Annotated in this window: 55 protein-coding genes and 2 pseudogenes (1 of these 57 running past the window's edge); 32 read left to right on the forward strand and 25 right to left on the reverse strand. The window is 64.1% G+C overall.

Annotation, left to right across the window (positions count from 1 at the left end; all coding sequences use genetic code 11):
• The 3 genes from NOF53_RS27990 to NOF53_RS24690 form a co-directional block, all read right to left on the reverse strand.
• Window positions 1–117, reverse strand: a 117-nt coding sequence (locus NOF53_RS27990; RefSeq protein WP_374212635.1) for a YceI family protein, incomplete at its 3' end; no start/stop codon positions are given.
• A gap of 103 nt (window positions 118–220) precedes the next feature.
• Window positions 221–574: a GNAT family N-acetyltransferase gene (locus NOF53_RS24685; RefSeq protein WP_255973796.1), complete on the reverse strand. Its 354-nt coding sequence runs from the start codon at window positions 572–574 to the stop codon at window positions 221–223.
• Window positions 575–654: 80 nt separating this feature from the next.
• Window positions 655–1,116: a MarR family winged helix-turn-helix transcriptional regulator gene (locus NOF53_RS24690; protein ID WP_255973798.1), complete on the reverse strand. Its 462-nt coding sequence runs from the start codon at window positions 1,114–1,116 to the stop codon at window positions 655–657.
• Window positions 1,117–1,247: 131 nt separating this feature from the next.
• Here NOF53_RS24690 and NOF53_RS24695 point away from each other — a divergent pair, with 131 nt between their 5' ends.
• The 4 genes from NOF53_RS24695 (at window position 1,248) to NOF53_RS24710 (ending at window position 4,739) form a co-directional block, all read left to right on the forward strand.
• Entirely contained in the window at window positions 1,248–1,757 is a 510-nt protein-coding gene (locus NOF53_RS24695) for a VOC family protein (RefSeq protein ID WP_255973800.1), read from the forward strand.
• 49 nt (window positions 1,758–1,806) lie between these two features.
• A complete protein-coding gene (locus NOF53_RS24700) occupies window positions 1,807–2,595 on the forward strand; it encodes a pirin family protein (RefSeq protein WP_255973802.1) in 789 nt (262 codons plus the stop codon).
• A gap of 101 nt (window positions 2,596–2,696) precedes the next feature.
• Window positions 2,697–3,668, forward strand: a complete 972-nt coding sequence (locus tag NOF53_RS24705) for an alpha/beta hydrolase (protein WP_255973804.1) — start codon at window positions 2,697–2,699, stop codon at window positions 3,666–3,668.
• Window positions 3,669–3,677: 9 nt separating this feature from the next.
• Window positions 3,678–4,739, forward strand: a complete 1,062-nt coding sequence (locus tag NOF53_RS24710; protein WP_255973806.1) for a helix-turn-helix domain-containing protein — start codon at window positions 3,678–3,680, stop codon at window positions 4,737–4,739.
• Window positions 4,740–5,005: 266 nt separating this feature from the next.
• On the opposite strand, the gene NOF53_RS27800 is transcribed toward NOF53_RS24710, so the two are convergent.
• On the reverse strand, window positions 5,006–5,266 hold the full coding sequence (locus NOF53_RS27800; RefSeq protein WP_308213866.1) for a hypothetical protein: 261 nt from the start codon (window positions 5,264–5,266) through the stop codon (window positions 5,006–5,008).
• A gap of 1,310 nt (window positions 5,267–6,576) precedes the next feature.
• On the opposite strand from NOF53_RS27800, the gene NOF53_RS24720 reads away from it, so the two are divergent.
• Together NOF53_RS24720 and NOF53_RS28045 are read left to right on the forward strand one after the other, a co-directional pair.
• Entirely contained in the window at window positions 6,577–6,747 is a 171-nt protein-coding gene (locus NOF53_RS24720; protein WP_255973808.1) for a hypothetical protein, read from the forward strand.
• Between the two features lie 106 nt (window positions 6,748–6,853).
• A pseudogene (locus NOF53_RS28045) lies at window positions 6,854–7,106 on the forward strand (ATP-binding protein); the annotation flags it as partial.
• A 653-nt stretch (window positions 7,107–7,759) separates the two neighbouring features.
• Here the strand turns inward: NOF53_RS28045 and NOF53_RS24730 are convergent.
• On the reverse strand, window positions 7,760–8,440 hold the full coding sequence (locus NOF53_RS24730) for an alpha/beta fold hydrolase (protein WP_255973810.1): 681 nt from the start codon (window positions 8,438–8,440) through the stop codon (window positions 7,760–7,762).
• 287 nt (window positions 8,441–8,727) lie between these two features.
• On the opposite strand from NOF53_RS24730, the gene NOF53_RS27805 reads away from it, so the two are divergent.
• From NOF53_RS27805 to NOF53_RS24770, 8 genes are all read left to right on the forward strand, one after another.
• On the forward strand, window positions 8,728–11,391 hold the full coding sequence (locus NOF53_RS27805) for an AAA family ATPase (protein ID WP_255973812.1): 2,664 nt from the start codon (window positions 8,728–8,730) through the stop codon (window positions 11,389–11,391).
• Between the two features lie 211 nt (window positions 11,392–11,602).
• Complete coding sequence (locus NOF53_RS24740; RefSeq protein ID WP_255973814.1) at window positions 11,603–12,241, forward strand: NADPH-dependent F420 reductase; 639 nt, start codon at window positions 11,603–11,605, stop codon at window positions 12,239–12,241.
• Between the two features lie 333 nt (window positions 12,242–12,574).
• A complete protein-coding gene (locus NOF53_RS24745; protein ID WP_255973816.1) occupies window positions 12,575–14,038 on the forward strand; it encodes an aldehyde dehydrogenase family protein in 1,464 nt (487 codons plus the stop codon).
• Window positions 14,039–14,449: 411 nt separating this feature from the next.
• Complete coding sequence (locus tag NOF53_RS24750) at window positions 14,450–15,454, forward strand: amidohydrolase family protein (RefSeq protein WP_255973818.1); 1,005 nt, start codon at window positions 14,450–14,452, stop codon at window positions 15,452–15,454.
• Window positions 15,451–16,914 (forward strand): GMC family oxidoreductase, encoded by a 1,464-nt coding sequence (locus tag NOF53_RS24755; protein WP_255973820.1) that lies wholly within the window; start codon window positions 15,451–15,453, stop codon window positions 16,912–16,914. Before NOF53_RS24750 ends, NOF53_RS24755 begins: the two co-directional genes overlap by 4 nt.
• A 373-nt stretch (window positions 16,915–17,287) precedes the next feature.
• Window positions 17,288–18,187 (forward strand): alpha/beta hydrolase, encoded by a 900-nt coding sequence (locus NOF53_RS24760; RefSeq protein ID WP_255973822.1) that lies wholly within the window; start codon window positions 17,288–17,290, stop codon window positions 18,185–18,187.
• A gap of 458 nt (window positions 18,188–18,645) precedes the next feature.
• Complete coding sequence (locus NOF53_RS24765) at window positions 18,646–20,187, forward strand: GMC family oxidoreductase (protein ID WP_255973824.1); 1,542 nt, start codon at window positions 18,646–18,648, stop codon at window positions 20,185–20,187.
• Window positions 20,184–21,284 (forward strand): NAD(P)-dependent alcohol dehydrogenase, encoded by a 1,101-nt coding sequence (locus tag NOF53_RS24770; protein WP_255973826.1) that lies wholly within the window; start codon window positions 20,184–20,186, stop codon window positions 21,282–21,284. The genes NOF53_RS24765 and NOF53_RS24770 overlap by 4 nt, the downstream gene beginning before the upstream one ends.
• 136 nt (window positions 21,285–21,420) lie before the next feature.
• Here NOF53_RS24770 and NOF53_RS24775 read toward each other — a convergent pair whose 3' ends face one another.
• From NOF53_RS24775 to NOF53_RS24785, 3 genes are all read right to left on the reverse strand, one after another.
• Window positions 21,421–22,527 (reverse strand): NAD(P)-dependent alcohol dehydrogenase, encoded by a 1,107-nt coding sequence (locus NOF53_RS24775; protein ID WP_255973828.1) that lies wholly within the window; start codon window positions 22,525–22,527, stop codon window positions 21,421–21,423.
• A gap of 78 nt (window positions 22,528–22,605) precedes the next feature.
• On the reverse strand, window positions 22,606–23,589 hold the full coding sequence (locus NOF53_RS24780; protein WP_255973830.1) for an NADPH:quinone reductase: 984 nt from the start codon (window positions 23,587–23,589) through the stop codon (window positions 22,606–22,608).
• Window positions 23,590–23,791: 202 nt separating this feature from the next.
• Window positions 23,792–24,934, reverse strand: coding sequence for an alcohol dehydrogenase catalytic domain-containing protein (locus tag NOF53_RS24785; protein ID WP_255973831.1), 1,143 nt, complete (start codon window positions 24,932–24,934; stop codon window positions 23,792–23,794).
• 111 nt (window positions 24,935–25,045) lie between these two features.
• On the opposite strand from NOF53_RS24785, the gene NOF53_RS24790 reads away from it, so the two are divergent.
• Entirely contained in the window at window positions 25,046–25,699 is a 654-nt protein-coding gene (locus tag NOF53_RS24790) for an NADPH-dependent F420 reductase (protein ID WP_255973833.1), read from the forward strand.
• Window positions 25,700–25,857: 158 nt separating this feature from the next.
• Here the strand turns inward: NOF53_RS24790 and NOF53_RS24795 are convergent, their stop codons facing one another.
• Window positions 25,858–26,361 (reverse strand): MarR family winged helix-turn-helix transcriptional regulator, encoded by a 504-nt coding sequence (locus NOF53_RS24795; protein ID WP_255973835.1) that lies wholly within the window; start codon window positions 26,359–26,361, stop codon window positions 25,858–25,860.
• Window positions 26,362–26,585: 224 nt separating this feature from the next.
• Between NOF53_RS24795 and NOF53_RS24800 the strand changes: the two genes are divergently transcribed.
• From NOF53_RS24800 to NOF53_RS24825, 6 genes and pseudogenes are all read left to right on the forward strand, one after another.
• The gene (locus NOF53_RS24800; protein WP_255973837.1) at window positions 26,586–27,176 is read left to right on the forward strand and encodes a malonic semialdehyde reductase; all 591 of its coding nucleotides are present in this window, start codon (window positions 26,586–26,588) and stop codon (window positions 27,174–27,176) included.
• Between the two features lie 130 nt (window positions 27,177–27,306).
• On the forward strand, window positions 27,307–27,729 hold the full coding sequence (locus NOF53_RS24805; protein ID WP_255973839.1) for a DoxX family protein: 423 nt from the start codon (window positions 27,307–27,309) through the stop codon (window positions 27,727–27,729).
• A 54-nt stretch (window positions 27,730–27,783) separates the two neighbouring features.
• Window positions 27,784–27,966, forward strand: coding sequence for a hypothetical protein (locus NOF53_RS24810; protein WP_255973841.1), 183 nt, complete (start codon window positions 27,784–27,786; stop codon window positions 27,964–27,966).
• Window positions 27,967–28,270: 304 nt separating this feature from the next.
• Window positions 28,271–28,927, forward strand: a pseudogene (locus NOF53_RS24815) (fumarylacetoacetate hydrolase family protein); the annotation flags it as partial.
• 59 nt (window positions 28,928–28,986) lie between these two features.
• Window positions 28,987–29,109, forward strand: coding sequence for a hypothetical protein (locus NOF53_RS24820; protein WP_255973843.1), 123 nt, complete (start codon window positions 28,987–28,989; stop codon window positions 29,107–29,109).
• Between the two features lie 430 nt (window positions 29,110–29,539).
• The gene (locus tag NOF53_RS24825; protein WP_255973845.1) at window positions 29,540–30,919 is read left to right on the forward strand and encodes an MFS transporter; all 1,380 of its coding nucleotides are present in this window, start codon (window positions 29,540–29,542) and stop codon (window positions 30,917–30,919) included.
• A gap of 13 nt (window positions 30,920–30,932) precedes the next feature.
• Here the strand turns inward: NOF53_RS24825 and NOF53_RS24830 are convergent, their stop codons facing one another.
• Both NOF53_RS24830 and NOF53_RS24835 read right to left on the reverse strand, forming a co-directional pair.
• A complete protein-coding gene (locus NOF53_RS24830) occupies window positions 30,933–32,801 on the reverse strand; it encodes a helix-turn-helix domain-containing protein (protein WP_255973847.1) in 1,869 nt (622 codons plus the stop codon).
• Between the two features lie 246 nt (window positions 32,802–33,047).
• On the reverse strand, window positions 33,048–33,878 hold the full coding sequence (locus tag NOF53_RS24835; protein ID WP_255973849.1) for a class II aldolase/adducin family protein: 831 nt from the start codon (window positions 33,876–33,878) through the stop codon (window positions 33,048–33,050).
• Window positions 33,879–34,461: 583 nt separating this feature from the next.
• On the opposite strand from NOF53_RS24835, the gene NOF53_RS24840 reads away from it, so the two are divergent.
• The 5 genes from NOF53_RS24840 (at window position 34,462) to NOF53_RS24860 (ending at window position 38,258) form a co-directional block, all read left to right on the forward strand.
• Window positions 34,462–35,301 carry an IclR family transcriptional regulator gene (locus tag NOF53_RS24840; RefSeq protein WP_255973851.1) on the forward strand — a complete coding sequence of 280 codons (840 nt, stop codon included), beginning with the start codon at window positions 34,462–34,464 and terminating at the stop codon, window positions 35,299–35,301.
• A gap of 102 nt (window positions 35,302–35,403) precedes the next feature.
• Complete coding sequence (locus tag NOF53_RS24845) at window positions 35,404–36,474, forward strand: cupin domain-containing protein (RefSeq protein WP_255973853.1); 1,071 nt, start codon at window positions 35,404–35,406, stop codon at window positions 36,472–36,474.
• A 6-nt stretch (window positions 36,475–36,480) separates the two neighbouring features.
• On the forward strand, window positions 36,481–37,308 hold the full coding sequence (locus NOF53_RS24850) for a fumarylacetoacetate hydrolase family protein (RefSeq protein ID WP_255973855.1): 828 nt from the start codon (window positions 36,481–36,483) through the stop codon (window positions 37,306–37,308).
• 5 nt (window positions 37,309–37,313) lie between these two features.
• On the forward strand, window positions 37,314–38,033 hold the full coding sequence (locus NOF53_RS24855) for a maleylpyruvate isomerase family mycothiol-dependent enzyme (protein ID WP_255973857.1): 720 nt from the start codon (window positions 37,314–37,316) through the stop codon (window positions 38,031–38,033).
• 57 nt (window positions 38,034–38,090) lie between these two features.
• Window positions 38,091–38,258, forward strand: coding sequence for a hypothetical protein (locus NOF53_RS24860; protein WP_308213867.1), 168 nt, complete (start codon window positions 38,091–38,093; stop codon window positions 38,256–38,258).
• 61 nt (window positions 38,259–38,319) lie between these two features.
• Here the strand turns inward: NOF53_RS24860 and NOF53_RS24865 are convergent, their stop codons facing one another.
• Genes NOF53_RS24865 through NOF53_RS24880 form a run of 4 tightly spaced genes read right to left on the reverse strand, consistent with a single transcriptional unit; the run spans window position 38,320 to window position 41,037 of the window.
• Window positions 38,320–38,826, reverse strand: a complete 507-nt coding sequence (locus tag NOF53_RS24865) for a DUF1360 domain-containing protein (protein WP_255973859.1) — start codon at window positions 38,824–38,826, stop codon at window positions 38,320–38,322.
• Window positions 38,827–38,860: 34 nt separating this feature from the next.
• Window positions 38,861–39,286, reverse strand: a complete 426-nt coding sequence (locus NOF53_RS24870) for a hypothetical protein (protein WP_255973861.1) — start codon at window positions 39,284–39,286, stop codon at window positions 38,861–38,863.
• A gap of 43 nt (window positions 39,287–39,329) precedes the next feature.
• Window positions 39,330–40,499, reverse strand: a complete 1,170-nt coding sequence (locus NOF53_RS24875; protein WP_255973863.1) for a zinc-dependent alcohol dehydrogenase — start codon at window positions 40,497–40,499, stop codon at window positions 39,330–39,332.
• 13 nt (window positions 40,500–40,512) lie between these two features.
• On the reverse strand, window positions 40,513–41,037 hold the full coding sequence (locus NOF53_RS24880) for an SRPBCC family protein (protein ID WP_255973865.1): 525 nt from the start codon (window positions 41,035–41,037) through the stop codon (window positions 40,513–40,515).
• Window positions 41,038–41,201: 164 nt separating this feature from the next.
• Between NOF53_RS24880 and NOF53_RS24885 the strand changes: the two genes are divergently transcribed.
• The 4 genes from NOF53_RS24885 (at window position 41,202) to NOF53_RS24900 (ending at window position 45,370) form a co-directional block, all read left to right on the forward strand.
• Window positions 41,202–41,639, forward strand: coding sequence for a hypothetical protein (locus NOF53_RS24885; protein WP_255973867.1), 438 nt, complete (start codon window positions 41,202–41,204; stop codon window positions 41,637–41,639).
• 58 nt (window positions 41,640–41,697) lie between these two features.
• The gene (locus NOF53_RS24890) at window positions 41,698–42,771 is read left to right on the forward strand and encodes a YihY/virulence factor BrkB family protein (protein WP_255973869.1); all 1,074 of its coding nucleotides are present in this window, start codon (window positions 41,698–41,700) and stop codon (window positions 42,769–42,771) included.
• Between the two features lie 92 nt (window positions 42,772–42,863).
• Window positions 42,864–43,964: a ferredoxin reductase gene (locus tag NOF53_RS24895; protein ID WP_255973871.1), complete on the forward strand. Its 1,101-nt coding sequence runs from the start codon at window positions 42,864–42,866 to the stop codon at window positions 43,962–43,964.
• Between the two features lie 20 nt (window positions 43,965–43,984).
• Window positions 43,985–45,370 (forward strand): fatty acid desaturase family protein, encoded by a 1,386-nt coding sequence (locus NOF53_RS24900; protein WP_255973873.1) that lies wholly within the window; start codon window positions 43,985–43,987, stop codon window positions 45,368–45,370.
• Between the two features lie 68 nt (window positions 45,371–45,438).
• On the opposite strand, the gene NOF53_RS24905 is transcribed toward NOF53_RS24900, so the two are convergent.
• The gene (locus NOF53_RS24905) at window positions 45,439–46,146 is read right to left on the reverse strand and encodes a hemerythrin domain-containing protein (RefSeq protein WP_255973875.1); all 708 of its coding nucleotides are present in this window, start codon (window positions 46,144–46,146) and stop codon (window positions 45,439–45,441) included.
• A 71-nt stretch (window positions 46,147–46,217) separates the two neighbouring features.
• On the opposite strand from NOF53_RS24905, the gene NOF53_RS24910 reads away from it, so the two are divergent.
• Window positions 46,218–46,430 (forward strand): hypothetical protein, encoded by a 213-nt coding sequence (locus NOF53_RS24910; protein ID WP_255973878.1) that lies wholly within the window; start codon window positions 46,218–46,220, stop codon window positions 46,428–46,430.
• Between the two features lie 361 nt (window positions 46,431–46,791).
• Here NOF53_RS24910 and NOF53_RS24915 read toward each other — a convergent pair whose 3' ends face one another.
• On the reverse strand, window positions 46,792–48,000 hold the full coding sequence (locus NOF53_RS24915) for a fatty acid desaturase family protein (protein ID WP_255973881.1): 1,209 nt from the start codon (window positions 47,998–48,000) through the stop codon (window positions 46,792–46,794).
• 34 nt (window positions 48,001–48,034) lie between these two features.
• On the reverse strand, window positions 48,035–48,889 hold the full coding sequence (locus NOF53_RS24920) for a DUF1109 domain-containing protein (protein WP_255973883.1): 855 nt from the start codon (window positions 48,887–48,889) through the stop codon (window positions 48,035–48,037).
• An 84-nt stretch (window positions 48,890–48,973) separates the two neighbouring features.
• On the opposite strand from NOF53_RS24920, the gene NOF53_RS24925 reads away from it, so the two are divergent.
• Window positions 48,974–49,423 (forward strand): hypothetical protein, encoded by a 450-nt coding sequence (locus tag NOF53_RS24925; protein ID WP_255973886.1) that lies wholly within the window; start codon window positions 48,974–48,976, stop codon window positions 49,421–49,423.
• A gap of 548 nt (window positions 49,424–49,971) precedes the next feature.
• On the opposite strand, the gene NOF53_RS24930 is transcribed toward NOF53_RS24925, so the two are convergent.
• The 7 genes from NOF53_RS24930 to NOF53_RS24960 form a co-directional block, all read right to left on the reverse strand.
• Window positions 49,972–50,244 carry a phosphopantetheine-binding protein gene (locus NOF53_RS24930; protein ID WP_255973889.1) on the reverse strand — a complete coding sequence of 91 codons (273 nt, stop codon included), beginning with the start codon at window positions 50,242–50,244 and terminating at the stop codon, window positions 49,972–49,974.
• A gap of 34 nt (window positions 50,245–50,278) precedes the next feature.
• On the reverse strand, window positions 50,279–51,388 hold the full coding sequence (locus tag NOF53_RS24935) for an acyl-CoA dehydrogenase family protein (RefSeq protein ID WP_255973891.1): 1,110 nt from the start codon (window positions 51,386–51,388) through the stop codon (window positions 50,279–50,281).
• Window positions 51,369–51,941, reverse strand: a complete 573-nt coding sequence (locus NOF53_RS24940; protein WP_255973893.1) for a GNAT family N-acetyltransferase — start codon at window positions 51,939–51,941, stop codon at window positions 51,369–51,371. Before NOF53_RS24940 ends, NOF53_RS24935 begins: the two co-directional genes overlap by 20 nt.
• On the reverse strand, window positions 51,938–52,681 hold the full coding sequence (locus NOF53_RS24945; RefSeq protein ID WP_255973895.1) for a PIG-L deacetylase family protein: 744 nt from the start codon (window positions 52,679–52,681) through the stop codon (window positions 51,938–51,940). The genes NOF53_RS24940 and NOF53_RS24945 overlap by 4 nt, the downstream gene beginning before the upstream one ends.
• Complete coding sequence (locus NOF53_RS24950; protein ID WP_255973897.1) at window positions 52,678–53,328, reverse strand: FMN-binding negative transcriptional regulator; 651 nt, start codon at window positions 53,326–53,328, stop codon at window positions 52,678–52,680. Before NOF53_RS24950 ends, NOF53_RS24945 begins: the two co-directional genes overlap by 4 nt.
• Window positions 53,315–54,034 (reverse strand): hypothetical protein, encoded by a 720-nt coding sequence (locus NOF53_RS24955; protein WP_255973898.1) that lies wholly within the window; start codon window positions 54,032–54,034, stop codon window positions 53,315–53,317. The genes NOF53_RS24950 and NOF53_RS24955 overlap by 14 nt, the downstream gene beginning before the upstream one ends.
• Window positions 54,035–54,360: 326 nt before the next feature.
• Window positions 54,361–57,125: the 3' portion of a non-ribosomal peptide synthetase gene (locus tag NOF53_RS24960; protein WP_255973900.1), read on the reverse strand. 1,363 nt of this gene lie beyond the right edge of the window; the window shows 2,765 of its 4,128 coding nt (coding positions 1,364–4,128); the start codon falls outside the window, past its right edge; the stop codon is at window positions 54,361–54,363.

The raw sequence follows: 57,125 nt of genomic DNA on the forward strand, positions 1-57,125 counted from the left end.
GCCGCGGACCTTGCTGACCATCAGGTGGCGGACGGAGAAGCCGACGGTGGAGTGGACGGGGTCGATGGCCCAGGTTCCTGCGGTGAGACCGGGCAGCGTGGTGATGGCGGTGGTCATGGGGGAACTCCTCTGTAGATGTCTACCGAATGCTGAAGTAATTGAACTCGCAACTACAACAGTAAAACGGGATTGTTGCGATGTCAACTAAAACTTGGAAGGGCTACCGCGTCGAGTCGCGAATGAACTCCAGAATTTCCGGGGTCACCGGGTCGGTGAGGTCCTCGAAGTCGTCGTGCTTCTTCAGGTACGCAGCCACGAGCGGGCAGACTGCGACGATGCGCAATCCTGCGCGGCGTACGTCGTCGAGCGCTTGGCGGATCAGGACGGAGCTGAGGCCGTGACCGGAGAATGCGTCGTCGATCTCCGTGTGGAAGAAGATGCGACGACCGTCGTTGTCGCGGTATGCGGTGAATCCAACCGGCTCTCCTGAGACGCCGAGTTCGTAGCGGTGCCGTTCGGGCACGTGTGCGACCGTGGTGGACAGTGCGGGGGAGTTGTTCTCGGAGTGCGTCATTGGTGGTCCTTTTCGTTCGGCAACGGCCAAGGGATGGGGTTCGGTGTGTTCGTTTTTCGCTGCTCGGTCGGTGGGGCCGGTCAGGCGTTGTCCAGCATGTGCGCGCGCATCTCATTGAAGTCGTGGCCGAGGATCGCGACATCCCGGGGGCTGAGCAGGTCGAACATGTTGCTGCGAACCTCCGCCACATGCCCCGGACTGGCGGCGGCGAGCTTGTCGGCGCCGGCATCGGTCAATTCGGCCAACATTCCGCGCTTGTCGTCCTTGCACTCCACGCGGCGGACCCATCCAGCTTCGACGAGCCTGCTGATTGCCCGCGTCACCCCACTGCGCGTCGTGGTGACGGCCTCCGCCAGTTCGCTCATCCGCAATTGCCGCTGTGGAGCCTCCGAGAGGACCACGAGCAGTTCGAAGTCTGTGAACGAAACGCCTGCGTCACGGGTGAGCTGCCGATCGAGCGCTTGCAGCAGCAAGCGAGTGGCATCCAGGTAGGCGCGCCAGGTGTTCTGCTCGGCCGTGCTGAGCCATCGAGTTGATTCCACTTGCCAAGCATAGCTCAAGTAGTTGACACCGCAACTACATCGTGTACGCTCCAACTAGTTGAAGGCGCAATTACCCGCCGGGTGCAGGTACGGTCTGCGTCTTGATCGAAACCTCGGAAGGGATGACGGCTATGAACACCACACCCGAGCAGCAGCGCTCAGAGGGGTTCGCGGCGCAACGCGACCGAATTCGTGCCGAGTACTTGAAGCCCGTGTCGTCGCGGCCCGCGTCTTCGGCCCGCGGCCTCCATCACACCGCGTTGGTCAGCGGGGACGTCGAGCGCACGGTGCGGTTCTATCAAGACGTGCTCGAGTTTCCGCTCACCGAACTGATCGAGAACCGGGACTACCCCGGGTCCTCCCACTTCTTCTTCGACATCGGAAACCGCAACTTGCTGGCGTTCTTCGACTTTCCCGGGCTCGACGTCGGTCCGTATCAGGAGGTACTCGGGGGCCTGCACCACGTCGCGATCAGTGTCGAACCCGATCGCTGGGAGCACTTGCGCAACAAGCTGATCGACGCAGGTGTCGAGCTCATCGAACACAGCGAGGTCTCGCTGTACTTCCGCGACCCGGACGGTGCCCGCCTCGAACTCATCGCCGACCCGCTTGGAGAAATGTACGGCTCCCACGTTCTCTGAGAGCGCATTTCGACAGCCACCACTCCGACACTCGAAAGGTGCCCCGATAATGACCACCGCCGTGAACCCTCCCCAGTTCGATGTCCGCCGTGCCGACGACCGTTTCAAGACCCGCGCCGGCTGGCTCGACTCGGAGCATTCCTTCTCGTTCAGCCGCCACTACGACCCCGCCAACACCCACCATGGGGTGCTGATGGTCAACAACGACGACATCGTCGTTCCCGGGATGGGCTTCGACACCCACCCTCATCAGGACATGGAGATCGTCACCTGGGTGCTGCAGGGATCGCTGGTGCATCAGGACTCGATGGGGCATTCCGGAGTTATCTACCCAGGCCTGGCCCAAAGGATGAGCGCGGGCACCGGCATCCTGCACTCGGAGAAAAACGACTCCTGGCGTCTGGACGGTGCCACCGGTGCCCATGCCGATCAGCACAGCGACCCGGTGCACTTCATCCAGATGTGGGTTGTGCCCGACGAGGCCGGGATCACCCCGAGTTACGAGCAACTCGAGATCGACCACGAATTGCTGGCCGGGGGGCTGGTGCCGGTCGCCTCGGGGATGTCCGAGTACGCCGACCACTCGGCAATCAGGATCAAAAACAAGTACGCCGCAATGCACGTTGCGCGCATGCAGCCCGGTCAGGCGCCGATCACCCTGCCCGACGCACCCTTCCTCCATGTGTTCCTCGCGCGCGGTGAAGCGTCGATGGAGGGTGTCGGGGTGCTCGCCGAGGGCGACGCCGTTCGGCTCGGCGGTGGCGGGGGTCAGCAACTGACGACCGAAACCGGCGCCGAGGTCATCGTGTGGGAGATGCACGCCGAGATCGCCGGGTAGTCGGTCGGGTTCCGGGGCGTCCGACACCCGTCGGACGTTCCCTCGCCAACTTCCTCCAGCTGTTGGGTGACCTGGGCCACGTTCGGACTCATGCTGGGTGCATGACATCATTTCCCACGCTCGATCCCGAACTCGCGGCCGCGGTCACCATGCTCCCGAATGTGGATTTCTCCGACCTGCCCTCCGCACGGGCAACCTTCGACTCTCTGGTCGGCTCCCTGTTGGCTGATCTGTCCTTCGACGGAGTCCGTGTTCAGGAATTGTCGGTCCCAGGCCTCGGCGATGATCCGGACGTCGGTGTCCGGTTCTTCACGCCGGAGAACACGGAGGGACCGCTGCCGGTTCTTCTGTGGATCCACGGGGGTGGGTTCGCCATCGGAACGGCGGCCTCCAGCGACCCCTTCTGCGTCGAGGTCGTGCGGGAACTCGGGTGTGCCGTCGCAAGCGTCGAATACCGGTTAGCTCCGGAAACGCCTTTTCCGGGTCCGCTCGACGACTGCTACGCGGCCTTGACTCACCTCCACGCCCACGCGGACGAGTGGGGAATCGATCCCTCCCGCATCGCGGTCGGTGGTCAGAGCGCGGGTGGTGGGCTCGCCGCCGGAACCGTCCTGAGGGCGCGTGACGAGGGCGTCATACCGGTCGCGTTCCAGCTCCTCGATATTCCCGAGCTCGACGACCGGCTGACCACCGTCTCGATGACGACGTTCGTGGACACTCCATTGTGGCACCGCCCCAACGCGATCCTGTCGTGGCAGTACTACCTCGGGACGTCCTACACCGGACCGGAAGATCCGGATGTGTCGATCTACGCGGCACCGGCCCGCGCAACCGATCTGCGTGGCCTGCCCCCGACCTATCTCTGCACCATGGAATTGGACCCGCTGCGTGACGAGGGGATTGACTACGCCCTCGGCCTGCTTCGCGCCGGTATCAGCGTGGAGCTGCATTCGTTCCCCGGCACCTTCCACGGGTCCGGATTGCTGGCGACGGCGGAGGTGAGCAAACGCGCGATGGCGGAGGCACTCGACGCGCTTCGGAGAGGCTTGCGCGTGGTGTCACCGGCCTCGTAGCGTTGCTGGATGCAAGGACTGATGTACCGGCTCGCCGAGCTCGATGCCGACTCGGCGGGCCTGGTACGAGTGATCGACTATTTCGACGCGCTGGTCCGACACGGCGCGGACACGGCCTCGATGCTCCGGGCGAGTGCCGCGCTGGCCGATTGCGTCGTCGGCATCGACATATCGGGGTGGTCCAGCAGCTCCGAGCCGCGACGCTGCGATCCTCGCGGGCGGTGGTCTCCGCAGCCTCGGCTCGCGCCCAGTGCATCGAAGGACGTCGTGGTCGACGATGTGGTCGTCGGGTCTGTCTGGATAGAGAGGTCGGGTGCGAGTCTGCCGCTCGACGAGATGCTCGTCGATCGAATGGCTCTGACGGCGGCGATCATTCTGCAACCGCGCCGTGTGCTCACCGACGCCGAGCACACGCGTAATCTTCTCTTTCCGATGGACGAGCTGGCGGTGCTCACCTCGTGCGCTGCGCTGCGGATCGAACCGTCGACTCCGGTCCGTGTGCTCGTGTACACGGCCGGTGGCGGCGCGCGCCTACCGCTGTCCGGTGAGCTCGCACCCGGCCGATCCACCGAGATCGAGGTGGACGGCGAATCTCTGATGCTTGTTGCGGATTCGTTCATGCCGACACCGGAATTCGTCGACGTGGCCCGCTCTCGATCTGTGCAGGTAGGTATCTCACTGGCGGCCGCGGCGTCGGACGCGAACATGCTTGTCGGCACAGCGAAATTCGCCCGTAGTCAGGCCTCCGGACCCGAACCGATCGGAAACGCCGACGACCTCGGTGCGCTCAACCTACTGGTGGCGGGGCAGAGCCTCGCGCACGCCGCGATTCCCGATATTGTTCGCGCTGCCGAACTGCGCGACTCCGAACAGGGGTCGGAGTTGCTGGCGACGCTGCGGGTGTACCTACGATCGGGAACACTGCGGGCCGCGGCGGAGAGCATGCACCTGCACCACAGCAGCGTTGCGCACCGGCTGACCAAGCTGTCCCGGCACCTGGGCTTCGCTGTCGACGCGGTCGAGAATCGGGCTCGCACAACGGCACTGATGATGGTGATCGACAACCGGTGACGAGTTCAACACCGCTGCCAAGGAAATCAGCGGAAAGAAGCGGCACAAAGTTCTGACGCTCATTCACGACACGCTTGGTCAACGTGTCCTCTTCGGCAAAGCGTAGGTAGCGGATCACCTTCGGGCGAGGTGGAGCGTCTCGGTGCTGCGCCGGCAGGCCGCGTCAAATTTTGGGCTCTCGACCTGCTCTACCGGACTGCGAGCTTCCTCGGTCGGTGGTGTGGTCGTCGAGTCGTGTGGTCAACTCTTCGGCGTAGGCCACCTGTTTACGGAGCTTGCTGCAGCTTTCCTCGGCCCGAGTCCGCGACGATCTCGTTGCCACCAGGGGCGGGGTGCTCGCCGCGACGGTGGTGATGCCCAATCGCGGCAACCCGGCGCGAGAGCGTCGCCGGCCCGTAGGCGCGGTCGCCGGACTCGGTGTAGGTGTCGGCGACGAGGCGTAGGGACGGCGGGTGTTCTCCGCGCGCGACCGCTGTATGGCGCCGGTGATCTGGGACCGCCTTCCTCGCACGCTCCGACGACACCATGAATTCAGTCTGCGCGGCCGCACGGCATCTCCGATCCGGCAGTCCACGGAGGTCAAATCGATCTGCAGAATGCGCGACCCCGAAATCGGCACGGCGCCGTCCGTTCCTCGAAGGAACGGCGTCTTGGACGAATCGGACGGACCAGCCCATCGACCGGTCGCCCCCGAGGCTGAATGTAACGGCATCACCGTCCAAGGTCCGTTCGAGATCGACCGAATCCAGCCTGGGTCGAGCCGGACCGGGCACGTGTTCGCCAGGTTGCGCTGGCACCAACCCAGTACGAACCGGCGGAGGATTGCCGACGAGGAGTTGCCCGGAGAACGACGCGAACTGTTGACACTGCCCGTCTCAACAGCGTCAGTGCTCGGGTGCTTCTCGTCCGGCACTCCGCATGCGGTCGACAAGGTCAGAACCGGAAAACAAAGGGCGAGGGCTACCGCGCTTTACGTTGTTTCGCTTGGCTGCAAGCATGCTGCAATTTTCTGTGTCAGCGTTCGCAAGGGATATCGTTCACCAGGTCTATCGTCAGAGAATTTCGTTCCGTTCCACCAGAACCCATAGCCCCAGTGGGTGAGGCCGTTGCCGTTAACGGAACCCTGACCGGAGGGACTGGTGCGCCGCCTGCGATCACCGGGCGGTGCCGGCGCAGCCGAGTGTGCCGCCGAGTTCCTCGCCGAACATCTCGCCACCGACGGGACGCAACGACGTCGGTTCACCGCGATCAACACCGTTCACACCGAGGCCGAGTTGCCAGCACCGGGGCGTGCCGAGGTGATCCGGCAGCTGCTCGACACCGCCCGCGCCGACCGGCTGGCCCGGACGCGGGAGCGGGTGGCGCAGGTGGTCCGGCGGATTCCAGTCATCGGGTGGCCGGGCGGGCTGTTCGGGCGCCGCGACGCCCTGCTGCTCACCCTGGCAGCCGCGGGCCTGAGTTTCGAGCAGATCGCCCGACTACGAAGCACGGACGTCACCGCGGACCATGATGCTCTCGCTATAGAGGTGGGGGAGAACTGGATTCGCGTCACCGTCGAATCTGGCATCGGACCCATCGTCGCGTTTCAAAGTTGGGTGGAGGTGCTCGGCTTCCTGGACCGGTACCCGAGCACCCAACTCGTCGCCGACCACCTCGACAAAGGTGCAGACCTATCAGCGTTCGCAGACAGCGCGCGCCGCGACGAACGCCCGCTGCAAAACACCCAATCCGTCACCGTCCTAATCCGCGAGCACCTGGCCGGGCAAGCGCCGATAGACAAGCGGCCGCCGGCCAGGAGATTGCGACGCCGTCACGCGAGAACGCGCGGGTCCCGGACTTGGTTGACGTCGAGCTGGACCAGGGCTACTACGAACGCGGCATCGCCGCCCGCCGTGACGCCCACACCCACCTCGAGGACGTCACCGACATCCTCGACGGCATCGAGGACGAAGCCGACGAACTCCTCGCCGACCTGCTTGCCATCCTCGACCGCACCGAAGGGGACTGACTTAGAGCTGGTTCCGACGTCGGGGTAGCTGCTAACTGAAATTATCGTCGCCGAGTGCGCACAAACCCATGAGTGACGCGGAGGCGTCCTAAGGTCACGTCGTTTTCGACGTGGCGGCGCGGTGGCCCGTCGGCTGCGGCCGGCAAAGTTCGAACAACAGGCGACCTTCGAGGACTTCGATTTCACCGCAAACCCTAAGCTCCCGGCGACGGTGCTGCGGGTCTGGCTGCGCTGTGCTCGCCCGATGCCGGCGAATCGGCCATCCTTTTACGGAATCATCAGCGTTAGCAAAGCCTATGTGGCACAGGCGCTCGGGGCATCATGTCGCCCGCCGTGGCGGGGACGTGTGGTTCGTCAAGGTGTGGGAGACTATGTGACGGACGCGCCTTGGGGTTCTACGTGACGGCCGACATCGTCGGTCACGCAGAGTCATTCAAGGGACGGCTCGGATGACTCTTCTTGCAGATTCGCGATCATTGCCAACGATCGTGCATTGACTCGTATGATGGCAATATCGGTGAGGATTCGTTGAATCAATGCCATGCAGTGGCGCGGAGTGATGAATCTGGCACCCGCGAGTACAGCGTGAATGATGAAGACCGGCATATGAAAAGGACCTCCTGCTGAATGCGGCATCGATGCCAAAGTTGCGATCGCGCACAACATGATCCGTTACCCGATGGCAGATCGTTTCTCCTAGGGCTGGGACGTGGCCATTCGACGGAATGTTGTCTTCGGTACGTTCATTGATGCGTACGCGTGCCCTGCTAGCCGAACTGGGTGACGACACCGGGCCGCGACGGCAGGGACTGAAACAGTTCTCGCCGTCGCGTCCAGTGTCACCGATGTTTCGGTCACCGTACCCAGGCTTTTATGGGGTCCTATTGCACCCGCTCGAGGTGCGGGGTCTGTCGATTCGGTAGCTGCTCAGCCGAGAGATGGTGATTGGCTGTTCACCCCGCGGCATTTGGCATGCGGAGAAATAGGGACCTTCGGTCGGCGTTCGGATCAATCAGCTGGAAACCGCGTTCGCCGCATCCATGATTACCTGCGCCACTTCGCGGGGGTGTGAGACCAGCGACCCGTGGGGAGCGGCGATCGAGGTGGTGGTGGCATTCATTCTTGCGGCCATCATACTCAGCGCAGCAGGTGGAATCATCGCATCGTTTTCCGCGATCTGGAACCAGGAGGGCTTGGACTTCCATGCTGGCGGTCCGATTTTGTCAGTGAGGCAATGCACCGACGTCGGTTTTTGTGTTGCGGCCATGACGGCGACCGCAGATGGGTCGTAGTCTGGAAGGAACCCTCCGGCGAAGTCGGCCCGATCGATCAGGATGAAACCATTCTCGTCAGGAACGAGATTCGCGAGGGTTCCGTAGCTCTCCAGGAGGGTCGCGGGGCTCTCGTCCTGGGCGAGTCCGAGAGCGGCAATGTATACGAGTGCGGCTACGTTATCCTCCTCCGTCGCCGCAGCGGTGATCACGGCGCCTCCATAGGAATGGCCAACCAGGACGGTTGGGCCTTGTTGCCTGGCAAGGACGCTGCGTGTGGTTGCTACGTCGTCATCCAATGACGTCAGGGGGTTCTGTACGGCGGTGACATAGAACCCTTGGGCCTGCAGCTCGCGGATGACATGTGTCCACATTGAGCCATCGGCCCAGGCTCCATGCACCAGCACTATGTTCGGTTTCATCTTGGTTCTCCTTGTAGCTATGAATGGCGTTAGAGGGCGGTCTTGGTCGGCTCGACCCGGGCAGTTGGCGAGGTTGATCGCGGTAGTGGCCGTGAAGTCCTTGCGCTCGTCGAGGGGATGCACAAAGCGCCGTCCACGAGGCTAAGCCGGGGGCGTCGTCCGCAAATCGGCCGTCGAATAGGTCATGTGGTCGATGTTTGCGTTGCGGCGTGCAGGCCGATCACCGATGAGGTGTCTTCGGTGACGGCGTCGGGCGGGGCGTCCCGATTCGTCGCTATTGTTCAGGAGTGTCGCAGGAGATCTATGGCCGCAGCGAGGAGCTGGGTCGCCTTCGTGCTTTGCTGCACGGCGCGGCCGGTGGCACCGGGCAGGCGCTGGTTGTGACGGGAGACCCGGGGATCGGCAAGAGCGCCCTCGTCGGCGCCGTTGTCGTCGAGGCGGCAGGTTTCACGGTGCTCAGGTGCGCAGCTGCGCAGAGCGAGTCCCAGCTGGCCTTCGCCGCGCTGCACGAGCTCTTGTGGCCCGTCCTCGATCGCATCGAGGGACTGCCTCCGCCGCAGCGGCGTGCGCTGAGCGGCGCACTGGGCTTGACCGACGACGCGGCGGACCGCTTCCTAGTCTCCGTGGCCGTACTGACCTTGCTCTCCGACCTGTCGTCAGTAGAGACGCCCGTGCTTGTTGTAGCCGATGACGCGCAATGGCTTGACTCGTCCACGGCCGAATGCCTTGCGTTTGTCTCGCGCAGGGTGCGCTGGGACGCAGTCGCGTTGCTGGCTGTGGCAAGCTCGCATAGCGAGACGGCGTTGGGGGAAATTCCCACCCTCCCCGTCGGCCCTCTCAGCAACGATGACGCTGCCAGGCTCCTCTCTGCCCGCAGATCGGAACTGGACCGGTCTTCGCGGGACTACGTTATCGCGGTCTCGCAGGGCAACCCACTGGCGCTGCTGACCCTCTCACCGCCAGTCGGCGCCTTGGATCCGACGGCTCCCGCGCCGGTGAGCGCGCGCATCCGAGACGCGTTCCGCTCCCGCGTCGGCGCGATGTCGGCCCAGGTGCGTGGCCAACTGCTCGTCGCCGCTGCCCAGGACGGTGCCACGCTCAGCAGTGTGCAGTCGGTGTCACGGCGTCTGGGGCTTGGCGACTGGGCGCTGGACGACACCACCCAACCAGGGGTGGTCGGTGTCCTAGACAACAGGGTGTTGTTCCGCCATCGCCTAGTTCAGTCCGTCGTCTACGATGCGGCCACCCCGCTTGAACGGACACAAGTACATCTGTCCTGGAGTGAAGAGCTGGCGCACGACGGCGACGAGGATCGGCGGGCATGGCACCTTGCCGCGGCCTCAGATGGTCCCGACGACGATGTAGCGAACCTGCTCGAGGCGTCTGCGAATCGCGCCTGGCAGCGCGGCGGCCCCCAAGCGGCTGCGGCTGCCCTGCGATCGGCGGCCGAGTTGACCCGGGACCGCTCGGCCGCCGGAATGAGGCTCGCCCGGGCAGCGCGAGCGGAGTGGGAGGCGGGCAGGGTCGCCGCGGCTCGCGACCTGCTGTCCTCTTCGGTGGCGCGGATCGGATCTCGAGCCGGCCTCGTGAGCGGGGGGTTGGAGGGTTTGATCGAGTTCACGCGGGGCGACTGCGTGCGGGCGCACAAGTTGCTGCTCCGCGATGCGCGGCTCGACCCGGAAGGACCCCTGGGGCTGGAGCTGGCGGTGCTTGCGATGCGTGCGGGGTGGGCAGCCTCGCAGGTCGACCTGGAAAGTGACGACACTATCGAGACGGCTCTGGGGCATCCTGTTCTTGCGGACATGGTGGGACGGCTGCTCGCATGGTGGCGCAGAGGCGAGGGTGTCGAGGCGTTCGCTCCGGAGGGGGAAGTGAAGGCGTGGCTGCTACCGCCCGCCCCCTATGCGGCGGTATGGGGTCTGAGCGCCGACATGCAACACCAGTACCGCTCGGTGGCCGAGCGCAGCCGTGCTGAGGGCTCGACCTCGGCGCTCGCCTTCACTCTCTCGCAGCTCGCCACAGCGGAAATATTGGGTGGGCGGTGGCAGGAAGCCGCCGCCGCCGCGACGGAGGCGCTCGAGATAGCGGAGGTGACGCAGCTAGACAGCGTCATTGCACAGTGCCACAACTCTTTGGCGTGGCTTGCCGCACTGCGCGGGGATGTCGAGACGACGGAGAAGCTGGCCAGCGTCTCGGCGCGCATCGCGCAGCGCACGAGTGTGCGCGCTCTCGTAGCTGCCGCCCAGTGGCATCGGGGGGTGGCGCACCTGGTGACCGGGGTGCCCGCGGAGTCACTCGCGCTACTCGCTCCGATCCGCCATGTCGGAACCAGCACACATCACCCGACGTTCGCGTTGTTGGCTGCCCCCGATGCCGCCGAGGCGGCAATCCGGGTGGGTGATCGCGACGAAGCCCGAGCGCAGATTGATCTGCTGGAGCAGTGGGCCGCGCGCTCCGGGGCGCCATGGGCACGCTCGGCGCACCTAAGATCGATGGCCATGCTGTCCGACGGTGCCGAGGCAGAGCGGCTCTTCCGTGAGGCTCTTGCAGTACACGACAGCGTTGACCGGCCGCTACACCACGCCCGCACCGAGCTGTTGTTCGGGGAGTGGCTGCGACGCATGCGACGCAGACAGGAAGCCCGCCCGTACCTCGCCCGCGCCAGCGAGATGTTCGGTCGCCTCGGGTCCACCCCGCTGCTGCTGCGCGCCAAAGAGAGCCTCGATCTGGCCACCCAGGCACCACGCGGCCGTGAGTTGGTTGCCTTCAACGAGCTGACGGCGCAGGAGCTGCGGGTCTCACGGTTAGCAGCCCTCGGTAGCACCAACCGACAAATCGCGGCGCAGTTGTTCATCAGTCCCCGCACAGTCGGCCACCACCTCTCAGCGGTCTTCGCAAAACTCGGTATCACGTCGCGCGCGGAGCTGCGTGGGCGCGACTTGGGCGGGTAGTTCCTGCGCAGCGCACGCGGAAGGCATGACCGATTCGGCGACCGATGCGCCCACTGGCTTGGGAACGCTTGACTCGACGAGGGCTCGGTCAACGTAGTTCCTGCTCCGTGTGGTGGTAACACCCCGTACGGAGCAGGCCTCGCCGACCGCGCCTCCCACCTCGGCGAGCCATATCCGCGCGCCTATAAATACACATCGGGAGGAGTCACCTGTGACCACCGCGATCATCGGGACGGGAAACATCGGAAGCCGCCTGGCGGCGGATCTTGTCGAAGGCGGCGAGCCCGTCTTGTTGGCAGGCAGGGAGATCGCGAGCGCGCAGTTGCTCGCCGCCTCGTTGGGCGAGAACGCGACCGCTGTCACTATCGACGACGCGTTTACTCGAGCGGACGTCATCATCTTCGCGGTCTGGCTCGACACGACCAAAACTCTCTTGACGAGGCACGCGGACTCGCTGGCAGGCAAGATTCTCGTGGATCCCTCGAATCCCATCGAGCCTGACGGAAACGGGGGCTTTGTCAAAAACATCGCAGTCGGCGATTCCGCCGGACTGATCTTGTCCGGATTACTGCCAACCGGCTCAAGGCTGGTCAAGGCGTTCGGCACGCTCGCGGCCGAGACGCTCACCTCGGCGTCGCGAAGGACTCCGGAGCTCGCGGTCGGCTTCTACGCAGCCGACGACGACTTCGCCGGTGCCACGGTCGCCCGGCTGATCGCCGCGGCGGGTTTCGACCCGATCAAGATCGGTGGCATCGACCAATCGATTCGCATCGAAGTCTTCGGCGACCTCCACGAGTTCGGTGCCTTGGGCAAGGCGGTGAACCGCGCCGAGGCTCTCGCAGCGCTCTGAGACCGGGGTTGCCCCATGACCCCCAACTGAACAGGGCTTCGCCCGAATCGTCGGTAATGCCTTCCGCCGCCTCACGCGTGCCGCTCACGGACGCGTCGGAGCGATCCTGGCCTTGACTTGTGTGCCGATACGCAGGTCGAGATCTAGCGACGGCAATCTACTTACCGACGCACTCGATCCGCCCCAACACGGAAGTCCTTCGAGGTGGCAGACCTGGAGAGATCCCGCGTTTGCGGTGGCGACCGCGCCGTCGTGGCTGCGAAGCCGGATTCAAGTTCGTACCAAGTTCGCTCCGACCACCGCGTCGGAGCCGCAAAGCGGAGGAATGATGTGATGACCGCAATAGAAAAAAACGGCGCCGCCCTGCACTGGATTGACGGTGAATGGGTCGATTCACCCGAGCACGGCACGAGTGTCAACCCTGCGACGGGCATCGAGATCGGCACGTACGCCATTGGTGGGGCGGCAGAGACCGAGCACGCGATCGACATCGCGGAGCGGGTCTTCAAGACTACCTCCTGGCGTTTCGACCGTCCGCTTCGAGCGAGGGTCCTCAACGCCATGGCCGCCCGCTTCGAGGCCAGGGCAGACGAGTTGGCGACTCTGCTCTCGCAGGAGAACGGCAAGATTCTTCGTGACGCCCAGTTCGAGGTGGGCATGGCCGCACCGGTATTGCGATTCAACGCGGCCCTCGCTCTGACCGACACTGGGAGGAGCAGCCAGGTTCAGGCTGGCAGGCTCGGACTGATGGTCCGGGACGCGGCCGGAGTGGCGGGGGTGATCGCGCCCTGGAACGCACCCGTCGCCTTGGCTTTGAGATCCATCGCTCCAGCCCTCGCGGCGGGAACAACAACTGTGGTGAGCCTGCCTGTCCAGACCGCGCAAACGAACGCGCTAATTGCCGAAATCATCGCTACCACACCAGAACTCCCTAAGGGAGTGGTGAACATCATAAATGGCGGCTTTGCAACAGGCGACACGATCGTCAGGTCGTCCCGGGTTCCGGTCATCAGCTTCACCGGTAGCACCAAGACTGGCAAAGCCATCATGTCCAACGCGTCTGCAAACCTCAAGAGAGTGGGGCTCGAGCTTGGCGGAAAGGCACCCATGATCATCTTCGACGATGCAGACCTGGATGTAGCGATCCCCAAAGTGGTCGCAGCGCTTACCGTCTTCGCTGGCCAGTTCTGCATGACCGGTAGCCGTCTGCTGGTTCAGTCTGGTGTCGCGGAAAAGGTTCGTGAAGCGTTGGCGTCACGGTTGGAGGAGATCAAGGTAGGTCCTGGACTAGACCCAGCCAGCGAGATGGGTCCGATTATCGACAAGAAGAACGTCGAGCGCATCGACGGGTTGGTCGAGGACGCGATCGCAACTGGAGCGGAGGTGATCGTACGCGGCGGACCCATCACCGACGGGCCGCTCGCGGCGGGGTCCTTCTACCGGCCAACGCTTCTCGCGGTCACCGACCCGAACCTGCCGATCGTCCAGTCAGAAGTCTTTGGGCCGGTGCTGTGCATGGAGACGTTCGAGACCGAGGCCGAGGCAGTCGCGCTCGCGAACAACAGCGAGTACGGGCTGAGCGCGAGCGTCTTCTCCCGCGACATAGACCTTCCTCTCCGGGTTGCGCTGCAACTGGAGTCCGGAACTGTGTGGATTAACGACTGGGCGGCATTGCAGGACCAGTTCGAAGAGGGTGGGTACAAGGCGAGCGGACAAGGTCGCATGCGAGGATTCGCGGTAATCGACGACTTCATCGAGTTCAAGCACATCGCGTTCACGCCCGGGCTGCCGTCGTAGCCTGCAAGCGACGGAGCCCGATCGAGGTGGGGCAGTTCACGCATTGTATTGCCGCTGTGCGGCTATCGGGTTCGCGCCAACGGTTTCAGAGTCACGCACAAATCGTCACCAACCGGCATGGGTCGAGATGCCGAGAATGTCAGGCTCGTCGCGTTGCTTCGGACCAGGTCTGAAAGACATTGCCTTCCCACCCTACCCATTCGATGACGGATTCGCTCCGCGAGAGGTTCGTGCATTCTGTTTCGGGACAAGTCCGGGAATTTGAGTGGTCCGCTACAGAATCTCCTCCGAGTTCGCCCGATTTTCGGGCGGACCGCCCTAATGCCTTCCGCATGTCACGGGTTCCGGCGACTCATCCTTTTCGTCCATCTTTGTTCACCCGCTATCGGCAATTGAAGGGAGTTTGCCTAAATGATCGACAAGATTGCACTCGAGGAGCACGTCAGCACGCCGTTGAACAACTCGCTGTGGAATTCAGAGGGCGAGGCGGCCCGCAACGGCCGCGACTACATGGCGGCGGTTGAAGCTGATCTGCTTGATGTCGACAACCGTATCCAGCGGCTCGAGGCGAACGGCGTCGGCTACTCGATTCTGTCGCTGACGTCGCCGGGCATCCAAGGCATCACCAACGCGGCCCAGGCAACCGCGGTGGCCCGGGAAACCAACGACTACGTGAAGACGGTGTATGTCGACAAGTACCCGAAGCATCTCGGCTTCTTCGCAGCGGTGGCGATGCAAGACCCCGAGCGTGCGGCGGACGAGCTCGAGCGGTGCGTCAAGAGCCTGGGCGCCCACGGCGCCCTGATCAACGGCTACACCGACGTCGAGGGTACCGAGGATGGTCATTACCTCGACGGCGAGGAATCCGTCGTGTTTTTTGCCAAGGCTGCGGAACTGGGAGTGCCGATTTACCTGCACCCCCGTGAGCCGCATCCGCGGGATCAGAAGATCTACGCCGAATACACCGCCCTCGTCGGGTCGGCGTGGGGTTTCGCACACGAGACCGCGACGCATGCGATCCGCCTGATCTTGTCCGGGTTATTCGACAAGGTCCCCGACACGCAAATCATTCTGGGCCACCAAGCCGAAGGGCTGCCGCTCATGCTGCCCCGCCTGACGCACCGTCTGTGGAAACAGCGCGAGGGAGTGGGACTCGGCAGGAACGAGCGCCCCGCCGAGGAAGTCTTCCGCAACAATTTCTACGCCACCACCGCCGGCCACTTTCACACCAACGCTCTCCAGAACACCATCGCGGAACTCGGTGTCGACCGCACTCTGTTCTCCATCGACTACCCATACGAGGACATCGAGCAGGCCACCGAATGGTTCGACCAGGCCCTGATCCCCGAGGACAGCCGCGTGAAGATCGGCCGCACCAACGCCGAGCGCCTATTTGGATTGGAGATCACCAAGTGAACAACACCGTCGTAATCGTCGGCGGCGGCTCAGCCGGCGCCGTGCTTGCTTCCCGTCTTTCGGAGAATCCCGGCCGTCAAATAACTTTGGTTGAGGCAGGGCCCGCCTACCGGGCCGCCGAGTTCCCCCAGACAGTCACCAACGCCCAGCTCCTGGGTGCCTTCACAGGGGCCGACTGGGGTTACCAGTCGGCCCCCGGAGCCCTCGATCACCCGATTGCGCTTTACCGCGGGAAGGTCCTCGGCGGAAGCTCGGCAGTCAACGGCTCGGTGTTCATTCGCCCCACCACCGCCGACATCGACCGTTGGCGGGCGGCAGGGGCGGCTGCTTTCACACAAGGGGCCTTCATCGAGGCTTTCGAGCGAATCCAGGTGCCAGTCCACACCCTTGAACGGGACGAGCTCAGCAAGGTTCAGCGCAGCTTCACGGACGCGGCCGACCGTGCAGGCGTGCCCGAGTCCAAGGGCTTCAACTCCGCGAATCCCGCTGGCTGGGGCGCCTACCCGATGAACGTGGTCGACGGCGTACGCGTGAACACCGCCCTCGCCTACCTCACCGACGAGGTCCGCAGCCGACCGAATCTGACCGTCCGCGGCAATACGACTGTCGACGCCGTGGTGTTCGAGGAAGGCACCACTACCGCCACGGGTATCCGCCTGACGGACGGGGAGGTCATCGCCGCCGACGAAGTCGTCCTCTCCGCGGGCACTTACGGCTCGGCCGCAATCCTCCTGCGTTCCGGAATCGGCCCTGCGCGCGGCCTCGCCGACCTCGGTATCGCCACGGTCGTGGACGCACCAGTCGGAAAGCATATTCAGGATCACCCGTTCTACTACAACGCCTACGCCGCGGATGCACAGAAAATCGGCACTCAGACGCCGGTTATCGGCGCCAAGGTCTGGGCCGCAGGCACAATGGCGGCCGCCGGCGAGTTCGACATCCATATCACCGCGACCCACCTCATCGACCAAAGCCTCAGTCCCACCGGCGCGGCTTTCGTCCTAGCGGTCGCTTTGACCAGGCCTGCCTCCCGTGGAACCATCACCTTGGCTTCGAAGGATGCGAACGTCGCTCCGATAATCGACCTCAATTTGTTGGGGGAGCAGAGCGACCGGGACCGCCTCGCTGAGGCAATCCAGCTCGCTCGCAGGATCGGTCGGACCGCACCGCTGAGCGACCTCGTCGTCGCAGAAATGATGCCCGGCGCCGACGCGACCGATACCGACATCACGAAGTCGGCCCTTCACACACTCGATACCTACCACCATCCAGTCAGCTCTGCGCCCATCGGCCCACAGGGAACGGAGTACGCGGTCGTCGACACCCATGGTGGGGTATACGGGACAACCCGGCTGCGTGTCGTGGACGCCTCGATTCTGCCGGACGCACCCTCCGTCGCCACCAACCCCTCGGTCATCTCGGTTGCGGAAATAGTCGCTGCCAGGGTTTACGGCGCTTGACGGACGCCTTCGCTCACGACCACAAGACCTTCCACACAACAACAACGTCGGCTCGTGCGCTTCATAGGCGCGGCCGAGATCTCAGCTGCCATCGGACTGATCGCCGGAATCTTCTGGTAACCCATCGGAATCGCCGCAAAGGTCGGTTTCGCGCTGTTGCTGGTTGGTGCTGTGGCCTTTCATGTTCGCGCGGGCGACTGCAAAACTCCGGAGACCCGCGGCGCGGCAGCGGCCCCAACGTTTTGATCGCGCTCTCGTCGGCGGTTGCCGTCACTCTCACCCCGGCCAACTAGCGCAAGGTCAATGCCCTCGTATCGAACGTGCCTCGCTAGGAATTCAACCCGCTGGCCAGTAGACCTTAGGAGTTCCCTGTATGAACAACATCGACCTGCGGGAATTTGTGCGTGAAATGCGCGAAAACTACCTGTCCCTCATCCCGTCCGCGGGATCGCCTGACCCAGTGGCCGACGTGCGGGTGATCGCCGTCCCGGCGTCGACTACGCCCCAGCGTGAAGTTTCAGTGCGGGCTTATCAACCGCTCGCTGCCGGGAGCGGACCCCACCCGATCATGGTCTTCGTCCATGGCGGTGGCTTCAGTGCTGGTGATCTCGACACCCACGACGTGTTATGCCGAGCTCTCGCCAACGGGGCCGGGGTGATCGTGCTTTCTGTCGACTGGCGTCTGGCTCCAGAACATCAATTTCCCGCCGGCATCGACGACGTGTACGAAGTGCTCACTTGGGCCCACCGCCACGGCGAGAGCATCGGCGGCGATACGTCACGACTGGTCATCTGCGGCGACAGCGCAGGCGGCAACCTCGCTGCCGGAATCGCGATCCTCGCACGGGATCGCAATGGACCTACGATCGCCGCGCAGCTGCTTTTCTATCCGACGGTCAGCAACAAGATGGACACGCCGTCCTGGGCCGAATTCGGCGATACCAACTTTCCGACGCGCACGGTAATGACAAATGTGATCGCGGCGTACGTGCCCGACGACGTCGGTGTCTTCGACCCTCGGGTAGCCCCTCTATGGGCGAACCTCGAGAATTTACCGCCCGCGCTCGTGCAGGTCGGCGAACACGATCCCCTCCGCGATGAATGTCTCGCATACGGCGCGGCGCTCACCCGCGCCGGAGGAACTGCCGAAGTAAAGGTCTACTCGGGCGCCGAACACGGATTCATCCAGTTTTTCAAAGACACGTCCACTCACCCCGAAGGCAAACGGGGCGTAGACGACGCCACCAAGTTCCTGCGCGACGTCCTCGCCTGAGCCGCTCGGCTCGCGCGGGGAGTTCTCGAAGGAGTTCTCGAAGGAGTGGTGCGCCATTAAGAAAGTCATCGATGAGTTGTTTTCAGTCGCTCCATCGCCGACAGTTGACGGCGCAGCGGATGATGGCCGCAAGGATGCAAGCCACCACTACATCGATCCCCACCCCAGGGGTCACTCGTCACGAATCCCCGGCGCAGGTAATCATGGACGCTGCGAACTCGGTCGCCGCTGAGTAGGTTCCGAATACTGAGTAACCACACCGAGCGCGCGAGCAGCCGCCGCATTCGTTTCCCGTGACGGCCTCATCAGTTCACTGGCATACCGAAATTTGCCCCATGGCGTACATGCAGCGCCGACAACGGCCGACCACCATCCCTGCTCAGAAGCCGGATACCGCGTTCATCGGCGCGTCCACAGATTGTTTACGCGTGTGCAAAAACCAGTCATGGAGGAATAAGGTGCCAAACAGTTCAGCAATTGCAGCAGCAGACGTAGTCGTCATCGGTGCAGGATCAGCAGGCTCGGTGGTCGTACGTCGTCTCCTCGACGCCGGGATGCAGGTCACGGTCATCGAAGGAGGACCCGTCGATTCCAAACCCGAAATCCACGACCCTCTCGGATCCATCGGGCTGTGGGCCAGCGAGGTGGACTGGGACTACCAGACGGTCCCGCAACCCTTCGCGAACGGTCAGACCATCCCCCAGCCACGAGGGAAGACCCTCGGCGGATCGAGCGCCTTCAACGGCATGATCTACGTCCGCGGCAGTGCCGCCGACTACGACATGTGGTCGATGCTCGGCGCCGCGGGGTGGGATTGGAACTCGGTCGAGCCCTACTTCCGCAAGCTCGAAGACTTCGAAGGCGGAACGGACGGCGGACGCGGCATCGGCGGACCCCTTCACATCCAGCGGAACCCGGCCGTCAACGAACTAACCAAATGTTGGGTGGAGGCAGCTGAGCAGGCCGGCTTCCCCTACAACGCGGACTACAACTCCGGCAGCAGCGAAGGCGTGAGCTACACACAGCACACCATCAAAGACGGCCGACGCTTCACCTCCTGGGTCGGCTACGTCCGTCCCATAGAGGACCACCCCAACCTCACCGTCATAACCGAAACGCTCGTATCTGAACTGACCTTCGACGGCACCCGCGTCATCGGCGTCAATTTCATCAAAGACGGTGTTGCCCAAACTATTACAGCGGACCGCGAAGTGGTGTTGGCAGCGGGCACACTGGGCACCCCCGCGATTCTGAACCGTTCCGGCATCGGCGCGCCCAACGAGTTGGCCCCTCTCGGTATCGTCGTCAAGGCAGACCTTCCCGGCGTCGGAAAAAACCTGCAAGACCACTTCTCGAGTCCCATCATTTGGGAGACACACGGGGAGATTCCCCCAGCAGGGGCGCAAGCGCTCGAGGCCCAGATTTTCGCCAAATCCCGGCCGGGCATTGCTGTCCCCGATCTTCAGCCACTGTTGATGAATTTCGTGTATCCCTTCATCGCCGGAGACCTACCCGAACACGGGTTCACTGCGGTCAGCCAAATCCTGCACCCCCTCAGCCGCGGAGAAGTCCGACTGCGATCCGCCCACCCCGACGCCGCCCCCCTCATCGATTCGCGAGTGTTCTCCGAACCGGCTGACCTCGAAGCAATGATCGACAACATGGATCTTCTACGCGAAGTCGCATCTCAACCCGCGATCACGAAGTGGATCAAGGAAGAAGCGCGGCCAGGCAAAGACGCCACCACCCGCGCGGAAATGCGCGAGTACGTGCGCACCACCACGGTGTCAGGGCATCACCAGGTCGGGACAGCGAAAATGGGTGTCGATTCGATGTCCGTGGTCGATCCGCAGCTACGTGTGCACGGCATCGAGGGTCTGCGCGTAGCGGACGCGTCCGTAATGCCCACGATCATCACCGGTAACACCAACGCACCGGCAATCATGATCGGCGAGCGCGCAGCCGATTTCATCATCAATGACAATGGATCGGCCAAATGAAGGTTCAAGCACTGGTCAAACGCGGCATCGACAACGTCGTTCCTGAAATGCTCGAACTCGAAGATCCTCGCGCTGACGAGGTTCTGGTGCGGATCGTATCGGCTGGAATTTGCCGTACCGACCTCGAAGTTCTCGACGGTCACCTGACCAATGTTCCCGACTCGGTGGTGCTCGGCCACGAGGGCGCCGGAGTCGTAGAGGAGATCGGGTCGGAGGTAACCACTGTGTCGGTCGGGGACGTGGTGGTGCTCGCCGAGGGCGCGTGCGGAACCTGCGATCGTTGCCGCTCCGGGCGGTACCCATACTGCGTTAACCACGATCGCATCAACTTCAGCGGGCAAAGGCTCGATGGCTCCACCGCGCTGACCGATGAGTCCGGCGACATCGTGCACAGTCACTTCTTCGCGCAGTCGTCCTGGTCATCACATGTGCTGGCGCATCAGTCGAACACCATCAAGGTGTCGCCCAAGGCGGATCCGATGATGCTCGGGTCTTTCGGCTGCGGGATCCAGACCGGCGCCGGCGCCGTCCTCAATGTTCTCGACGTCCAAGCTGGCAGCACCGTGGCCGTCTTCGGAGTCGGTATGGTCGGTCAAGCTGCCATCATGGCCGCGAGAGTGGCTGGCGCCTCGACGATCATCGCAATCGGGCAGAGCAGCGAAAGCCTCCAGCTCGCACGGGAAGTCGGCGCGACACACATCATCAAATCGGAACCCAGCATGGACCTGGTCGCGACAGTTCATCGGATCGTCGGAGACGAGGGCGTCGACTACAGCGTCGAAGCGACGGGTGCACCGTCGATCATGGCTGCCGCCGTCAACGTCCTCAAAGAAACCGGCCACGCCGCGATCACAGGCGTCGCGGCCGGGCAGTCGATCGAAATCGATGCTTGGACGTTGATCAAGGGACGCACCATTCACGGCACAGTTCTCGGTGATTCTGTTCCCTCGATTTTCATACCCCGATTGGTGGAGCTCTATTTGCAAGGGCGATTCCCAGCAGACAAGCTGATGACCCATTACACGTTCGGCGAAATGAAAGAGGCTCTGTCCGACGCAGACAAGGGAAAAGTTGTAAAGGCAATACTGCATCCATAACCGTGAATCCTCGTAATCGACTACTCGGTCCACCCGGCATGATTTAGGACTCCTTACTTCTTGTTCGAGTCGCACGGGGTCGGCGCAGGCTGTCGCGGCCTGCGCCGACCCGCGGTCGAAGCCGAGCTTGCCGGGCTCAGAAGACGATGACCGGTTTGATGATCTTGCCGCTTTCGGAGTCGGCGAAGGCGGTGTTGATGTCGTCGAGGGCGTAGGTCTGGATGAGCTTGTCGAAGGGGAAGCGGCCCTGCTGCCAGAGTTTGACGAGGCGGGGGATGAAGACCTGCGGCACGGCGCTGCCCTGAATGATCGTCTTGAAGGTCCATCCCTTGACTAGGGATGAGCCGATCTCGAAGCTGACGTCGGTGCCGGGCTTGGCCGCACCGACGAGGGCGAGGGTGCCGCGGATCGAGAGGGCGGCGGCGGCCTGGCGCAGGACGGTGGGCACCGCGGTGGTGTCGAGTGCGTAGTTGACGCCCTCGCCGCGGGTGATCTTCGCGATCTCGGCGACGACGTCGGTGGTGGCCGGGTTGATGGTGTGGGTCGCGCCGATCTGTTCGGCGAGGTGCAGGCGGGAGTCGTGCAGGTCGACGCCGATGACGGTGGTGCAGCCGGCGACGCGTGCGGCCATGATGGCGGCGGAGCCAACCGCGCCGACGCCAAAGACCACCAGCGAGGTCCCGGCCTCGGGGCGCAGCTCGTTGAAGACGGCACCCGCGCCGGTCTGCAGGCCGCAGCCGAGCGGGGCCAGGGCGGCGAGCGGGACGGTGGGGTCGACCTTGATGATGCTGGTCTCGACGACGTTTGCCCGTGTGGCGAAGGCCGACTGGCCGAAGAAGTGCGAGGAAATGGGCCCCGTCTCGGAGGAGAGGGAGGTGCTGCCGTCGCGGCGGCGGCCGCCGAAGTCCTCCGCCATCAGGTTCTCGCAGTAGGCCACCAGCCCGGCGCGGCAGTTCTTGCAGTGACCGCAGTACGCGGCGGACAGCACGACGTGGTCACCCGGGGCCACGGTGATGATGGCGCTGCCGACCGCTTCGACGATGCCGGCGCCTTCGTGGCCGAGCACAGCGGGTAGCGGGGTGGGGTAGATGCCGTCGCGCACGATGGCATCGGTGTGGCAGATACCGGTGGCCACCATGTGCACCCGGACTTCGTCGGGGCGGAGGTCGTCGAGCTGGAGCTGCTGGATGGTCAGGGGCTGGCCGGTGCCCGGAGCGACAGCGGCGGTGACAGTCGTGGACATGGGTGTCTCTCTTCCTGGTGTGGAGGGTGGCGTGGCGTCTGCTGACTCCCGGCACTCGGGGAGGCCGGGAAGCCATCCTCAGAGGCCGAGCAGTACGCGCCCGCCTCCACCGCGCTCGATGTGTTCGTGAGCGGTGGCGATGCGGTCGAGGGGGAGCCGCTCGGAGATAGAGATCCGCAGGCCGCCGTCGAGGAGCGCGGCGGTGAGTTCGGCGGCGGCGTGGGCCTTCACTGCGGGGGCGAAGTCGTCGCTGCCCAACAGACGGAGGTTGGTGTCGGCGAAGCCGAGCGGCCAGTAGGGGATGTGTGGCCGGGCGTCCGAGGAGTAGTAGGAGCTGATGGTGGCACCGACGGCGACAATCTTGGAGTTGAACTCGATGTGTCCGGCGAAGTCGACCTCGGCGATCCGGTTCACTCCGTCCGGTGCAGCCTTCCGGACGTCTGCGAGGAGGTGCGGATCGCTGGTGAGGAACACCTCATGTGCGCCGAGGCCGCGCACGAAGTCCTGTTGTGCGGGGGTGCGGACGACGCCGATGACCCGGGCTCCGTCCCTGACGGCCATCTGGGTGGCGATGGAGCCGACTCCGCCTGCCGCGCCGTAGATCAGGGCGGTCAATCCGTCCAGCGGACCGTCAGCGAACAGTGCTCGGTACCCGGTGATACCAGCGATGCCGAGGCAGGCGGCCTGGTCGAGGAGGATGGTGTCGGCGTCGTCCGGCAGCCGCACGGCCAGGGCGTCGGGGACGACGCAGTACTCCGCGGCAGTGCCGAACGGCCGGTAGGACTGTGCGCCGTAGCACCACACGTTCTGCCCCACCCGCTGGCCGTCGACACCGGAACCGACGGCATCGATCACACCTGACCCGTCACTGTGCGGGATGACCCGCGGGAACGGCATGGGCGCGCCGGGCAGGCCCCAACGCTTGCCCACATCACCGGGGTTGATACCTGAGGCGCTGGTACGGATGCGGACCTCGCCGGGTCCGGGTTCGGGATCCGGTAGATCACCGACTTCCAGAACCTCGCGGGCTCTGCCTTTGCGGTCGTACCACGCTGCGCGCATCAGAGTTCCTTATCTGTGATTCGGATCCAGTCCGGGTGGGGGATCCATTGGCTGTTTCCGGTGTGCCCTCGTCGTCGCCCGGCGCCTGGTCGCATGGGGACCGCAACCGTGTCAAGGTGGAGCGCCCGCAGCGCCAGCGAGGACGAAACCACTTTGCGACCGGCGAGGATCGAGCTGAGGGGTCCTCATCACATGCCTTCTTTCACTGGCTGGTGCGGGGGAGTGGTTCCTCGGTCATGGCGGCTTCGCCGGCTTCTTTGAGACCGGACGGGGTCAAGACCACGATTTTTCCGCTGATGCTGTTGGTCGCCACGGCGTGATGGGCGTCGCGGATCTGGTCCATGCTGTAGGTGCGGAGGGGGCCGAGGCCGAATGCGCCGTCGCTTATTCGGTCCAGGTAGCGCTGCAGCACCGGTGCGGGAAGGTCCGCTGAGCCTCCGCTGTAGGACGTGAGGCGCACGCCGCGGGGGATGTACGCGATGGGGTAGAAGTCGCGCACGGTCCACTGGTCGGACAGCATTCCGGCGAAACACACCGTTCCGTGGATCCGAGTAGAGACCAGGGTGTCGGGGAGGGTCGGGGTACCCACCAGTTCCAGCGCGGCGTCGACTCCGCCGGGCTTGATGCGGTGGACCTGGTTCGCGATGGCGCCGTTGTCCAGGATCGGATGGTCGACTGCGTGAGTCTCGAGGTTATCGAGTCGGTCGGGCTGCCGGGTGGTGGCCAGTACGGTGGCACCCAGGTCGTGGGCCAGGGCCGCCGTCGCGAAGCCGAGGGCGGAGGTGCCGCCCCGGATCAACAGGGTCTGACCGGATTTCAGATCCAGCCCCGTGGTGAGCGAACCGTAGGCGGTCTGCAGGGTCTCCGGAACAGCGCCGAGAACATCCCATGGCAGACAGGAGCGGAACGGTACCACCGAGCTGCGCGGCACGACCGTGTACTCGGCATACCCGCCGTTGTAGGCGCGGCCCATTCCGCCCATCAGCGCGGCGACCTGTTGGCCGGGACGCAGATCGCTGCCGGGCGCGGCATCCACGACGCCGACGGCCTCCAGCCCGGGCACGATGGGATAACGCACTCCTTCGGCGAGGCCCATGCGCATGTGATAGTCGGAACGGTTGAGTCCGAACGCCTTCACCGCGATCCGCACCGAGCCCGGTCGCGGTTCGGGAACCGGCAGTTCTCGGATCTGCAGCTTCTCGACGGGGCCGGGCTCGGTGAGCACGACCGCGCGCATCGTCCTGGCGATGGTCGATCCCTCCTTGTGCGGAGTAGTTCCTGGCGCGACCGGCGCGCCGTCCCCGCCACCGATGCGGCGAGTAGTTCGCACTGCAACTATACTCACAAAGACGATTCTCCTCGCAATTAATCGTCGAGGCGCGTCCGTCACCTGACGGCGCGGGTGACGCCCGGGGTCTTCTTGGGTGATCCGGATAACGGACGAAAGGAGCAAGTCATGGCGACGGCCATCATTGGGGCGGGCAATGTCGGAGCTCGGCTGGCGCGTGGACTGGTGTCTGGTGGCGAACGCATCGTCATCGCTACCAGGAATGTGGCTCAGGGGGAGTCGCTGGCCAAAGAGCTCGGGTCGCTGGCCGAGTCGGCCTCGGTGCCGGACGCCATCGCCAAGGCAGACACGGTGATCTTCGCGGTGTGGCTCGACACTATCCAGGACATGGTGCAGCAGTACGCCGACGTCCTGCCGGGCAAGATTGTCGTCGACGCCTCGAACCCGCTCGCCGCTGATGGCAAGGGTGGCTTCCGGCGCACGCTACCGGAGAGCGAGTCCTCCGGCGAGCTCGTGGCTGGCTTGGTGCCGCAGGGCGCGTACTTCGTCAAGGCCTTCGGCACGGTGGGGGCCGAGTCGCTGAGCGCAGATGCCAACCGCAAGCCCGAGCGCGCGGTGCTGTTCTATGCCACCGCCCACGCGGCCGCCGAGTCGACGGTCGAGCGTCTCATCACGGCGGCCGGCTTCATGCCGTTGAAGGTGGGCGGCGTCGAGGTGTCCGGCCGGATCGAGGTCGGCGGCGACCTGCACCAGTTCGGCGGCCTGGGCGGCCGGGTCGTAAGCCTTTCCCAGGCGAAGGAAGCCCTGGCTTCCGCGAGCTGAGCGCGCTGGTTCGAGGGGCTGCGGCGGCGTGCCCGATGACGCAGCCCCCATGACGCAGCCGGAAGGGTGGACGTCCCCGCTGCTCGGGCGGCCTCCGCCGGTGGGGAGGCGATCACGGGCCGTGGGCAGAGACCCCGCTGTCGCCCCGGAGTCGTTCCTCAGGAAGTGCTTTGCCCGTGGGGGTGGTAGTGACGCAGTTCGTTGCTGTCGGGGGCGAGTGCGGCGATGACGGAACCGAACACGGCGGCTAGTGTCCGGGCCTGCTCGGGGCTGGTATGCGCAGCGAAATGTTCTCTTACTCCGGCGGCATGCACCGGCCAGGCGTCCTCCAGGGCCGCCACGCCGTCATCGGTGAGCACGGCGTACCAGGATCGGCGGTCGCTGCTGCTGCGCTCCCGGGTGACCAATCCCCGGCGCTCGAGCGAGTCGACCAGGCGCGTCAGGCCACTCCGGCTGTATACGACGGCTCGGGCCAGGTCCGCCATCGACAGGCGGCGCTCCGGAGCCTCGGACAGCTGCACCAGGACGTCGTAGTCGATCAAGGACATGTCCGTCTGTTCTCGCAGGTCCGCGTCCAAGCGGGCCACTAACAGGGCGTGTCCCTTGAGTGCTGCGCGCCAGGCGTGCTCCCGATCGGGGTCCAAGACGTCTTCTTCTGTCACAGGGGAATGATACTCGAGGCGATGGTTGTTATTGCAATCATCGGCATGCGAATGATATTGTTCCAATCAAGGTGACCTCGCAGTGACATGCGTCGGCCGGGCGCGTGCAGCCTTGCGGGTCGTACCTGCGGCCGCACAACAGTGCCGGTATCCCGCCGGGATCGGTGGACCAGCAATCAAGGGGCTACGGCTCCTCATCCCATCCAATCTGACCAAGGACAGTCATGCCTTTCGCTCTCGACTCCACCGCCCTGGATCTCCTGTTCCGCGAGGCCCACACCACGCACGCGTTCGCTGACGAGCCAGTGACCGACGAGCAGGTGCAGGCCATCTACGACCTGATCAAAATCGCCCCGACCGCCTTCAACCAATCCCCGCTGCGCCTGACGGTCGTCCGCTCGTCTGAGGCGCGGCAGCGTCTGGTGCAGCACATGGCCGAGGGCAACCAGGCGAAGACCGCCGCCGCCCCGCTGGCCGTGATCCTGTCCGCGGACGCCGAGTTCCACGAGGAACTGCCGCGGCTGTTCCCCGCCTTCCCCGCGGCCAAGGACGCGTTCTTCTCCGAGCGCTCGGTCCGTGAGCAGTCGGCCGTGCTGAACGCGGCGATGCAGGCCGCGTACTTCATCATCGGCGTCCGTGCCCTGGGCCTGGCGGCCGGTCCGATGAACGGCATCGACCACGCCGGCATCCAGAAGGAGTTCCTCGACGAGGACCACCTCCCCCTGATGGTCGTCAACATCGGCAAACCCGTCGCCGACGGCCACTTCGCGCGTTCGCCGCGTCTGGACTACGCCGAGGTCCGCACGACTCGCTGACCGTGCCGTGGGGGTGACCCGGAGCTCTGATCCGGGGCGCCGCCCAGCCGTGTCGCTCACGGTCATCACGTGCCCGAATCCGTCCACACGCGCGGCCGGGTTCTGCCCAGCTCCATCGAGAAAACACCGCATGACGCACGTCTGCCGACGCCGCGTCGAACACCTGAAAGGGATTCCCCGCATGCACATCGCCGCTGCCGTCCTCAGCGTTCTGCTGGGCCTCGCGACGCTCGCTTCCGGCGCCCCCAAGGCGCTCCTCAAGGGAGACGTGCCCGCCATGCTGCAGTCGCATATGGGCCTCAGCTCCGGCCTGGTCCGCTTCATCGGACTGGCCGAGGTCGCGGCCGCCGTCGGCCTGGCCATCGGCCTCTTCTGGCAGCCCATCGGTGTCGCCGCTGCCATCGGTTTCGCCCTCCTGCTGGTCGGCGCAGTGGGCTTTCACGCAAAAGCCGGCGACTACGCGGACCCCAAGACCCGCGGCAATGCTATGGCTCCCATCCTCCTCGTGGTGATCTCCGTGGCCACGGCCGTCACCCTCACTCTCGCTCAGTAGGAGGCGACCGGTCATGCCCACCGATTTCGACCCCGAAGTCTGGGCAGCAAGCGCTTGGCCAAGCGCATCGTGATGGCTCCGCTGACTGGCCGACGTGCCTACGGTCCAGGCGAGCCCCCGACGGAGCTGAGGGCGTCCGCCGGCCTGATCATCGCCGAGGCGCCGTCGGCGATCGCGGCACACGGCCAGACGTCCCCGCGCAAGGGCCACAAGGACTTCCAGGTCCGAAGGAGCTGACCGAGGACGAGATCCGCGAGATGATTGCCGACTTTGGGCCAATACCCAGCCCGACCACCGGCGGGGACATGATGCCCACGATCCGCGCCGGCGACCCGCACCCGGCCACGCGGGATGTCTGTTCCGCCATCTACCAGGTGTTCGAGGGTCCCGGGCGGTTCGTTCTCGCCGGCGAGGTCCGTCAGGTTGGCACGGCGACATGATCGTCGTCCCGTCCTGGACGGAGTGGTCGATCGAGGCCGGCACCATCGTCGAGTGCCTGCACTTTGATCGCACGTTCATTTCCGAAGGAGCCTGAAACCTCATGAAGCTTGCCACCTTGCGCCACGATGGGACCACCGTCGCCGTCCGTGTCGATTCCGACACCACAGCCACGATCATCGACGGGTATCCGGACCTGTCGGCGTTGTTGGGCGTCCCGGACTGGAAGACGATCGCGCAGAACGCCTCCGGTGCCACCGTCGACCTCGATGGTGCGGATTACGCACCCGTGGTCCCGGGGAAGATCATCTGCGTCGGGTTGAACTACGTCAACCACATCCAGGAGATGGGCCGGGACCTGCCGGAGTATCCGACCCTGTTCTCGAAGTTCAAGGAAGCGTTGACCGGCCCGTACGACGACGTGGTCGTCCCGTCGTATGCGGCCGCGCGGTTGGATTGGGAGGGGGAGTTGGCGTTCGTCGTCGGTAAACCGGCCTATCAGGTCTCCGAAGCGGACGCCGAGTCCTACATCGCCGGGTATTCGGTGATGAACGATTACACGATGCGCGATTACCAGTACCGGACGCTGCAGTGGGATCAGGGCAAGACGTTCGAGAAGACCAGCGGTTTCGGACCGTTCCTGACGACCACCGACTCCTACACGTTCGGTGGGACCCTGGTCACCACACTGGAGGGGCAGGTGGTGCAGACCACCACGACCGACGATCTGGTCTTCACCCCGGCGAAGTTGGTGGAGTACAAGTTTACGGCGGCGGCCGGATCGACCTCCGTACCGGTGACTCGTGGCCGGCGGTAATCGTGGACGAGCCGTTCGGCGAGGATGCGGATGACCTCGATCGCTGGCTGTATGTGCAGTGCGCCGGATCGCGTGCCGGCTACCGCGACATGGAGTCGTTTCATCGCCTCGGTCACCGATTCTGACCTTATCGACCGGCGGTGGACGAGTCGGCGGGGCGGGCTCGCGTCATCGACGTAGTGGATTCTGATTCGATTGGGTACGAGTCGTTTCGAGCGAAGGTCGTGACGTTCGGGTAAAGCGGGCCATCGGCCGATCGCACCCCGGGGATCGGGACGGTCCGAGCGCGGCCGGCCGAAGTGCTTCCTGCGCCCGGAATCCGGGGGTGGCATGTTTGGTGTGGGGCACCAACGCTAGGCGGCGCAGCACGGCTCTTCCTACGGACGTTCTCTCCACACATCTCTCACGAGTGTGGGCCCAATGTCTATGTTGGCCGGAACTTTTCCTTCGTAGTGTGGCGTCTATCACCTTCGGATGTTTCCGTCGGCCGGACCCACGCCGAGCGGCCGAGGGGGACGCCCCTTCATCTTCACACCTTCACGAGGAGTTCGACGTATGACCATGACAAACGCTGGTGCCACAGCCAGTGCCAACGAGGGGATGGCAATGGAAACACGGGTGGTGAAGAAGGTTGCCCGCCGCCTGATTCCATTCTTGGCAGTGCTGTATTTCGTCAACTACCTCGACCGAACGAACATCGGGTTCGCGAAGCTCACCATGGGAGCGGAACTCGGAATGACCGAGACCATGTTCGGTCTCGCGTCGGGCCTGTTCTTCGTCGGCTATCTAATCTTCGAGGTGCCGAGCAACCTTGCCCTGCACCGCTTCGGTGCCCGGTTGTGGATTGCCCGGATCATGCTTACCTGGGGCATTCTCGCTGCGGCGCTCGCCTTCGTTCCCAATGTGGGCAGTTTATACGTTCTGCGGATTTTGCTCGGTGCGGCCGAGGCGGGGTTCTTTCCCGGTGTGATGCTGTATCTGACGTTCTGGTTTCCGAAGAAGTACCGGGTGCGCCTGCTTGGGCTGTTTCTCCTCACCCTGCCCGCGTCGTCCGTGATCGGCGCACCGCTGTCGGCGGCGATCATGCAGTTCGGTGATGGACTCTTCGGACTGTCCGGCTGGCGCGTGATGTACCTGATCGAGGGCCTACCCGCTGTCCTTCTCGCCTTCGTGGTGTGGTTCTACCTGACCGACCGACCTTTTCAGGCGAAGTGGCTGGACGACCAGGAGCGTGCCTGGCTCGTCGACACGATGGCCGCCGAAGAGCACGAGACCGCGGCACATCAACCCCGCACCTCCGTACTGCGAACTCTGTGCAATCCCCGAGTCCTCGGGTTCGGGTTCGTGTACTTCGGTATCACCTACGGTCTGTACGCGCTGAGTTTCTTCCTGCCGACCATCGTCGCCGGCCTCGCGACGACCTTCGGCGCCACGTACTCGGTGTTTCAGACCGGGCTCATAGTCGCGGTGCCATTTTTGGTCGGTGCGGTGGCGATGGTGCTCTGGAGTCGGCACTCGGATCGCACGGGGGAGCGGGTGTGGCACGTGGCGGCCCCCACGCTCCTCGGAGCGGTGTCGATTCCGGTTGCCTTGTACCTGGATTCGCCGTTCGCGGCGATGGCGGCCGTGACCCTGTGCGCCGTCGGCGTGCTCTGCGCGATGCCGGTCTTCTGGTATCTGCCGACGACCTTCCTCGCGGGAACCGGCGCTGCGGCGGGTATCGCGATGGTCAACTCGATCGGAAACCTCTCCGGTTTCGGGGCGCCGTATGTGACGGGCTGGCTCACCGACCTCACCGGCAGTGTCAAGGCCGGGCTCTGGGTGGTGGGAGCTGTCATGCTGATTGCGGCCGTCCTGACGGTCGTGTCGCAGTCGCGACGGTCGGGGTCCGCGGACTGTCCAACGGAGGAACAACCCGAGGCGCGGCTGCGGTAACCCGCTGACGGGGTCACCGTTGAGTCAGTCGGGCAGAGCCGCCACGGAGCCGGAGCAGGAGTTGCAGATCGAACGCCTGCTCCGGCTCGCGCCAGCCCACACCGATGAGTCGGTCGATCGACTCCAACCTTTGATAGAGGGTGTTGACGTGAATGCCGAGATCCGCGGCGGTGGCCGCGTGCCGACGATCATGCTCGAGGTAGGACGTCAGCGTGTCGATCAGCGGAGCCCCCCGCGGCTCCTGTTCGCGCAAGAGCGGGCCGAGTGTCTGCTCCGCCACCGCTTCGAGCTGTTCCCTGCTCGTCCGGCTGAGGAGGACTCGGTAGATGCCCAGCATGCTCGCCGGCACCACCTGGGAGCGGCGCCCGAGAGTCTCGAGGACGTCCACTGTCTGCTCGGCCGCGGTGAAGGCCTGTGCCAATCCGTCGCCACCTCGGGCAGGATCGGCCAGTCCGACGGTGGGCTCGGTATCGGGCTGCACCCACGCCTCCACGACGTCGGCCGGTTCCATGCTCGGGACGAGGACAACGACGCGGGACCCGTACTCGGCGACCACCGTGCTAGACGGCAGGTCGATCTGTCCGATTGCCGACCGGGTTCGCCCGACATCGTCCGCGGGGCGGGCGACGACAACGGTGTATGTCCGGTCGGGGTTCAGCCCGGCGAGGCGGAACTGCTGACGGCTCTCCTTCTCGACGGATGAAGGGCGAGTGAGGAGGTCGATGACGAACGCATCCCGCGCGCGACGAGTTACCTCGTGGGCGGCGCGCTCCCCGACCAACGCCAGCGCGAGGGCGGGGGCCGATCGGTCAAGGATGAGCAGGCGACCGGCACCAGGTTCCTCATCCCGGCACAGCATCAGCAGGACACCGAGTCGATCGCCGGCGGCACGCACCTCCCGGCCGACGACGATGTAACCGTCCCCGCGGGGCCGCATCGCCGTATTCTCGGCGCTGTCGGTGTCGAGCATCGCGAAGAGCTCGGCGACAGCCTCTTTCGAGCCGTCCAACCCCTCAGGTAGATCGCCTGGCTGGGATACGAAGAACATCGGACAGCCGGTGGAGGAGGACATCTCCCGGATCAGGTCACGCACACCACCGCCGCGCAGAACCACCTCGGTCAGGGAACGGTCCCATCGCAGTGTCTGCTCGAGCACTTCGGTGCGCCGAGCCAGTTCGGCATTCGCGGCGTTGACTTCGTCGACGGTCGCCCGGTACTGCTCCAGCGAGCGGAGATTGTCGATCGCTACGGAGGCATGCGCCGCGAGCGCCGACAACAAGGCGATCTCATCGTTGCTGAAGGTACGCTCCTGCCGTTTGCATGCGGTGAGGGCACCGAATACCCTCCCGCCCAACTGAAGTGGCACGGACAACAGGCCACGCATGTTCTCGGAGCGCGCGGCGGCGTCCGCCTTTCCAGTGTGTGGAAACGACGGGTCGTGGGGGTAATCGGATGTCCACACCGGCTCACGTCGCGCGATCACCCGACCCATCAATCCCTCGTGCCGGGGCAATTCCAGACCCTGCAAGTGAGAGGTGTAGGCCCCACTGGCGACTTCGATGATCAATCCCTCACCGCTGATAAGGCCGATATACGCCAAGTCGACGCCCAGGAGCCGCTTGACCTGACTGACGATCTCCGTGAGCAGTGCGCGGTGATCGTGCATCGTCGTCAACTGCGTGGAGATGTCGTTGAGCGCGGCCAACTCCGTCGCTCGCTGGCGTCGCTGATCGAGCAGGGCCCGGAGTTCGAGGGTGGCGTTCGCCGCCGCGGTGACCTGGGAAGGGTCCGTTTCTGGCATCGACAGCAACGCGTCGCGGTGGGCGATCAGTTCCTCGGCAGTCGTGTCACCGAGCAGGAGCTCGAGCCAGCCTTCTTGCATCCGATCTCCTCGGCGTCAGTCTATGGAGATTTAGTCACCCTATCGGCACACCTCACCGAGTGGGTGCGAGTGGGTTTGGCCGATGGTGGGGAGGAGAGGCGGTCGAGGGTCGCCGAGCGCGTCCACCGCAGATCCCGTGACGCGTCGGTGCAAGTTCGAGGCGCTCTCGCACCGCGCAGCGACCAGCGGCTGCCGCGCCGGGAATCGGCGAGTTCAGCGCCGATTCCCGGCGGCACCGCGTCCGCGTCAATCGAAGAGGTCCGGCTGTTCTGTGATGATCTCGTCCCACAGCGGCCGGAAGCTGAGCCAACCCGCGAAGTGAGTTCCCACCTCGTTGTAGGAGAATCGAGCCGTCTCATGATCCATCTCCAGCGCCTGGCCTGCGGCCATGGCCGCTAGTTGCACCTGCGCGGTGCGCTCCATCGCGATGAACCACCACGCCGCCTCGCCCACGGAATGCCCGGTGGTGATCAGGCCATGGTGCTGCAGCACCGCGGCCTTCTTGTCGCCGAGCGCGAGCGCGATCCTTTGTCCTTCTTCCTGATATCCCGCGGGACCGCCGTAGTAGTCATAGAGTGCGTGGTCCTCGAAGAAGGCGGTGGAATCTTGATTCAACGGCAAGATCTTCTGGCCGAGAGAGGCAAGGGCCCGGCCGTGCACCGAGTGTGTATGCGCGGCTGCTACGACGTCGGGGCGCGCCTTGTGTACCTCGGAGTGGATGTAGAAGCCAGCCAGATTGACCGTGCCGCGGCCTTCCACTACCTTGCCCCTTTCGTCCACAAGGATCAGATCAGAGACACGGATTTGGTTGAAGCTTCGGACGAATGGATTGACCCAGAAGTGGTCGTTTAGCTCGGGGTCGCGCACTGTCATGTGGCCGGCGACTCCTTCGCCGAACCCGAACTTGCCGAACAACCGGAACGAGGCAGCCAGCTCGCGCTTACGGAGCAGCCGCTCTTCATCAACAGACAGCTCCGTCGGAGGCTGCGGAATCCCTTCTTGCGGAACAAGCACGCTGGCAGACCGGAAATGATGCCCACCCTCGCTCGATGTGCTGAGGTCTGCTGCAACCGTCATTGAACTTCTCCGATCTTTCCGGTGCGGGTCATGCGCCACAGTGTCGCGAGGACCTCGGCAAACTCAGGCCGACGCAATCCCGCAAAACGGTGCCCCCACCCGTGACCCCACGCGCAATGGGTGGTTTCGTAACTTGGGACGAAGGGCGCCCGTAATCGGGCCCGAGGGAAACGCTACGACGCCAAGTGAAGCGGAGTAATGGACGACCTCACTACGATCCTGACTGTCATGTGGAGGATCCGTACACATGACGGTGCCGTCCCGACATCGCGCAGGACGGAACGATCGTCATAATTGCCAGGCGTTGAAGATCATCCAGCGTGAGGCTGTTCGACCTCGTGGACATTCAGGGGCCGATCTCGCGGCCACCGACGTCAATCTCCTCGATGAGTGCCGCACCTTCGGCGCCCTGGAGGTCCGCCGATCCCGGATCGTCGGACCCTTCCCAGTCCCACAGCAAACTATCGTCAGAAAAGTACGGGAGTGATCGATGAAAGATCTGCCTCCTGCGTACCGCCACTGTGCGTTCGCGACCGTCTCCACTCTCATGCCTGTCTCGACCATTGGGCAATATAGTTCTGCCATGCAGAACACTAGTCCGGGTCGGAAGGCGGGAAGCGCGATCACCCGGCCTTCATACCCTCTGGAATCGGTCGACAATGTGCTGCGGCTGCTGCAGCTGCTCCGCGACGTCGGCGCTCTACGACTGAAAGACGCAGCCGAGGAACTCGGAACCGCGCCGTCCACCGCACACCGGTTGCTGGCCATGCTCGTCTACCGGGGATTCGCCGTGCAGGACGAGAAACGTCGCTACCACCCCGGACCGGCGATGGGGGTGGGTCCAGCGCGATACGACTGGACCCGCGAACTGACCGACGTATGCCGACCACACCTGGATGCGCTGGCCACACTGACCGGCGAGACGGTCAACCTGGTCATCCGTGTGGGGTCCCAGGTGCGATTCCTCTACTCGGCCGAGGCGGTATCCATGTTGCGGGTGGGGGACCGGCAGGGCCAGGTACTGCCCGCCGAACGTACCGCCGGAGGGCGGATCTTGTTGGCCGAGCTACCCCGGCACACCCTCGAGCAGCTCTATCTGAGGCCGGCCGCGGAACCGCACGTAGATCCGCGGCCGGATCCGAGTTATGACGTGGACCGTCGGTTCTCACCGGGGGAGTTCGAGATATTCGCCAGCGAACTGGCGGCGGCGCACACCGTAGGATTTGCGGTGAATGTCGAGCAGACGGAGGCCGGGGTCGCCGCGTTCGGACTGACACTGCGCAACGGCCGGCGTCGGTCGATCGCCGCGCTCACAGCGTCCGTGCCGACAACCCGGTACCGGCAACACCTACACGGTCCTCTAATCGCCCAGATGCGCAGCGTCGCGCGTGACATCGAGATCGAGATCGCGCACACCGGCTGAGCCGACGCCCAGATTCCGTAGAACGGAATTTAATAACTCCTTCGATGCTGTCGTGCCTACGTTGAGCACGACGTCGCACGCGAGTGCTCACGAGGAGAAGCCATGACTACCGCCCACGCCAACGATTCAGAACTGGATCGGCTGTACGCCGATTTCGAAACCGAGCACCTGAATCCGTTGTGGACCCAGCTCGGTGATCTGATGCCGATGACGCCGGCGTCGCGGGCGGTGCCGTTCGTGTGGAAGTGGTCGACGTTGTATCCGTTGGCGCAGCGGGCCGGGGATCTGGTGCCGGTCGGTCGTGGCGGCGAGCGGCGCGCCATTGCGCTAGCCAATCCCGGTTTGGGTGGGGTGCCGTATGTGACACCGACGTTGTGGGCGGCCATCCAGTATTTGGGCCCGAAGGAGGTGGCCCCCGAGCATCGGCACGCGCAGAACGCATTCCGGTTCGTCGTCGAGGGGGAGGGGGTATGGACGGTCATCAACGGGGACCCGGTCGCGATGCGGCGCGGCGACTTCCTGCTCACCCCGGGCTGGCACTTCCACGGCCACCACAACGAAACGGATCAGCCGATGGCCTGGATCGACGGCCTCGACATCCCGTTCGTGCACTACACCGACACCGGGTTCTTCGAATTCGGGTCCGAGAACGTCACCGACGACTCCACCCCGGATGCTTCCCGGTCGGAACGCCTATGGGCGCACCCAGGGCTGCGGCCACTGGTCGGGTTGGACGCGAAAACCAGTTCGCCGATCGCGGCGTACCGGTGGGAGCACACCGACGCCGCACTGCGCGAGCAACTGCAACTCGAGGACGAGGGGTTTGCGGCGACCACCGAACCCGGCCACGCCGCGGTCCGGTACACCAACCCCACCACCGGCGGCGACGTGATGCCCACGATCCGCGCCGAGTTCCACCGCCTCCGCGCCGGCGCGCGCACGCGGCCGCGCCGCGATGTCGGGTCGACGGTGTATCAGGTGTTCGAAGGATCCGGCCGGTTCCTCCTCGGCGGCCAGACCCGCGGGGTCGGCATGGGCGACATGATCGTCGTCCCGTCGTGGACGCAGTGGTCGATCCAGGCCGATACCCAGTTCGACCTGTTTGCGTTTTCCGACGCCCCGATCGTCGAGCGCCTGCACTTTGATCGCACGTTCATTTCCGAAGGAGCCTGAAACCTCATGAAGCTTGCCACCTTGCGCCACGATGGGACCACCGTCGCCGTCCGTGTCGATTCCGACACCACAGCCACGATCATCGACGGGTATCCGGACCTGTCGGCGTTGTTGGGCGTCCCGGACTGGAAGACGATCGCGCAGAACGCCTCCGGTGCCACCGTCGACCTCGATGGTGCGGATTACGCACCCGTGGTCCCGAACCCGGGGAAGATCATCTGCGTCGGGTTGAACTACGTCAACCACATCCAGGAGATGGGCCGGGACCTGCCGGAGTATCCGACCCTGTTCGCGAAGTTCAAGGAAGCGTTGACCGGCCCGTACGACGACGTGGTCGTCCCGTCGTATGCGGCCGCGCGGTTGGATTGGGAGGGGGAGTTGGCGTTCGTCGTCGGTAAACCGGCCTATCAGGTCGCGGAGGCCGAGGCGGAGTCCTACATCGCCGGGTATTCGGTGATGAACGATTACACGATGCGCGATTACCAGTACCGGACGCTGCAGTGGGATCAGGGCAAGACGTTCGAGAAGACCAGCGGTTTCGGGCCGTTCCTGACGACCACCGACTCCTACACGTTCGGTGGGACCCTGGTCACCACACTGGAGGGGCAGGTGGTGCAGTCCACCACGACCGACGATCTGGTCTTCACCCCGGCCAAACTCATCGAATACATCTCGCACATCGTGACGTTGCAGCCCGGTGATGTGGTGATCACCGGCACCCCGGGCGGGGTCGGGCACGCGCGCAAGCCCGGTCTCTACATTCAGGACGGTCAGACCGTCGAGGTCACCATCGAGGGCCTGGGCACCGTCCGCAACACGACGATCGTCAAGTAGGAGGCGTGAGTTTCCACGATCTTCCGCTGGCTGAGCGGTTGCTGATCGCCCGCCGTGGCACCGCATATTTCGCGCAGCGCCTCGCTGAGCTGTCCGACACCGACCTCGACGGTGACACCGTCTTGTCTGGGTGGTCGCGGCGACACCTGGTCGCGCACGTCGGTTACAACGCGGCCGCGTTGTGCCGGCTGCTGGACTGGGCCGCCACCGGGGTGCAGACCCCGATGTATGCGTCGCCGGAGCAGCGGGGCCGGGAGATCGCCGAGGGCGCCACCCTGTCGGCGGCGGCGCTGCGGAACCTCTTCGACCACACCGTCGCCCGGCTCGACGAGAAATGGCGCAACCTGCCCGCCTCGGCGTGGGATGCGCAGGTCCGCACCGCGCAGGGACGGCTCGTGCCGGTGTCGGAGACGGCGTGGATGCGCACCCGGGAGGTGTGGATCCACGCCGTCGACCTCGACAACGGCGGCCGGTTCGGCGACTTCCCCGGCGTGGTCCTCGAGTCGCTGCTCACCGACATCGTCGGGATGTGGCGGCGCAAGGACCTCGGCGCCGGACTCGTGCTCGAGATCAACGGCAGCGCGCCGATTGCACTAAGCCCAGAGTCGCCGACCACAACGAAGATCTCCGGGCCGCCCTCGGCCGTGGTGCGGTGGGCCGCGGGCCGTGGAGCCGTCGGCGTGGCCATCGACGGCGACGCCGGGGAACCGCCGCGCTGGCTGTAACGCCGGAGAGCCGGGGCTTGCTTAACCCGGTCCGCCAACACCAGCGAGGAGTGTCTATTGCTCGGCGTTACATCATCGTCGAACGGGTCCTGGTTCCGGGAGACTCTCATCGCGGACGGTGAACGCGAGACCGATCAACTGCGCCCCGAACTGGACACTCGCACCACACTGAGCCAAGCGCTGGTCACGTATTCGCAGCACCGCAATGTGAAACTGCGGGAATAGCGTCCGACATCGTCGACAACTCCACGGCCGAGTCGGAGGGCCGGGAGTGCACCGCCGCGAACTAGCCTTCCGCTATGCGTTGGGCGGTGGCATACGAGAGTTGCAGGAAGTCCGCGCCGGCCAGAGCTGCCATCGCGTCGGCCACCAAGCGTGTCGCCCGGGGCGCGAAGACGTGCCCGATGGTGAACCCGGTGATCACCCAGACGTCGAAGCAGAACGGACAGGTCAGCAATTCGCCGATGCTGTGCATGATGCCGTCGGAGGCCTGTGGCTTCTCCATCACCTCGCCGGGGCCCCCGTCCCCGGCGTGCTCGGTGAACGGTGCACGGAGCGGTGTGGTGATGGCGTCCTTGGTTACCGTTCGGGAAACCTTGTGCGCTGCAAGCGCCGTGATGACGAGTTCGCGCACGGTCATGGCACGCGGAAGTTGCCGGTTGGTGAGAGCGCCGAGCACTGTGACTACGGCGACGACGAAGGTGTAGATCGCCATCGTCGCCACATAACCGTTGAGTTGGCTGCCGCTGTCGGTCGAATCCCGTTCGCGCTCGGGGGCGTGTGCCACGTTCATCTGGTTTCCTCTGTTCGCTGTGCCGAGTGTCGAGTCAATCCACGATGGGAAAGAAGGAGTCCCTGCCTTCGGGAGTGCCGTCGATCTGACCTTTGTCGACCCGCGAATCTTCGACGATCACGCCGTCGACCACATCCGCCGACTTGCTGCCGTCGCCCGGCACCTCGACGTCGTCATCGAGAACTCGGTCGACATCGTCCTCGGTCAGGGACTCGTTCGGCGCGGCTGCCACGGGAATTTCCGGCGGTACCTCGACAGGCACGTCGGGCTCTTCCTCGGACAGTTTCTGATCGAGAGATTCGCCTTCACGCTCTTCGCGTGGTGTCGTGCCGAACTTGTCGGCTTCACTCCAGTGTTCCGGCGGATCCACGACGTCGTCGCCGTCGTTGTTCCGTACCTCGTCCGCGTCGAGGCTCTCGGCAGGGTTGAGGGTGTCACCAGGACCGTCTTCGATACTCATACTTGTTGCGTGCCCGATCGGGTCACCGCCGAAACATCGGCGGTCACGGACGGAAAACGGCACGGACACACCCTTCCTGCTTGTTCTTGAACACCTCGTAACCGCGGACTGCCTTCTCGAGGGGCATGTCGTGGGTGATGAGGTACGACGGATCGAGGTCGCCTTGCTGGATGTAGTCGAACATCCGCGGCATGTACCGCTGACCATGTTGCTGTGCCGTCCGGATCGTCAGGCTTTTGTTGGTCACCACACCCATGGGGAACTTGTCCCTCAGCCCATAGATGCCGAGGATAGACACGATCCCGCCCTTGCGGCAGGAGAGGATTGCCTCGCGCAACGGGGTCGCGCGGTCCGATTCGAGCCTCAGGAGTTGTTTGGCGCGATCGTAGAGTTGCTGCAGACCCGTGCCGTGTCCCTCCATGCCGACAGCGTCGATGCACGCGTCCGGGCCGCGGCCGCCGGTGGTCTCGCGTAGTGCCTCCAACACGCTGTCGACGGACGTGTAATCGATGGTTTCCGCACCGAATTCCCGGCGCGCCAGTGCAAGTCGCTCGGAGTAGCGATCGATGACGATGACCCGGTCCGCGCCCAGGAGTCGAGCGGTGTGTGCAGCCATCAGCCCGACACCGCCGCTGCCCCACACCGCGATCGTGTCACCGGGCGAGATGTCGCAGAAGTCCGCTCCCATGAGGCCGGTGGGTACGGCGTCGGAGAGGAACAGGGCCTGCTCGTCGGTGATGCCTTCGGGAATGGTGAAGCAGTTGACGTCACCGAACGGCACGCGGATGTACTGCGCGTGGGATCCCTGGTATCCGCCGAACGGGTGAGTATACCCGTAGATTCCGCCCGTCGGATAGCCGAAAACCGCTTGCTGCAGTTCGGCATTCGGATTCGTCGTGTCACACACCGAGTACAAGTCGTGTTCGCAGTACCGGCACGAATTGCATCCGATGAACGATGGAACGACCACGCGGTCACCCACCCTGGTATCCGTGACTTCGGGGCCGACGTCCACCACTTCACCCATGAACTCGTGCCCGAACACGTCACCTTCCCGCATGCCCGGCAGGTACCCGTCGATGAAATGAAGGTCGGAACCGCACGTGGTGGTCAACCGTACCTGCACGATGACGTCGTGCGGATTGACCAGTTCGGGGTCGTCGACGGTCTCGACCTTCAGGTCGTTGACACCGTTCCAGCAGAGTGCGCGCATCAAATCTCCTAGTTCAGCGAGCGGCCTTACGCGCGCTCGGATTGTGCCTGAGGGTGGGCAGTTCGCCGGTCTGCAGCAGCGCGCGTGCGCGGTAGATGGCCTTGAACAACGCTGCCCCGGTGAGGATGTCGGGTAGGGGTGTCTTCGCCCGGATCGTCATTTCGGTACCGAGATCGTGCGGTGCGTCGCGAAACGTGAGCTCGATCTCGGGGGAATCGGCTGCGGAGTCCTCGCCCGCCGCAGAGCCGACGAACAGCAGATTGCCGTCCCCCTCGATAAGTGTGGTGTTCCACGTGGTGTGCTCGTCGGCCCCGACGTTCAGCGTCCACTCGTAGCTACCCGGCTTGGTCGACCGGACCTCGGCCACATCACCGAGCACCTCGGACAAGTTCTCGGGGTCGCGCCAGAACTGTTCGACCTCCGGGCGGGACCTACTGACCGTCAGCGTCTGACTGTTCCCGCCGCCGCCGGTGGTGGAATCGACCACCTTCCCGACGAGGTCGGTGAGCTGCCCTCTCGCCTTGTCGATGTAGTGCACGGGCACTCCCTTCGTCTGTTCCTCGCGTTACCCGAAATTTTCGAGGGGAAACAGTCGGAGCGGGGCGCGTTCACGCCCTGCTGTGGTACCCGCCGGATCGTCGGCCGAATCTGCGGTTTCGTGAGGAGTCGTTCGTCCCGGCGCGGATGGGGTACACGCAGTCCATGACCGACCAGCAGATCCCGAATCCCCCTGACCATGCGCGGCCTGAGCGAGCGACGGACGAACAGGTCGCTGCGGCCGGGAAGTTATCCGAAGCCCTCGAGACCGTGGAACGTGCGCGCGGACGTCTGTACGACTTTCACCAGCTGATCGGTCATGCCGATCTGATGCTGGACGAGGCCGTCCAGAAGTTGCGTGAGGCGGGCCGCGACGACATCGCCGAACAAGTGGAAAAGGAGCTGGTCGGCCGTAACGTCCTGCACGGTCGATGGATGTTCCAGATCGTTGAGGACTTCGACGACCACTACTGGTCCACCTTCCGGAGCTGTGAGGCCACCGTGCGCGGTGAACTGTGCGGCGGACGGCGGCACGTATTCGAATCCGAGATGAAGGAGGCCCGTCGAACGCACGGGCACCCCAGGCACGAGGCCCGGCCGTAGATACCGACCCTGTCCCCGCCGCCGTTTCCGGTAGAGAGTTCCCGGGTAGTAGAAGACGATGGTCGATGAAAAACAAGCCGAACCGGATCCCGATGATCCCCGCAAACCGGACTCGCCGACGGAGCTGACGAAGCCGTCGTGGGGTTACGTCCTGCGGAAGACTGCGCACGAGTTCAGCCGCGATCAGTGCACCGATCTCGCTGCGGCGTTGACGTACTACGCCGTTCTGTCACTGTTCCCTGCCCTGCTCGCGCTGGTGTCGCTTCTCGGCGTGTTCGGGCAGGGACAGCGCACTACCGATTCGGTGTTGCAGATCGTCGACGACCTCGGACCGTCGTCGGCCGTGGACACGCTGCGTGATCCCATCGCCCAACTTGTTCAAACACCCACTGCGGGTGTGGCACTCGTGTTCGGACTTCTCGGCGCTGTGTGGTCGGCGTCGGGATACATCGGTGCTTTCGGTCGTGCCATGAACCGGATGTACGAGGTCGACGAGGGGCGTCCGGTGTGGAAGTTGCGCCCGTTGATGCTGCTGGTCACCCTGATCGGACTTCTGCTCGTGGCGGCGGCCGCCGTCATGTTGGCGCTGAGCGGGCCCGTTGCTCGTTCGGTCGGTGATGCGATCGGATTCGGCGACTCCGCCCTCACCGTGTGGAACATCGCGCGGTGGCCGTTCGTGCTGGGAATCGTCGTGGGCGCGGTCGCCATCCTCTACTACGTGACACCCAATGTGAAGCAACCGAAGTTCCGCTGGATCAGTGCAGGTGCGTTCCTAGCGATCCTGACGTGGATCGTGGCCTCCGTGCTGTTCGGTCTTTACGTCTCGAACTTCGGCAGCTATAACAAGACCTACGGTTCACTTGCCGGTGTCATCGTCTTTCTGCTGTGGCTGTGGATCACCAACTTGGCGTTGCTGTTCGGGGCCGAGCTCGATTCGGAACTCGAACGGGGCCGGGAACTGCAAGCCGGGCTGCCGGCAGAGGACGAGTTGCAACTTCCGCCGCGGGACACCCGCGTGTCGGACAAGAACGCCGAGAAGTACCAGAAGTACATCGAGCAGGGACGAGCACTTCGAGAGAGCGACGGGAACACGACAGAACCGGACGCGGTGCCGGAAGAACAACAGCGCTAATTTCATCAGCGGCATTTCCGCGGGCGGATTTTCTCGTCCGATCGCGTGTGGATCGCTGACCCGAGCAGAGACGAATGGATACGGTGGTCGTCATGGCGGAACGCGGTGCTCGTCCCAAAGTCCCCGTAGTGCGCAGATTCATGCTGCGCGCCGTGCGGCACTTGTTCAGCCCCCTTCGACCGGACGACTATCTGGAACTGATCAATCCGCTGTGGACCACCCGCGAATTGCGGGGACGGGTGGAGCGAGTCGAGCCAGCCAGCGCGGACTCCGCCACCGTGGTGATCCGTCCTCAGTACGAATGGTTCGGGCACGAAGCCGGGCAGTACGTGCGCCTCGGCGTCGTCCTCGACGGGGTCTACTACTGGCGCGCCTACTCGCTCACCTCGGACCCCGACCCGGACGACGGCCTGATCAGCATCACCCCCAAGTTGGTGGAAAGCGGCAAAGTGTCGCCGTACCTCGTCCGCGACATCCGCCCCGGAGACATCGTGCGTCTCGGTGAGGTCGAGGGCACGTTCACCCTCCCGGATCCGTTGCCCGAAAAAATGCTCTTCATCAGCGCAGGCAGTGGCATCACACCGATCATCAGTATGTTGCGCAGCCTCGACCACAAGAAGGCGGTCGACGACGTTGTCGTCTCGCACTCGGCACGGACCGAGGAACAGGTCATGTTCGATTCGACGCTCCGGGATCTCGACCGCCGGCACGACGGGTTCCAGCTGGTGCTACGCCTCACCGGGAAGCAGGGCCGGCTGACGCCGGATGCGCTCGACGAAGTCTGCCCCGACTGGCGCGAACGCGAGGTGTTCGCGTCGGGCCCGGGCGAGATGCTCGATCAGCTGGTCGAGTATTGGAACGACCAGGGTGACCCGAAGCGGCTGCACATGGAACGCTTCCAACCCGTCATCGGTGGCGACGACGCCGGCGGCGAGGGTGGTGAAGTCCACTTCGCGGACAGCGACGTGAAGACCGAAGTCGACGGAGGTACACCGATCCTCGTGGCCGGTGAGAACGCCGGCTTGAAACTCCCGTTCGGTTGCCGCATCGGGATCTGCCACACGTGTGTCGGGACTTTGAAGTCCGGCCGACTCCGCGACCTGCGAACCGGGGCCGTGGTCGACGACGCCGCCGGACAGGCGGTCCGCACGTGTGTCCACACCGCAGAAGGTGACATCGAGATCGAGCTGTGAAGATAAGGAAGGACCTGCTGGTGAGCATTGACATCGAGAGCCCGCTCGCACATCTGAGTGACGAGACCATCGAGGCGCTCGGACGCGAGTTCGACGCCATCCACGACGAGATCTACGCCGATCTCGGAGAGCGTGACCGCAAGTACATCAAGTCCGTCATCGCCGCACAGCGCCAGTTGGCCGTCGCCGGCCGCGTCCTGTTGCTCGGCTCGGTGAACAAACCTGCCTGGCTGGCCGGAACTGCCTGTCTGGGAATGGCGAAGATTCTCGAGAACATGGAAATCGGCCACAACGTGATGCACGGCCAGTGGGACTGGATGAACGACCCCTATATTCATTCGTCCACGTGGGACTGGGACACGGCGTCGACGGCGAAAGCGTGGAAGCACTCGCACAACTACATCCACCACACGTACACCAATATCCGCGGTAAGGACAAAGACCTCGGATACGAGATCATGCGGATCGACCCGAAGCAGCGGTGGCATCCCGTCTATCTCGCCCAGCCGTTCTACAACGTTCTGCTGATGGCGTTCTTCGAGTGGGGTGTCGCGCTCCACGACATGGACCTCGAGGCGGTCCGCTCCGGTGAGAAGTCGTGGAAGGAAGTGTGGCAGGACCTCAAGGGGATCGGTGGTAAGGCTCGCGCCCAGGTCGTCAAGGACTATGTCGGCTGGCCTCTGATTAGCGCAGGCGCGTTCGGACTCGCGCAACTCACCACCCGCGGGCGACTCGGGCAGCCGGCGATGTCGAGGGTGGGCCGACTGCTACGCGGGAAGCGGGCCCGCGGCCGGTTGTCGTCGGTCGCGGACGTGTTCGACCGCACGTTACCCGGGATGGAGCGGACCTTTCTCGCCACCGCGCTGGCCGACTTCACCGCCAACATCATCCGCAACGTGTGGGCGCACGGCATCATCTTCTGCGGCCACTTCCCCGATCAGACGTACACCTTCAGCGAGAAGGAGGCGGAGGACGAAACTCGTGGTGGCTGGTACGTACGTCAGCTGGTCGGCGCCGCCAACATCGACGGCAGCCCGCTGTTCCACATCATCAGCGGAAACCTCGGGTACCAGGTCGAGCACCACCTCTATCCGGACATGCCGAGCACCCGCTATTCCGAGGTGGCGCCGAAGGTGAAGGACATCTGCGAACGGTACCAATTGCCGTACAACTCAGGGCCTTTGATGCAGCAGTGGGGCATGGTGCACCGGACGATCCTGCGGTTGGCGTTTCCGGGCGGCAAGCCGCGTCCGAAGCCAGGGCCGTACCGCGGGGAAAAGGGTACCGACGCCGGCAAGCGAAGCGAAGCGGCGGCGTTCCGTAACCGCGTGCCTGCCGACCACCCTGTCGCCGGACCCGAACACGACTCCGGCGGAGTGGAAGTGTCGCCGCCACCGCGGGACTGACAGGCCGGCGCGCCGGGTGCCGTAGTTCACGTTGGACGCCTACCCCGTGTCTCGGACGCCAATGACGTTCAGGTACGCGTGGACGGATCTTCACCGCTACGCAGCGGTGGCAGGTGCTCGATGGCGCCGGCGACCGTCGCGAGGGCTTGGCTCGTACGACGGCACCCCGCCGCCAACGGGGACGGCGCCCGGCGTGATACGTGATCCAGACGGTCCCGCGAACGATCCAACCCGGTCAGCGGGAGAGCGGCGAGGGCATTACCCGGCAATCGCCGGGCGACCGTCGGATGCGGCCGGGTAGGAGCCGTGTATCGAACCACCTGCCACATCCGTCCCACCCGGCGTAGTGCGCGTGGATCCAGCGCTTCCTGCAGTTTCGGAAGGAGAACGTCTTCCTCGTCACGTACGTCTTGCCGGAGTAGTTCGGTGATCTCGGCGAACAGTTGATGATGTTCGGAGGTATCCGGGTCGAGGGTATCGAGTTTCGTGAACAGCTCGTTGATCTCCTGATGTTCCTGTTCGATTTCCAGTGTCAGCTTCTCACCGTCCCGAAGTGTGCGGCGCGCCAGCGGCCATAACACGGCTTCCTCCGCGAACGCGTGCGGAAAAACGAGACGGCACAAAGACGTCAGTTCATCCTGACGTCGGTTGCCGCTGCACTTGTCGATGCGCTGGAGTAGTACATCGAGTTCTCGGTGGTCTCGTCGCTGGAGGGTCAGGACACTGTGGGGGCCACCGAGTTCGGTTTCACTCTGGTCGGCAAGGGGCCGTGGCATCGTTGTTCTCCTTCTCGGGCGTTCTGCAGTGTGCCGAACGCCTACCCCCACGTCGGAAACACAAACTACTCTTGTTTACCTCGACGTCGTTGCAGCGCGCCGCGGGTTCGGGTTTCCTCGCCGCTGTCGACACCCCCGGCGCTTCGATCGCCGAGCTGTTGTGGGTGTTCTACCCGTACGCTCTGCTCACCGTCGGATCCAGGGTGAGCGTTCCCGTGCGGCGCACGCTTCCGACCCGACGCACTCACCTGAGGGTGTTGGCCCGTTCATCAGTCACGAGCTGAGTGCTCGTCAAGTCGGCCAAGTCTGCTCGACCATCGTCACGTCTGAAACATTTGTGCAATTGAGGGCGGTGTGTACGTCGCCCCGGCGGATACTCGTTCGAGAACATCGTCCCCGGCCGATCCGGTGGCCTCACTCCCCGGAGCTCCCACGGCACACAGAGTTCGGGTCCGGAAGGTGACGACCTGCATCGAGTGATCGGGTGACCGCCGATCCCTGACTGGTCAGGCCACCCCTCGGAAAGCACATAAACCGCCTTCCGCCCTGACAGATTCGGCTCGACATCGTTGACCTGGGTCAGAGCGTCCCCGCGAGATTCTCGAACGGTCGCCAATGCTCGAGTGGCACCACGGTGCGGCAATGTCAGACTCCCACACGGTCGCGGATTGCTGTCAACAGCCCGCGGCGCACGCCCGTGGCCGGGTCGATCCGCGGCCTGGGATCGGTGAACTTGCGTTCCGACGCGGTTTCGGGCGCGTCGTCGGCGGTCGCTTGCAGAAACTGGTTCGGCAGCGCCAGCTTGGCGATGGTGCGCCAGGACTGCAGGTACTGAACGGGCAGCGATCCGGTCGTGTAGGGCAGGTCGTACCTTTCGCACAGCGCACGCACGCGCACGGATATTTCGCGCAGCCGGTTGCTCGGCAGATCGGGGAACAGGTGATGCTCGATCTGGTAGCAGAGGTTGCCGCTCATGAACTCCACGACCGGCCCCGCCTCGAAATTCGCGCTGCCGAGCATCTGGCGCAGGTACCACTGCCCCCGCGTTTCGTCCTCCACGTCGGCCTCGGTGAACTTCTCCGCGCCGTCGGGAAAATGCCCGCAGAAGATGACCATGTTGGTCCAGACGTTGCGGATCATGTTCGCCGTCAGGTTCGCGGTGAACGTGGACAGGAACGCCGGACCGGTCAGTGCCGGGTAGACGAGATAGTCCTTGGCGATCTGCTTGCCGACCTTCTCGAGCACCTCGCGGCCTCTGCGCACGAACTCGACACGATCGACACCGCCCTTGGCTACCTTGCCCAGCTCCAAGTGCTGGAACGCCACGCCGTACTCGAAGAACAGTTGCAACAGCAGGTTGTAGACAGGATTGCCGACGCTCCACGGCTGCCAGCGCTGATCGCGGGTGACGCGAAGCAGGCCGTAGCCCACATCGTCGTCCATCCCGAGCACATTGGTGTACTTGTGATGGATGTAGTTGTGGGTCTGCTTCCAATGCTCTGACACTCCGGCAATGTCCCACTCCCACGACGACGAGTGGATCTCCGGATCGTTCATCCAATCCCACTGACCGTGCATGACGTTGTGGCCGAGCTCCATGTTCTCGACGATCTTGGCGGTGCCGAGCAGCGCCGTGCCGGCAAGCCAGGCCGGGGGAAACCAACTCGCGAACAACACTGCGCGACCACCCGTTTCGAGGGACCGCTGTAGCCGGATCGTGGTGTGAATGTACCGGGCGTCCCGCTCGCCACGCGAGGCTTCGATATCACGCCGGATCGTGTCGAACTCGCCGCAAAGCGCCTCGACATCCGCTTCGGTCAGGTGGGCATAGTCCGTAACATCGGAAATCGCCATGAGTCAACGCTAGCGTAGGTTACGCAATCGTAGGTTACGCGCAGATGAGATGTGAGTTAGCTGGAACGGTACTTGCTTCCTCCGTGCGGGCATTCCGGCGGCGACCGGCGGGAACCGGGGAAATGCCGACTGATGTCCAGTCGAGGAACCCGCGCCGGGACGAAGGGGCGTCCCAGCGGCAGTTCGCCCTCGTTCCGTAAGCGGATCCCTCTGTGGGACAGATTGGGCGGTCATGTCGCCATACCGAAATGAACTCGTACCACGGCCCGCCGATGTGAGTTGCGGTGAAATCGTCGAATCCGGCAGGCGTACCGCTCGGGGAGTAAGCCCACCCGCTGCTCGCCGTCAGGCCGAGTCCTCCGTCCTTGATGAAGTAGACGACGCCATCGCCCGACATGGCGGTGCGCATATCGAACCGGCCGATCTCGAGCTGGCTGTGGAGCGGCTCCGGATCGGCCAGCAACTCGCGCGCTACCTGCTCGAACTCGGGACGTGTGTCGTCGAACGACGACCGTGGCGCGAGCGGCACCGTGGCGACAGCGAGGAGTACGACCGCCGGTGCGGGCACGATCCACCATGACCACCGCCGGTCCGCGCCGATGACATACAGCGTCCGCACTGTCCACACCAGCCCGACGACGGCGAGGACCAGCAACGCCGCTGCACCAAACAACAGAGGATCGGCCCAACCCGAGCTGCCGTAGCGAGAGGGCCACCAGTCGTAGTAGATGCACACCAAGATCAGGATTGGGACCACGATGAAGGCCAAGTGGATCGGTCCGGGAGGCTTGTTCGGCTTGTCGTAGCTGATCAGCGCAATCAGCCTCGACGGCCTCCTCGCCTCCGAACTGCGCGAGAACGTCAAGGCCGCCGCCCGCGCCTCCGGCACCGACTACACCCCCTACAGCCCCGACACCCTGCCGGAGGACCTGGAGCTGCCGCTGGCCCGCTGCACCGGAGACGGTGACAAGGGATGGCATTGGGCTGCGACCTTCGCCTACCCGGAGGACGAGATCCCGGGCCCGCACGTGCAGATCTCCTCGCGCCGATCGTGTCGATCGGGAAGAAACGCAGCGCCGGCCACGGCCACATCCTCGACTGGACCATCACCGAGCACCCCGGCGCCGACCGATGGGAGTACGCGCACCTGCACCCCGACGGCACCTTCGGCCGCACCGCCACCCCGGGCTGCCTGCACGAGCGGGAGGTCCGAACAGGTGGGGGCGGGCAGATGGGGTTGCGGCCGCCGTACATGCATCCGGGTTGCGCCGACAGGTGTTTCTGCCGGCCCGCTGATCCCTGCCAGGGCGCGAACAGGAAGGGACGTGTCATCAGCACGCGGACAAAGAAGCAAGGTGGGCTGCGGGCCAAGAAGCCGCGTGCGGTCTTCGCCCCCTGTACTCGAGGGCCAAACGTGGAGTAAATACCGCTCCTCGATCGGCGGATCGTGGTCCTCGCCCAGTGCCTTTTCCGGTTCACCTCGTGAGCGCGGACTCGATAAAATCCAGCACCTCTCGATGTCACCGATCGGTGAAAAATGCCAGGTACGTCAGCGGCGAGCGGGTAGTAGTTGCCGGCTGCCGCCCTTGTGAATGCGCTCAACGCGCGGAACCCGATCTCTTCGACTGTCTCCCATTCCTTCTGCGGGCAAGCCCTCCGTGTGTTCGCGCCCGTATGCGGGTATGACTCATAGATTCGGTGTAGTCCGTACCCACTGTTGGGCTTTCCCAGAAGGCCCGAGTTCTGGGCCCATAGAACATGGTCGAGGAGTTAAGGCCTCAGCACTGCCCCGGCATTTATTTCGAGGATCGAGCGGCCCTGGGGGGCACGCAGCCGACGTTGTTGATCGCGGTGGCGCCGTCGCAGCGTACTTGCGGATACACGAACGTCTCGGTGGTCGTTTCCTACGCTATGAGCAAGTTCGAAGTGTCGAAGTTAGGGGTCGCGTGAGCAAGTATCGGGCGTATAGAGTCACAAATCGCCAGTGCCGCCCGCAGCCTGAGCAGCCAGTTCAGTATGTATCCGTTCGGATTGTCCATGCAGAGTCGGGTCGTCGAGCAACCAACTGAGCTTGTAGTCGATCCCGAACTCACGCTCGACCCGTTCGACCAGTCGGACAGCCAGGATTGAGGTTCCACCCAGTCCGAAGAAGCTATCGTCACGGTTAATGGGGATGGCCTCCCCGAAGAGGCGCTGCCAAAGTTCGACCAAGGCATCCTCAATCGAATTGTTGTTTTGAGTCACAGGGTTGCCTCTCTGCAGGTAGATGGCGGGCGGCTCAAGAAAGAACGAGCCGCCCGCCGTTGTAGTAGTTGAGCAACGCAGGAATTCCGTCTCGAGTGCCCCCGGGGTGGAAGGCAAGTGCTCGAGCGGCGGCCGCAGCCCGGAAGTTGTCGGGAGTGGCATGTATGCCCAGCACTCGCAGTGCGTGACTGGTTGACTCTCGGATTGCGCGCTGTGCCGCCACGCGGCAGATGATGCCGTCGGCCAGGGCGGACTGCCCGCGGTCCCCGGCGTCCACGCGTTGCGCGAGCCCACGTACAGCTAGGTAGGCCCCTTCGAGCATCGCTATGGAGTCGAGGACCGTTTCGATGCCGGCTCCCGGTGCATTCGCGGCTGCCTCGACCAGTCCGCTTGCGGCTCCCAAGTATGCTGCCGTGATTAGGATTTCAAACCAGATTAGGTTCGCGCTGGCTCCCTTCCCTGCGGTGTCCGCCCCGATCGGGATGATCGCCTCGGGAGGGACGTACACGTTCTTCAAACGGATCTCGTCGGTCTGCGAGGCGGCGAGTGCGTCGTTTAGCCACAGTTCGTGTCGGTGCAGATGCGGATGGTCGGCGTCAATGAGGAGGATTGCCATCTCTCCGGACATTGGGTGGCCGTCGGGTAGGCGGACCAGCATGGAAAGAATGCCCATGTCCCATACCAATGAGCACGGCCGCTTGACCCCGTTGACGACCACACCGCTGTGGTGCTCGCGGACTTCGATTCCTGGATTGAAGACGCCGCCGGTTTGCTGTCCTTCTGCCCCGCAGGATGCAACCAGAAGTCGTTGCCGCGCAATGCGCTCGAGGATGGGCGCACGCAGTTCCGGTTGCAGTGTCTCGGCCAGCCAGGCAATCTTGTAGTGGTGCATGGTGGTTCCCACGGCCACCGATGCGCTACGACTGCCGAGGGCACGCATCACCTCGGTGGCTTGGGTTGCGTTCGCCCCCAAGCCACCGTGCTCTCGGGGTACCAGCAGTCCAGCGCCACCGGCTGCAGCAAAGTCCCGGATCACGCTGGATCCTCGGGCTTCGAGGTTCGCCGGTTCCTGACGAGAGAGCTGCTCGTCGAACCCGGGCAAGAGCCGTGCGAGTTGCTCACGCTCACGGTGCAGAAACGTCATGCCCACCTCCTGATGTCGATTTCTCGATGTCTGGTGTGGCGATCGGTTCGAGCGACCGCACGAAGCAGACTCGATCAAGGCCTTTGCCGTCGTAGTCCGGTTGCACGTCGAACCCGCCGGAGTGGGGACGGCCGGTGGCGACCTCGAACCCCAGGGCACGGTGGAATCCGATCGATCTGATGTTTCCTGGGCTAGTCACGCAGGACACCCTTGTCGCCCCTCGACTCGCGCACAATTCGAAGAAGCGCCGGTAGAGCCGTCCTCCAAGTCCGTGCCCGCGCAGATCGGGATGCACTCCGACGAAATGAATGTACGCCTGGCCGGCGCGGGATTGAGACATGAAACCGATTAGGTAAGCGGCCACCTCGTCACGAGGGTCGGTGACGACCATGGAGATGTCCGCGAAGTGTTGGAAGAACAACCGTGGGAGGAGCAACATCCGTTGGTTCGCTGCTTGCGGATCACCCCAGTCGTCCCACCATGCGGTCAGTGTGCGATGGATGGGGAGGAAGTCGTCCTCCTCCAGGGGTCTGATCGGGTAGCCGCTGGTCATGTTGCCAGTGTCACCTTTTCGAACTCGACCGCGTACTCTGCACCGTACCGCCGCCCGGTTTCTTGGGCGAGGGTACGCACGTAGTCAATGGCATCGAAGTCGCCGAGACCGGCGAGGTATTCCTTGTGCTCGGCCAGTGAAGCCAGCGCCGACTCGATGTGCTCTGTCACATCGACTCCAATGGTCGATCGGGGAGAGTGCGCAGCCAGAAGCCACTGGGTACCTGCCCACGGTTCGAGGCCCTCGTCCAACAACTCTCGGAACACCCACCGGTTGGCGGCGTCTCGTACGCCGTCGAGAAGTGCTTGCCCGGTTGCGATGTGATCGGCCTGATTCAATTCGCCGGTGTCCCAGACATCTCGGAAATTGTTGGTGATGATCACTTCGGGGCGGGTCTGGCGAACTACACGGCTGATTGCGCGTCGCAGCGGCAGCCCGTATTCGAGTACGCCGTCGGGGAAGTCGAGGAACCTCACGTCGTTCACCCCGACCAGGCGAGCAGATGCCACTTGTTCGAGGGCGCGAATTTCGCCGGCTTTGTCCGGGTCCATGCTGTCGATCCCGGCTTCGCCGCGGGTCACCATGCAGTAGGTGATCTGCCGGCCTTCGCTGGTCCAACGGGCGATTGCCGCGGCGGCGCCGAATTCAAGGTCGTCGGGGTGTGCGACCAGAGCCAACCCTTTGGACCAATTCTCGGGCTCCTCGTCTCGGGTGATCTGTGGCTCGGGTGTGGCGTTCATCGGATCTGCCCTGCTTCCTCTGTTCGGCGAACGTCGGCCACTTCGGCCATGTGTTCGGCAAGTTCCTGTTGAGTGTGAGTGCCGCCGCTGAGGTATTCGACCTGACGGTCAAGGTCCGTGCTTGTCTTGTTCTGGCTGAGCTTGAACGCACCTTCGACTTCGGCCATCGGCAGCTCGAAGGCGATCACTCGGGCCAGGAACCCCTCGAACAGGTGCAACGGTCCGGAGCGGATGTCGACTGCGTCGGGTCCCGGTATGGGCCCCTCGCTGGTATCTATCAGAGTGCGTAGGAAGCGCACGGTTTCTGTGCGGTCGAGCCCGCGGAGCGCTCCGCGGACGTGAACGATGGAATAGTTCCACGTCGGGAAGTGCGCGGCCGGTTCCAGATAGTGGCGAGGGCTGATGTAGCTTTGCGGGCCGACGAACGCGGCTGTGGCCTCTGCGCCGGACCGTACCGCTTCGGTCAGGGGGTTTGCGAGCGCAAAGTGTCCGAGTAGTCGATCACCGTCTTCATCGAGCACGAAAGGGATGTGCACGACTGCGGGCCGCTCATTGACCAGCGCGATCAGGGTTGCGAAAGGGTGTGCCCGAATCAGGGTCCGGATCGCCTGCGGATCGTTCTGTCGGTAGTGCTCAGGGATGTACATGGTTCCTCCCATCCGCGCCGCGTGTACTGGCATCTTCGATCAATTGGGGAATCAGCGTAGTTCCGGCGGTCGGGAAAAAGCTGCCAGGTAAGGCAATCCGGGCGAGCGCAAGCTGCGCAACGGACGGAGAGTTCCGGGAAAAGGACATTCCACCGAGTGCCTCCAAGGCCCAGTCGCTCAGATCCTCGATGGTCTGGCCTACGGCTTGGTTCGTGAGGAACGCCATGGCGAGTTCCCGTTTGCCGGTTTCTCCTGACTCGACGGATCGAAGTACACCGCGTAGTGCCTCCCGCGCCATAGCGAATTTTCCGATCACTGATCCTGCGGTCGCTCGATGCCTGTGGTCAGCGACCAATCCGTCCAGTACTCCGGCTACGACTCCTGTGGCTGCCGCCGTCAAGACCGTCACTGTGAGTGCACGTAGACGATTGAGATCACCCGCATCGAGCGATTGAGAAAGGACCTCTCTCTCCCGCAAGTCCGACGTCGCCAGTGTGAGGGTCAATCCATCCCGGCCCCAACGTCCCAGGCGAGGATCACCGGCATTGTCGGTGAGATCGGCGGTGAAGAGATGGACTAGTCGGTAATTCTTGATTTCTCGGATCAGTACAGAGACCGTTGGTGGGACCGGTCCTGGTAGGTGGACCACACGAAGCTCATTGCCGTCCGATGGTGCAACGAAAGTCGCATGCTCGAGGTCAGCCATACCGCGCTCGACTCCGCACCCAACTCGCCCTGCCAAAGCAGACAGCAGTACATCCCGAGCCGGGCTTGGCGGCTGGCTACACGCCCATAGCGTTTCGGCCAGTTGTCCGGCGACATCCACAGCGGCCGCCGGAGCGTGCACGCCTAACGCAGCCAGTCCAGCGACAGCGTCAGCGCCGACAGCACCGGTGCCGCCGTGCGAGGTAGGGAGAGCCAATGTTGCCCCTCGGCGTCGGAGTTCCGTGGGGTCTTCAGCGGTGATCGCCTCCACCGTGGTGTACTCGGGCAACAGTCGGGCGAGCACGGCTCGATCACCCTCCAGCGGAATCATGAAGTCCTCCCTGACAACCTGCTCAGGTGGTCGGAGATCAGTTCGCTGAGCTGTTGTCGAGCCGGCTCCGCCATGATCGAGTAGTGGTCGGTGTGCGCAATCGTGTGCATCTCATGGCCTTCCGGTCGAGGCGCGAGCCGGGAGAATGCCGCTCGGTTCTGTGCGCCGATGGAGAGGGTCGGCGGATCTGTGTCGTCCAATTTGGTGTAATTGACCAGTGCCTCGGCGTTGGCCCGGTGGACGCGGAAGAGGGTGAGTAGTTGCGCTGGCTCGAACGGTTCCACCAACAGTCCGGCCCGTACCAGCTGATCCTGACCAGTAGTGAGATGCTCGGCGGGGTTTGCTGAAAGTTCGGTGTCACTGACTGGGCGCAACAACTCGCGGACTGGGCCCCCGCCAGTAATGTTCTCGAAAAAGCCCACGAAAGCGTCGGTGTGGGGGCCGGAATTCTCACCTCCAGGACCGTAGCTGTCGATCGCGACGACGGCTCCCACCTCGCGTCCCGCGGCTGTCAGCCGTGCAGCCAACAGCCTTGCCAAGATCCCTCCCATCGACCAACCAACCAGGTCAATTGACCCTTCGGGAATGGTGCGGGCCACTTCCTGTGCTGCGATTGTCGAGATTTCATCTAAGTCTCCGATGGGGTCCTCGCCTGGAGCCAATCCGGGTGCACGGAACGCGTGGAATCCCCAGTCAGCTCCCAATGTTTGAGCGAGCGCGTCAGCGAGCTCGGCGTAACAGACAATGTTTCCTCCCACCGGATGCGGCATGAGGACGTGCCTCAGCCTTCCCGGCGTCAACGTAACGATTACCGGATTCCGTTGCTCGGCTGCGCTGACGGCGGACGCCATCTCGGCTAGGGTGCGGTTCTCGAAGATAAGACTCAGCGGTACATCGCGTCCCCACACTCGGCGAATGCGGTTTACCAGCCGCATACCGGCCAGCGAATTTCCTCCGCAAGCGAAGAAGTCCGACTCGGTGTCGAACTCGAATGGTGGGATAACCTCGGCCCACATGCGCGCCAGGTCCTGTTCCGGCTCGGTCAAGACTTTCCGCGGGCCGGTCGCGCTTTGTTGCTGGGACATGTCTGTCCGTACTAACCGGGACACGGCGTTTCGGTCTACTTTGCCGTTGCCGCTGAGTGGCAACGCCTCGATCACGGTGATGGCTCGGGGGACCATGTACGGGGGTAGGTCGCGTCCTGCTGTAGCCCGCAGTCCCCGTGGGTCGATGCTGCGCCCGTCCTCGACCACCACGGCCGCCACTAGGATACGGGAGTTGTGGTCCTCCAGGACGACAGCGACTGCGGCTGCAACTCCGGGGGCTCCTCGTAGGCTAGCCTCGACTTCTCCCAATTCGATGCGATATCCGTCGATCTTGACCTGGTTGTCTTTACGGCCCAAAAATTCCAGGACTCCCCCCGGCCGGTAACGTGCCCGGTCGCCGGTTCGATAGAGCCGCCCGAGTTCGGGATGCTCTATGAAGTGATCGGCTGTGCGTTCCGGGTCGTTCAGGTAGCCCCGAGCCAGGCCGACGCCCCCGATGTAAAGGTCGCCGGGAATCCACTCAGGCGCCGGCGATCCGTCTTGGTGTAGTACGTGCATCTGCTGGTTGGCGAGTGGAAACCCGTACGGGATCGATGGCCAATCGGGCGGTGTCTCGGCGGTGTCGAAGGAGTTCGACCAGATCGCGGCTTCGGTTGCCCCGCCCAGGCTGTGGACGGCTGCTTGGGGGGCTACTCTGTGCAATTCGGTCACCAGGCTGGGCGGTACCCAATCGCCGCTCAGCATCACCAGTCGTAGCTCGGCAAGTGTGTTGGTCGCGTTGTCGCCGAGATGTTCGAGTAGTAGTTGCATCAACTGGGGAACGGAATTCCAGACGGTTACTCGATGTGTGCGGATCAGATCGGCCCATTCCTCGGGGGAGGGTCCACCGCGATCGGCCGGGATGACGAGCCGTGCGCCGACGCGTAGCGTCGCGAAGATGTCGAAGACCGACAGGTCGAAGGCGATCGAAGAGACACCCAGGACCGTGTCGTCTGATCCGAGGTCGAACCGGCCGATTAGGTCACTGATCGTATTGGCGGTGGCCCGGTGGCTCATCGCAACACCTTTGGGGGTGCCGGTGGACCCTGAGGTGTAGATGACGTAGGCGAGGTCGTCCACGCTGCGGAGCGTTGAGTCTTCGGTTTCGCCGTCTGGTGCGCTTTGGGCACTTGGGCCGGGTGTGATGCCGAGACCACCATCCGGCGCCGTAGTCACTAGCACGACAACCCGACTGTGCTCGAGGATCGTACGAATTCGGCCGTCCGGCCAGGACGGGTCGGCGGGTAGGTAAGCGGCGCCTACTCGTTGCACGGCCAGTGCGGCCACCACCTGGTCGCGGCCGCGTGGCAGGTGCAGGCCCACCAGGTCTCCGCTGCGGACGCCGGTACCGATCAGTCGCGCAGCCAAGGAGTCGACCTGGTTGACCAGGTCGACATAGCTGAGCGTTCCACGGGAGTCGACGATAGCTGTACGGCTCAAACTGATTTGACCTTGAGTGAGTACGGGTCCGTCCAGTGTTACCGGGCGCAGGTTCTGGGCAGTGTTATTAATCCGGGTGCGGTCAAGCAGATCGCCTGGTGCGACATGGAGCACTTTCTGTGTGGTCCACGCCTTCGGATCCGTGGACAGGGAGTGGAGTGCGGACTCGTAGACCTTGAGGAACGAGTCGATCAGCGTGGGCGAGAACATCGTTTCATCGAAATCGGTGGTGCAGA

Origin of the sequence: Rhodococcus tibetensis, from assembly GCF_024438035.1 — a bacterium.
Classification (GTDB): Bacteria; Actinomycetota; Actinomycetes; order Mycobacteriales; family Mycobacteriaceae; genus Rhodococcus_F; species Rhodococcus_F tibetensis.

Coding starts and splice junctions, on each gene's coding strand:
- NOF53_RS24685 (WP_255973796.1), bottom strand. CDS start 574: ATGACGCACTCCGAGAACAACTCCCCCGCACTGTCCACCACGGTCGCA.
- NOF53_RS24695 (WP_255973800.1), top strand. CDS start 1,248: ATGAACACCACACCCGAGCAGCAGCGCTCAGAGGGGTTCGCGGCGCAA.
- NOF53_RS24700 (WP_255973802.1), top strand. CDS start 1,807: ATGACCACCGCCGTGAACCCTCCCCAGTTCGATGTCCGCCGTGCCGAC.
- NOF53_RS24705 (WP_255973804.1), top strand. CDS start 2,697: ATGACATCATTTCCCACGCTCGATCCCGAACTCGCGGCCGCGGTCACC.
- NOF53_RS24710 (WP_255973806.1), top strand. CDS start 3,678: ATGCAAGGACTGATGTACCGGCTCGCCGAGCTCGATGCCGACTCGGCG.
- NOF53_RS27800 (WP_308213866.1), bottom strand. CDS start 5,266: ATGGTGTCGTCGGAGCGTGCGAGGAAGGCGGTCCCAGATCACCGGCGC.
- NOF53_RS24730 (WP_255973810.1), bottom strand. CDS start 8,440: ATGAAACCGAACATAGTGCTGGTGCATGGAGCCTGGGCCGATGGCTCA.
- NOF53_RS24745 (WP_255973816.1), top strand. CDS start 12,575: ATGACCGCAATAGAAAAAAACGGCGCCGCCCTGCACTGGATTGACGGT.
- NOF53_RS24750 (WP_255973818.1), top strand. CDS start 14,450: ATGATCGACAAGATTGCACTCGAGGAGCACGTCAGCACGCCGTTGAAC.
- NOF53_RS24760 (WP_255973822.1), top strand. CDS start 17,288: ATGAACAACATCGACCTGCGGGAATTTGTGCGTGAAATGCGCGAAAAC.
- NOF53_RS24770 (WP_255973826.1), top strand. CDS start 20,184: ATGAAGGTTCAAGCACTGGTCAAACGCGGCATCGACAACGTCGTTCCT.
- NOF53_RS24775 (WP_255973828.1), bottom strand. CDS start 22,527: ATGTCCACGACTGTCACCGCCGCTGTCGCTCCGGGCACCGGCCAGCCC.
- NOF53_RS24780 (WP_255973830.1), bottom strand. CDS start 23,589: ATGCGCGCAGCGTGGTACGACCGCAAAGGCAGAGCCCGCGAGGTTCTG.
- NOF53_RS24790 (WP_255973833.1), top strand. CDS start 25,046: ATGGCGACGGCCATCATTGGGGCGGGCAATGTCGGAGCTCGGCTGGCG.
- NOF53_RS24800 (WP_255973837.1), top strand. CDS start 26,586: ATGCCTTTCGCTCTCGACTCCACCGCCCTGGATCTCCTGTTCCGCGAG.
- NOF53_RS24805 (WP_255973839.1), top strand. CDS start 27,307: ATGACGCACGTCTGCCGACGCCGCGTCGAACACCTGAAAGGGATTCCC.
- NOF53_RS24825 (WP_255973845.1), top strand. CDS start 29,540: ATGACCATGACAAACGCTGGTGCCACAGCCAGTGCCAACGAGGGGATG.
- NOF53_RS24830 (WP_255973847.1), bottom strand. CDS start 32,801: ATGCAAGAAGGCTGGCTCGAGCTCCTGCTCGGTGACACGACTGCCGAG.
- NOF53_RS24835 (WP_255973849.1), bottom strand. CDS start 33,878: ATGACGGTTGCAGCAGACCTCAGCACATCGAGCGAGGGTGGGCATCAT.
- NOF53_RS24840 (WP_255973851.1), top strand. CDS start 34,462: ATGCAGAACACTAGTCCGGGTCGGAAGGCGGGAAGCGCGATCACCCGG.
- NOF53_RS24845 (WP_255973853.1), top strand. CDS start 35,404: ATGACTACCGCCCACGCCAACGATTCAGAACTGGATCGGCTGTACGCC.
- NOF53_RS24850 (WP_255973855.1), top strand. CDS start 36,481: ATGAAGCTTGCCACCTTGCGCCACGATGGGACCACCGTCGCCGTCCGT.
- NOF53_RS24865 (WP_255973859.1), bottom strand. CDS start 38,826: ATGAACGTGGCACACGCCCCCGAGCGCGAACGGGATTCGACCGACAGC.
- NOF53_RS24870 (WP_255973861.1), bottom strand. CDS start 39,286: ATGAGTATCGAAGACGGTCCTGGTGACACCCTCAACCCTGCCGAGAGC.
- NOF53_RS24875 (WP_255973863.1), bottom strand. CDS start 40,499: ATGCGCGCACTCTGCTGGAACGGTGTCAACGACCTGAAGGTCGAGACC.
- NOF53_RS24885 (WP_255973867.1), top strand. CDS start 41,202: ATGACCGACCAGCAGATCCCGAATCCCCCTGACCATGCGCGGCCTGAG.
- NOF53_RS24890 (WP_255973869.1), top strand. CDS start 41,698: ATGGTCGATGAAAAACAAGCCGAACCGGATCCCGATGATCCCCGCAAA.
- NOF53_RS24895 (WP_255973871.1), top strand. CDS start 42,864: ATGGCGGAACGCGGTGCTCGTCCCAAAGTCCCCGTAGTGCGCAGATTC.
- NOF53_RS24905 (WP_255973875.1), bottom strand. CDS start 46,146: ATGCCACGGCCCCTTGCCGACCAGAGTGAAACCGAACTCGGTGGCCCC.
- NOF53_RS24915 (WP_255973881.1), bottom strand. CDS start 48,000: ATGGCGATTTCCGATGTTACGGACTATGCCCACCTGACCGAAGCGGAT.
- NOF53_RS24925 (WP_255973886.1), top strand. CDS start 48,974: ATGGCATTGGGCTGCGACCTTCGCCTACCCGGAGGACGAGATCCCGGG.
- NOF53_RS24935 (WP_255973891.1), bottom strand. CDS start 51,388: ATGACGTTTCTGCACCGTGAGCGTGAGCAACTCGCACGGCTCTTGCCC.
- NOF53_RS24940 (WP_255973893.1), bottom strand. CDS start 51,941: ATGACCAGCGGCTACCCGATCAGACCCCTGGAGGAGGACGACTTCCTC.
- NOF53_RS24945 (WP_255973895.1), bottom strand. CDS start 52,681: ATGAACGCCACACCCGAGCCACAGATCACCCGAGACGAGGAGCCCGAG.
- NOF53_RS24950 (WP_255973897.1), bottom strand. CDS start 53,328: ATGTACATCCCTGAGCACTACCGACAGAACGATCCGCAGGCGATCCGG.
- NOF53_RS24955 (WP_255973898.1), bottom strand. CDS start 54,034: ATGGCTGACCTCGAGCATGCGACTTTCGTTGCACCATCGGACGGCAAT.